The sequence below is a fragment of the Shewanella sp. 3_MG-2023 genome, assembly GCF_030548765.1.
Classification (GTDB): Bacteria; Pseudomonadota; Gammaproteobacteria; order Enterobacterales; family Shewanellaceae; genus Shewanella.
The window spans coordinates 57,672-115,342 of sequence record NZ_JAUOSH010000013.1 but is presented as its reverse complement, the minus strand read 5'-3'; the positions used below and the strand labels follow the sequence as shown (position 1 = coordinate 115,342).

Genomic DNA, 57,671 nt, shown 5'->3' with positions numbered 1-57,671 from the left:
CGCCGCCAGCTTGCTTTATAGCCATATGATTAAGCCCTTATATTCTAAAGAGCTTTAGCGGCTACTTGCTCATGAAGCTATAACGATGGTTAACGGACGATAAATTGATAAGACGATAAATAGAACAAGACTCAAACTGTGCTAACTAAAATAATAAGGAACAGATATGACCGAAGCTCACTTACCACTGACCGATTTCATCGAATATAGCCAAGCAGAGATGATTGTACGGGCGCAGCAAAACTATCAAAATGTAAAACGCCGTCATTCGATACGTAAGTTCTCTGATAGAGCGGTTCCTCAGCAGGTCATTGAGCAATGTATTTTAGCGGCAGGAACCGCGCCAAATGGCGCCAATCATCAGCCGTGGCACTTTGTCGCCATCAGTAACCCTGAGATTAAAGCGCAAATTCGCCAGCAAGCTGAAGCCATCGAACAAGCATTTTATGCCGGTCGCGGCGGTGAAGAGTGGCTCGATAATTTAAAGCCATTAGGCACTAATGCCAGCAAACCTTATCTAGAAACCGCCCCTTGGTTAATTGCGGTGTTTTCTAAAAAACGCAGCGAAGATAATGGTGAGCAAAAGCAGAATTATTACGTGCATGAGTCGGTAGGCATCGCCACAGGTTTTTTAATTCAGGCGCTGCACAATGCAGGCCTTGGCACCTTAACTCACACTCCCAAACCTATGTCGTTTTTAAGTAAAGTATGTGGCCGAGATAATGACAATGAGCGCCCCTATATGCTGATTGTGGCTGGTTATCCTGATGAGAATGCTACGATACCAGAGCATGCTTTACACAAGAAACCGTTAACTGAGATTTGTGATTTTTTATGATTACTTCCAGCCTTGTAACCACTGGCTGGTTTGTTTTAACTCGCGCCAATTGATAGCAAATTCTTGACCGTTTAGCTCAGCTCTAATTAAGCATTCAATCACGTTTTGTTGTTCATCAAAACTGACTTTAGTGACCGAAAAGTGTTTTAGTTTTTCGGTCACATTGACCTTTGTCCATTTACTATGAAGTAACTTTTTTGGGTGTAATGGGTTCATTCATTTCTCCTAGTTGGTGGTCTATATCTCATCTGATTGTTTATTTACCTCATTACGTTATTACGTTGAATCGGGTTAAAAGGTTCAGCTATAGAAGGGTTCTGCTTCCAAATTCTGTTTGGATTAACATTGTGGTTTTTTCACATTCACACTTGCCCTCAATTTATTTTGCCATGTAAAAATCAAAGTCGTGGCGCTTCGCCCACACCAGAGTCAAGGGGGAAACTGCTTGTCCCCCTTAACAATCCCTCAGCCCCCGACGAAAAATGCTGAAAAGCGCATAATTTTCGACGGGGATTGATCCAGCTTCTGACTTCGTTTGTTGCTAACTTCGGCCCCTGTTTATTATAAAGAGTGAAAATGCTAACGCTTCCGATGGTGAGTCTGAAGTAAATGGATTTACAAATGTCACGGTGGCATGGATGCTAAGGAGTGACCCTGCACCGCGAAAGCTATGCTCACATTCATGTGAGCATCACGCTATTTTCTCTGCGTCCTCAATTCAAATTGAGTCGGAGGCAAATAGATCTTCAACTCTTGAGCTTTTACTTGCCGCAATATATGAGGCTAAATCGAAGATATGAAAATTCCGGTGTAAGCGCAGCTGTGACCGTCCATGACATGGCGAAGTTTCACAGTGTGAAACGTTCTGAGCTAGAGGCATGGATGCCGAACTGGCCGTTTAACAAGGATGTTATTTGTTTTGGCAGAGCTTTCAGGGACCTTTTGATTTATATAAAGAATGCAGCGTGTCACAGTAGTGCTTGCACATAAGGTCGCTCTTTCACATCTGACCCATAGGTACTTGGGAAATGTCATGATGATGTCGGGAACATCATTGACCATGTGATCGCGACATTTGTATATCCTATACATCACCTGCGGTAGGCAATTGGTTAGATTGAAGTAATGGCCTGCTGTAACGGGGCCAATATAAATGAAGTTTAAAGCTTAATATCACTGTGTATTAACGCAGTTATATTAATCCTCTAAGAATTTTTCATTATTATCGAAGCCAAAATCAGGTCAATTGGCATCGATAAATTTGAGGTTGAAAGTTTAACTTATATATTTCATGGGTTTATGTTATTCATATTGAGTAACAATGGACCCGATAAATGTTCAGGCTCAACTTTGCGGAGTGATTAACCTTAATGCGGCCAATAAAGTAGGTGTTAGTTCTTTTATATCAGTAAGTTACATGATAAATTGAATTCAAAATTAATTATAAGCAGGGATTTATCCGAGACGCTGGATAATAAGCTGTTATGTGCCAGTTAAAGTTGGAGGACACGGATAATGTCAGATAAAAGTTTAAACGCGCGGATATCCTCCTACAAAAAGGCACTCGCCAGTGGAGAAATCCAGGAAACCTACCAAAGGTTGGTCGGTATTGTTCAAAACCTTCGAACTGAATTCTCTAAAAAGTACAAAGGAGAGTTCTCGGTAGCAAGCGTATTGCATGGTTACATAGACGTAACGTACTTCTATTTGCAAAATGATTATCTAAAAAGGAACAAGCTTAAGTTTGCGATTGTGTTTAACCACCAGCAGGCACACTTCGAACTGTGGCTTCTAGGACAAACGAAAGATGTGCAAATTCGTTATTGGGAGAAGCTAAAGGGTGTACCGTGGGTCAATCATGAAGCAATGCCTGAATATTCAATTTTCGAAGTTACGCTTCTAGCTGATCCAGATTTCGACAATATTACAGGGCTATCTGAATCTGTTAACATTGCATTTGGCGCATTATCACAAGAAATATTCAGCACGCTGGAGGCACACGAGTAATGGCAAATAACAAGGCCAATCACTGCGACAACTTTTTCGTTGCGGCTCCGCCTTCACTAAAAAGCTGCGCGTGTTGGCGGCGTTATACGTCATTCAGAGAGATGAGTTTTATTATGGCAATCAGTGAGTTTGAAATAAAGCGTTGTGAGAAAGAGTTAGATAAGTTTATTGATGAGCATCGGCCTCCTGTTCATGTAAGAGACCAGCTTGATATTAGTTATCAAATTGAAAATCAAAGCGTTGTGCTATTTGAAATTAGAGCTAACTTTAGAAATCCATCGGAAAAATTAGATATTCCGATTGCGAAAGCTACATATGTGAAAACGCAAAAAGTGTGGAAGATCTATTGGCAAAAATCTGATCTTAAATGGCATGTATATGAACCTGTAGCAACAGTCAAACATCTAGAAGATTTCTTGAATGTTGTTGGTCAAAATGAGTACGATTGCTTTTTTAGTTAAACGTATAGCAAGGTAGTTATAACGGAACTAAAACAGTGGGTTACGCTTCGCTTTGCTACACATGTTAACCCGCAATTTTAGTCCGCTTATTGCGGCGTTACACGTACATTCGGAGTTGCCATGATCAAAACTGAAAGCATACAGATTCAATGTCCACAGTGTGGTGAAACTGAATTTGAACAACCTGATAATGTACAAGATGATGACTTTGTTAAATGTAATCATTGTAAATTTGAAATGATGCTGGCAGAGCTTAAAGAGGTAGGTATTGAGCAAGCTAAGGAAGTCATTATTCCAGAAGCTAAAAAAGAAATTGAAAATATGTTAAAGAAAGCGTTCAAGGGGTTTAAATAAATGAGCAAATACGAAATTATAAGTAGTCTTGTTTCATTACTGGCTATAGTGGTTTCTTCAGTTTCATTAATCCGAACTCGTAAACTGGCTAAAGAACAACTAGAACTAGAAAGGGTCACTGCTGAGCTTTCTAAGCTTCAAATTGAAAGTATCGAATTAGAAAAGGCTGACAAAATAAAGCCTAAATTTAATGTATCGTTAACTAAATTAGGAAAGTCATATTCTTTCTATATTTCCAATACAGGGCAAGGCTCTGCATTTGACGTCAGGTTTGAGCTTGTTGACTGTGAAAACAGTCCACTTTGTAGTGATGTAGAAGAGAAATTCCCACATCCAGAAATGAAGCCAAATACCAGAGTTAAGTTAATCGCTGCAATATGCTTAGGCTCTCCATTAAAATACCAAGCAAAGATTACATGGAAAGACTTAGAAAAAGAAAGCCATGAGGAACTTTTTTGGGTCACTGTATAGTACGTGTAGTAAGGTGTTTAAATTGAACTAAAACAGCGGGTTACGTTTAGCTTTGCTACGCATTTAAACCCTCTGTTTTAGTCCGCTTAGTGCGGCGTTACTAACCCACTTTTTGTCCAAAAAAAGTTACAAACCAATCCCAATCATGCCCCTAAAGTAGCGAGTTAACTAGCTATTAGACGCCAAAATCGCGTGTTGTAATTGTCGTAAATCATTCACAATAAAATCAGCCTGAGATTGATAATCAGGCTGCTTATTGTGGTTGATAAACACCGACTTCATCCCTGCATTTTTCGCCGCTTGAATATCATATAAATAATCGCCCACATAAATCAGTGACGCAGGGTCTAAATCCCAAGTGGTGGCGATGGCCAGCAGTGCATCTGGGGCGGGTTTGGCGGGATAACATTCGCGGGTTAATACCAGTTCGAGATTGATATTATTTTGCCTAAGCTTGGTGGCCGTGGCCGCTTTACTGTTGCGGGTAACAATGGCGCTGGGCAAACTTAACTGTTCAATGCTGCTGAGTAATTCATGCATATGCGGCAAGGCTTTGGCATTCGTGGCATCTTGTGTTTCATGGGCCAAGATAATTTGGTTGGCTCTATCTCGCAAAGGCGGATGGGTAATATCGGCGACAAAATCCAGTAGGTCAACATCGCATGGGCAACCTAATTCCTGTTTTATTTGGCTAAAATCCAGTGCTGATTCAACCAAGGTGCCATCTAAATCAAAAATGACGCCTTTAATGCCGGCCAAACTTTTCATTGCTAATCCTTGCAGTCAAAAATAGGGTGTTGATGGGCGATAGCCTTTCGCGCTCATGCTCTGATTCTACTCAGCTTGTGCTTAGCTTTTGCTTATATGTGGCTATCAAATACCAGCGTATCTAAGGTAATACTAAATGGGCCTTGCTGCTTGGCGGCGATCAGTAAACCAATGCGGCTGATATCAGCAAATTTTAACGCTGGCGCGCTGATATTTCTACCCCGAAAACGTGGCAGAAAATCTGTCACGGTAAATGTGTGTTCACTCCATTGCCCCGCTTGCGTATCAAAGTCGGCGGCATAGGCTTCACCAAAACTCAGTTTGGCGGTTTTTAGGCGTAATTGATAGCGTTTACCGTCACCAAAGACCCTAAGGGTAATACGGTCACTATAAGGGGCTGTTTGACGTAATTGAAACTCTATCGAGGCAAAGCCGCCATTATTATCTAGCGAGACATTACCGCTAAATACGGCATTTTGGCCTTGTTGAGAGTCAAGCTGACTTGCCGATAATCCGCCCATTACCGTGTCATTACTTATTCTGCCCTCTTTGACATGATTGGGGTTATCAAACTGAATTTCCATGGCGAAAGCCTTTATGCTGAGTAAATGAAATAACACCAAAGTGACAATATAAAGCGGAAATAACTTTAGCATAATGCTGTGCCTCAAGGTTGTTTAGCTGGCATTTAAGTTGAGTTATGGTTTTGATTGATGATTTTAGTAAAAAAAGCGACTTATCTGGGTAAGGGATAAGTCGCAAAAGGTAACGCAGGGACGGGTAAATCGTGTTTAATCAATACTCATACTGGGTAGATATCAGTATTGAATTGGTTGTTACTCTTCTTCGGCAACAAAGTCATCCATTAGAATAACTGAAAACATAGAAGTGTCATTTTCTGCATCCACTGCAGCAACGCTGTATAGCCCATTTGCAGCTAAGCTCACTGGCAGTGGACCAATGGCAACAGTTTTAGTACCTGTTACAGTGACGCTTACGGTGTAATCACCTGGGGCAACACTTAAACTACCTGACGCTGCTTTAAATGGTACATCTGTTAGCGCAGGCTCTGATGCACTGATGTCGGCTGTAGGGGTGAGGTAAACATCGACATTACCCGCTGAGTACGAAGCGTGGATGACGTTTAATCTAGCTTCAGTTGCAATGCGGCGAGTGTGCTCGGCAAAGGCCCAAGGGCTAATGTCGTTGTCAGATAAAGAGCCGACAGCGAGCACTGAGTAGCTGGCACCTAGCATTAAATCGACTTCGGCATCTTTAATCACTTCAACTGAGTTATCAGCATCAGCTGCCACAGTGACTGTGTGCATGCCTTCTGGGATGTTGACGTAACCTGCAAATTGACCAAACGATAGCATGTCAATGGCGGGAGTCATGCTGCCATCAAGAAACACATCAACAGCAGGTGCGTCTGCTACGGCATGGACTGCACGGATGTCGCTACCACTGCTCACATCATTTAAAAGTACTTGTGCATCTGGTAATGCCACTAACAGCGCGACAGGTGAGTCTCCTGACCATTCATTTGGGATTGCCGAAATGAAGTAATCATTACCTGCGGCTAAATTGACTGTGCCTGAATCAAACACCACGGTTTTGTCACCATTTGGGGTAATTCGAATTTGATAATCAGCGGTCGGCACTTCAAGCTGATCACTGTTATCCATGTAATTGGCCGATAAGGTTGGCTCCATCATGGCGATGTCTGCCATTGGCTCGGTAACGTAAATATCCACTAAACCCACATCAGGAGCAGCATGTAATACTTGCACTCGGGCATTGTCTGCGGTGATATCGGCTTTTTCATTGGCAACCAATTTGAGCATCAAGTTTTCATCGCTGACGTTACCTAAAGCAACGGCGGTATATTCCATATCTGCAGCGGCGGCTAAGTCGGCTGACAATACCGTTGTAGTGGTGCCATCTGCAAGCTTTGCATCTACGGTAATGGCGTAGGTTGAGGCTTCAACTTCTAACAAACCACTTGAAACGGCGTAATCGACATCGGCTAATAACTGAGCGCCATCGGCAGTGACATTAACCATAGGCGCATCGCTTGATGCGTGAATAACGCGTACTTGGGCATATTCAATATTGGGGGTTTCTTCAATAACAATTTTGTCATCGTCATCATCTGAACAAGCGGTTAGGGCGATTAGTGAAAAGCACAGAGCAAGGGAGTATTTCCGTTTCATCTTTATATCCTCAAATTCATTTTGTCGTATTGTCATGTCGATGGGTAATACGGCACTTGCTAATTTAGGATCATGTTTTTATTTAATCTTTAAACACAATTGTTGGTTTTAGAGATTCTAATAGGGTGATTTTTAGTCGGTATGACAAACATCGACATAGGGGTGAATAGGGGATAATCTGTAGTCTTAATCGGTGTTGTAAGGTGTCGCGTGTGAGTTTAAAAAGCCGTCAAAATACTCTGAATAAAGCTCTTAAAAATAATCTAGAAAAAGATCTGCAAAAGGATCAAAATAATGATCTGTTACTGCCAATAGCGGCAGATGTCGCTGCTGAAATCGACGCTGACATTCCCCCTAAAGTTGCACAAAAAACGCCACGTCAGTATCGGGTAGCCTCGTTTAATTTATTCAACTTTATCGAGCCACCTGCAGCTTATTATGATTTTGAAAATATTTATTCCCATCAGCAGTGGCAAAAAAAATGTCGCTGGTTAACTGACTATCTCACTGAGCAGCAACCTGACATGATTGGTTTTCAAGAAGTCTTTAGCCCCGATGCTTTAAAAGCATTATTGCTCCCTTTAGGCTATGACTATTTTGCGGTATTAGATGAGCCCACCTTAGTCAGTGACTATGTTTATCAAAGCCCTGTAGTGGCGCTGGCTTCTAAATTTCCGATAACCGAAACTGCCTTAATCAGCGTTGATAAATCACTATTGCCACTGATGGGCATTGCCAGTGATTTTAGCTTTAGCCGCCAACCGTTACTGGCAAGGGTAAACATACCTCACTTTGGTGAGTGTGAGTGTTATGTGGTGCATTTAAAGTCTAAACGCAGTGGCATGGGTATCGACACTTTAGCCGATACTGGCATGACTGGCGGCGCTGATATTATGGCCAGACAAGCCCTTGGTACATGGGCATCGAATATGCAAAGGGGCAGTGAAGCGGCATTACTATTTTATGAAATTGCCAAACGCCGCCAGGCTAATCAGCTGCCGGTGTTATTAATGGGTGATTTTAATGATTCATTGCAAAGCACAGCACTGGAGGCTTTTAGGGCTAACAGCAAGCGAGTGTTTAGAAGCGATATTATCGATCCAAACCTTAAAGTATTGAATGACGTTAATCTTAAAGCTGAGTTTGAACGCTTTAGTTTATTTGATAGTTATGAATTGTTTCAAGCAGGGCAAAAGCTCAATGCCACCTTAGCCCAAGATGAATATGAATCTAGTGTTAATGCAGATGAATCGACTAGCGACATTGATGATGCACCAGCGCCTGATTTACATAAGCATGATAGGCCAGCAACCCATTATTATGGCAATACTGGCTCGGTATTAGATTATATTTTGGCAAGCTGTGAGTTTGATGCCGCTCACCCACGCAATTTAGCGGAAGTGAGTGGTTATCAAACTTACGATAGGCACTTAGTTAGGCCAGAATATGAGCGTGACAGTGATAGTACTGATCACGCGCCTATTATGATGACCTTTAGGGTTAGGCGCTAGGCTAACGTGAGTTCAAAAAGCTAGCGCGAGTTCAAAAAGCTAGTGCTAGTTCAAAAAGCTAGTGCTAGTTCAAAAAGCTAGCGCTCGCTTATTATCTTGCTAAGGCCTCACTCATGCTGACACAGGTTTGTTCCTGTTGGCGGGCTTCTAACAGTGCCCGCCGAGTCATTTTCGATAATCCCGTTTGGGTATTTAACACTTCAGATAAAGCTTCAATATTGGCATTGGTGCAGTCCATGGGGATTAATGCTCGGTTGTAAGCGCGCATAAATACCGGGCCTTTTTTATCAATCTCACTTAGCGTATCTAAACGCTGCTCCGCAGTAGCGGCGCTCAGTAATTTTTGTTCGCTTGGGTAAAGATGATCCATGGCGATACGGGCTTTGGCAAAGGGCAGTCGGCTGTCATCTTGTATCTTGTGTAGCCATTGACGTTTAAGGCTAGCTTGAGGGCGAGACACTTCTGCGGCAATGGCAGATTTTTGGCCACTGTCGCTGTTATCTTGTTGTTTTTCGTTTGCCAGCAACGCCGCGCTATTAGGGTAATCATAGCGATTTAATTGAATGATTATTTTCCAACGTAAATCCTGACTGATAGTTAACCCTTTAATCGGCGCAATGCCAGCCAAGATATCGGCTAAGTGCCCAAGGGCGGCATTGTCGCTGGCTAAGCTAATATAAGCATCAAACCAGCGGCGCTGAAAATCAGCATCGTCGTGGTGCTCCATGGTCATGCGTAAACTCATTTGTGTTAGCGCTTTGCTGACTTTAGTGGCATAAGATTTATGGTTAGGCGCCATGCTATGAAGGTTTTTTTGCACCTCTGTTAAGTAGCCAATGACTTGGCCTAAAATGGTGTAGTCTTTTTCTAATGGGGCATTAACTAAGGCGACATTAATAAACTGCTTTAATGAGGTGTGGCCATCGCTAACACTGTCCCACATGCTTTGCCATAACATTGACCGCAGTAATGGGTCACTGACCTTAGCTAACTGCTGCTTTACCGTGTTAAACGAGCGCTGATCTAACTCAACCTTTACAAAGCCCCAATCATCAAAATTTGGGTAAACCAAGTCTGGGCAATACTCGCCTACAAGTTCAGGTACCTCGGTAATGGCGCCTTTATAAGTGACCGCTACCGTGGTGCTATGGTGAATAAAATGCCGCGCTGCTCTAAATAATGCCACTTGTACTTTTTGTTCTCGCAGGGTGGCAAAGTCTTCACTTGGGGCGCTTTGTAGCAATGAAAACTTGCTGATGCGATGGTCTTTACATTGGTATTGGGCTGTTAAGGTGTTAACCCCAGCTTGGTACAGCCACTCTTGTGTCCACTGGCTTAAGTCGCGATTACTGGCTTTGGCAAGGCTATTAATAAAATCCGCTAACTGGGCATTTTGATAACTGTATGTTTTAAGGTATTGCTGCACACCTTGTTGGAATGTCTCAGCGCCCAGTAAATGGCGTAATTGCATTAACACCGACGCGCCTTTTGAATAGGTAATAGCATCAATATTATCAAAGGCATTATTGCTACTGGCCACAGGCACTTCGATGGGGTGAGTGGTCACTAGGCTATCTTGCTGATACGCCTTTAGCTTGCCACTGGCGTAAAAGCTGCGCCAAGCGTGGTTAAATTCGGTGGCTTCGCTGGTGGCCAAGGTGCCCATAAAGGAGGCAAAGCTTTCGTTGAGCCATAAGCCATTCCACCATTTCATGGTCACTAAATTGCCAAACCACTGGTGCGCCATTTCATGCATGATAACCCCAGCTAACCGCTGCCTTTGGGCGGCGGTCATGGTGTCTTTTACCATAAAGCGGCTTTCTGAGTAGGTAATAGCGCCAGCATTCTCCATCGCGCCATAGAGAAAATCAGGCACTAATAATTGGTCGTACTTTTTAAAAGGGTAGTCAATACCAAAGTAATCATCGAAGAAGCTGAGGCCTTGCTTGGTGTAAGTAAACCAATCTTGATAGTTAACTTGCTCAGCCACAGATTGGCGGGCAAATAAACGCATGGGGTATTTGCCTGAGTTATCTTGCCACACATGATAAGGCCCAGCATGCATTGAGAAGTTATAAGGGCTCAGTTTTGGCGTCGCTGGGAAAGTCCAAATTTTGCTGTCGCCAAGATCTTCAATATGGGTTTCAGCCATGGTGCTTATCACCTGCCAGCTTGGCGGCGCTTCAACAGTAATTTGAAAGCTGGCTTTTAAATCGGGTTGGTCAAACACGGCAAACATTTGCTGGGCAGCAGCGGGTTCAAAATGGGAATACAAATATACCTTGCCATCAACGGGGTCTTCAAAGCGATGCAAGCCCTCGCCATTGGTACTGTGCTCGCGGCTGTAGCTTATCTCAATGGTGTTTTTGCCACTTGATAAAAGCAGCGGGTTAATGGTGAGGTATGCGCCATTGTAGTTAGGGTAAAGGCTTTTGCCATTAATCAATAATTTGCTGATATTGGCTTGGTTTAAGTCGATGGTTAATGCTTCCGCTGTGCTTGCAAGGCTAAAATCTATTTTGCTAATGGCCTCAAAACGGGTATCACCAGTGAGGGTAAAACTGAGTTGGTAATCTACCTCTGACACCACATTTGAGCGAGCTTTAGCTTGGCCCTGAGTGATGTTCGCGCTGCCATCTCGGGGTTTGATATTGGGCGCGGTGGCATTACAGGCAAATAAACTGGAGCAGACCAGTGCAATAAGCGCAGACTTAAACGAGTTCACAAATTCTTCCCTAACCTAATTTGATGTTTTTATTATTGTTATTTTTGCTATAAAAAAGCCGACGTGACGTCGGCTTATGATTGTAAATCGAATAGGCTTACATGCCTAAGAAAGACTTCGATTTTACTTTACGGATTTCTTTTTCATCAGACCATTCAATTAAGCCTGTTTCAAGGTCCATAAGACGCATGGTCATTTTATAGTAAACATCTTTAGTGCTGCCATCTTGTTTTACTATGCTAGAAAGATTGCCGTATAGCATGTATTGCGCGCCCACTTGGCGGCCAAACTTAATCGCAGTTGATGGGTCGACCATGCCAGCATTGTTTTGGTAATCAAGCTGCTTGCGCACTGAATCGACTTTGGTCATGTCAATAAAGCGGAACTTACCTGAGCGTAATAGCTTGTTACTGATGGTGTCAGTGACTGATTCAGTGTCGATGTGCTCTGAGGTTTTATTTTTAATTTTATCAACGAAAATAATTGGGCGATCGTTTTGGGTCATTACGATCACTGGTGGGAAGGTTAACATGCTGTCGACCATTTTGGCGGCAATGACTTGTAGATCCGTTGAACCGAAGTTTTCATTCACGGTTTCTACTTCTGTGGCATCGCCATACTCAACCTTAGATTGACACGCTGATAGCCCAATAACCGCAGCTAAAACAAAAATCAGTTTAAAATGTTTCATAGTAAGTTCCATGTTAGATAAAAGGTAAAGTTGTTGTTTTTAAAAAGTCGCGTTAAATAGGAGTCGTATTAAATTATTATTGAATAAAAACGGGTTTGATTGCCAGTTTCTATTACCCAAATTAAGGTGGCCCGATTAGCGTGAACATTAATGGTCGCAGCTGGGCTGTTACCTAGGCTGACTTGATAGGCGCCTGGCTCAATATATTGGCGCGCTATTTGCGCTTGCCTTGGCAGCGTTAGCCAACTTCTTCTGTCTGCTTGCTCAGTTACCACATTGAATATTTGCATTAATATGGCGGCGGCATCGGCTTCATTATTACGGCGTTTACTGCCACTTTCGACGCTGCGAGTAAACTCTGATTTAGTATAGACCCGCGCGGCTTGTCGAACCAATGCGCCGGGTAAATCTTCTTTTAAGGCATTAATGGCTAAGGCATCGATATTGGCAATGGGCTCAGCTTTTAGCACTGTGCCAAAACCTTGAATGATTGAGGGCGGGATCACTTGGTTATAGGGCTGGTAAGTGGCTAATGACACCGTTTGCCAGTTGCCATGAATTGTAAACGGCACGGTCAGGCTTTGTTTTTCGGGGACAAAGCCACGTTCAACCACCATCACCACCTGACCTTGGCCTTGTTTAGGTAAAATGGCATCTCCCCAACGGCGTTTGAATTCATCATATTGCGGCATTGAAAGTTGCTTGGCTAACCTGACTAAATCTTGTTGGAGGTATTTATTATTCGGGCTTATTTGAGCCGCTTTACGGTAATCAATATAGGCATCATTGGGCTCGCCGAGTAATTCATGTAGTAAACCTGTGGTGTAATAGCTGTAGGCATTTAAAAAGGAGCTGGTGACAGTGCCAGCCGCTGAGCCTAATTTATTTAATTCGCTATCAATGGTGCCATTAGCCATGGCTTGCACTGATTTTTGCGATTTTTGGTAGCGCGCCTGCTCACTGCTTTGCAGCTCATTACTGCGGCGCACTTCAATTAACGCCCCTTGGGGATCGCCGGCAAATAAATAGTTAAAGGCTTGGTATTGATGCACCATAATGCGCTCATAGCCTGGGCCGCGATATGGAATGGCATTGTCGTTTAATACTAGGCTACTGGCGGTGGCGGTTAAGTCTGAGGCGCTAATAACGGCTCTGTCATCAAAGGCTTGATAGGCTTTGATGGCTTGTTGGTAATAATTTTTACTGGCATCAAAATCACCCGATATTTGCGCTACTCGGCCAGCTTCTTGGGCGTAAAGTAGGCCATCATTGGTATCAATTTCACCGGCCAACTCATTAAGTTTGGCGCTGGGTGTTGGGCCACTGAGTTGCTGTTTAATCGGCGCAATTTGCGAAGGGTAGTTAATCAGCACACTATTATAAGCGCAGCCTGATAACAGGATTGGCAATAGGAAAATACTGCTCAGTGCTTTCATTAGCATACGTCCTGCAACCGTGATTTTTCTTGGTCGAAGGCCTGTTGCTGATCTGGCATTTTTATCCTTTCTAGCAAAGTAATACCTTGTAAATGATCAAATTCATGTTGAAAAATGCGGGCATCAAAGCCGCTCAACTGTTGTGTTACCCACTTACCGCTTAAGGTTTGGTATTCCACGTTAATGTGTTTATGCCGATAGACGCTAACACGCTGGTTATCGATTGATAAGCATCCCTCTGTAGCCGCTTCCACCTCTAACGAACTGCTAATTATTTGTGGGTTGATAACTATGGTTGCTTGGCTTGTGGGTATTGAGGGATAGCGCGCATTTGGCCTTGAATGCATAATAAATACCGCTTTATTACTAAACACTTGTGGCGCAGCGATCCCGACTCCATTGGCTGCCAACATAGTAGCCATCATATCGTCGGTTAGCTGAACCAGAGCTTGATCAAAAGTAACAACGGGCTGAGTTTGGTGAGTTAAAATAGCGGCACCGGTTTTAGCAATCGTTAGAATGTTACTTTCTAGCATATAATCCCTTACTGAAAATTCAGCTTGATAACATCAAGCGAATTCTTGACTCTTTAATGTTAATAATAAAGCGACCACGTTATCTAAAAGCTAGCTCATAGCGGCTTAGCTCATCATGGCTTATATAGCATAGATTAATAATGTGGCGGTGGTGTTTCATCTGCTTGAGAAGCCATATTACTGGGTTCAATCGCTTGTAGTTTATTGACGATTAATGACAATTGATGTTGCTGAAACGCAACAAGGTCATTTAATTTAATCACTTCTTGATTGAGATCTTCAATGGTTGCTTCTTGAAAAGCGACTTTCATTTCTAAATCATCAATTTTTTGATGTACATCTTGCATTAATCTTCTCCAAACATGGCACTATTTTAAGTTGCCCCATGTTTCTACTAAACCTTGATTACTGATACTGATGATGTTTTGATTTTCATCACTTGCAATAGAGTATACAACGGCACCTCTATTTTGGCTGTTTTTCGTCAGCTGAATTTGCCTTGTTGTTTGTTTTTTACCAGTTTTTGTATCCCATAATATAATTTCTTTGGAAGGTGAGCCTGTTATTAGCTGTTTATCTTGATGAATAAACCTGGCACTACTAAAGGTCATTTGGCGTCGGTTTATGGCCAATTGCGATTGCTGTGCGCCAGTGTCATTGTGATAGATATAGGCATGACCTTTAATATCACTGACAAAACTCAAGCTGCCGCGCTGATTCAATTGTACTTTACTAAGGCGTGACTCAAGTTGCCATTGCTGAATCGGTTGGCCTGTTTGTGCTTGCCACAAGATAACAGAGCCATCATTGGAGCCTGTTAGTGCCCGCTGGCCATCAGCGGAAATTGACACGCTTGAAACGCGCTCATTATGGCCCAAAAATTTAATCAGATTTTTTTCTGGTGCCAATGACATTACTGAGCCATCAATTAATCCCACTAGGGTTTGGGCATTATTAGCAATGGCCACCGATTGTGCTGATGCGGGCAAGGACCACCAGCCAATGGATTTACCACTTTGGATATTCCAAATCACTAATGAGCTATTAGATAATGTCGCGGCATAATGCGCATTGGCAGAGATCGCTGTATCAAAGACGCTATTATCGCTTTCGCTAGCACTATTGCCATGCTGCCAATGGTATTTTAGCTGGTTAGCCTTGAGATCCCACCATAAAATCCCATTACTTGCTGTACTAACAAGTGCATATTGGCCATCTTCAGATAAGCTGGCGCTGTAACTGGCATCATCAGTGACGCTAAAGACGTGTGTGGCAGAGGGATGACAACCTATGAGTAAGCAAATGCAAAATATCAGCATTATGATCCTAACCATGAACTTACTCCCATAAATGTTGTCTCATTGGCGTTGATATGACTTACGGCCATTGCTAAAAACACTTTAATTAGTATAAAGTGGCCAAATATATACAAATTTTACATTTAAAGGTTATTGTAACCGCTTAAGAGTGCTGAGGAAGCTTTAATGAAATCTATTTACAAATTATCGTTAGTTGCATTGGCTGTTGTTGGTCTAACTGCGTGTAATCAAGAGCAAGAAGTTGTTGCTAAAAAAGTTGAATTAACAACGGATGCACAAAAAGAAGCTTACAGTGTTGGTGGTTCTATTGGCCGTTACATGGCGGGTCATATTACTGAACAAGAAGAGTTAGGGTTTGCAGTTGATAGAACTTTAGTTATCCAAGGTTTTAGCGATGGTTTAGCTGATACGCTAGAGTTAACTGAAGAAGAGATGCAAGTGGTTCTTCAAGGTTTAGACACTAAATTAAACGAAAAGCGTACTGAGCAAGCTGCATTATTAGCCAGCAAAGCGGTTGAAGAAGGTAAAAAGTTCCTTGAAACCAACAAAGCTAAAGAAGGCGTAGTAACCACAGAATCTGGTTTACAGTACGAAGTACTTGAAGCGGGTGCAGGTGACACTCCAGTTGCTGAAGACACGGTTGAAGTACACTATAAAGGTACTTTGATTGACGGTACTGAGTTTGATAGCTCATACAGCCGTGGTGAGCCAGCTAAGTTCCCACTAAACCGCGTTATTCCTGGTTGGACTGAAGGTGTTCAATTAATGCCTGTTGGTGCTAAGTACAAGTTCGTTATCCCATCAGAACTTGCTTACGGCGAACGTGATACTGGTACTATCCCAGCTAATTCAACCTTAGTATTTGAAGTTGAATTGCTGTCTATCGAAAAAGCACAAGCGGCACCAGCTGCGCAGTAATTTTTCGAATAATAAAAAAGGACGCCAAGCGTCCTTTTTTATTGTCTGAAAATCACTACAACCATTTAAAGCGATAAAATAGCCACATTTGCAGCGCAATAATGGCAAACAGTCCTGCACAAAATAAGCTGAACGCTAAATGGCTATCAGTACCAGGTATGCCGCCAATATTGACCCCAAGCAAGCCCGTTAAAAAGCCCAATGGTAAAAATATTGCTGAGATCAGTGACAGAAAATAAAGCCGTTTATTAAGCTGCTCAGATTGCACTGATTGCAGCTGCTCTTGAGTGACGCTGGCTCTATCACGCACCGCATCTAAATCCTCAATGACCCGAATGAGCACTTCATTAATTTCTCTAATGCGAAGCTTATGCTCAGTATTAAAGAGCAAGTGGCTGTCATTAAGTAGCCGCGAAAAAGCATCCCGTTGGGGCGAAAAGTATCGCCGTAAAATAACCGTTTGCTTACGCAGATCAGCAATATCGGAGCGTAAAGTTTGGCTGTTATGCTCAGACACCTGCTCATCAAGATTATCTAGTTCATCTTCAAGATTATGGATGAGTTCTACTTTTCTGTGGGTTAAACGTTCACATAAAGAGATAAGAAAATCAGCACTAGAATCAATAGAACCAGGTGAGCTTATTATCTGTTGAGCAATATCTTTTACCGATTGTAGTGGCCGTTCACAGGTAGAGATTATCCGCTGTGGCTGGGCGAAAACGCGCATCGACACCATGTCTTCTGGCGCTGAATTGGGGTTAAGGTTAACTCCGCGTAAAGCCATTAATATACCATCTGCAGTGCTAAGAGCCCTTGGGCGAGTGTGCTCTGCCAGTAGGGTGTCTGTTTCAGTGGCGGGTAATTGGGCGTTGTTAATCCACGCTATGGCATCGGCTGCGCTATAACGCAGATGTAGCCACAATAAACCATCTGCAGGCTGCCATTGGTTAACTTGCTCAGGTGTTAAACTTTGACCAGCATTAGGACCTGATAACAATAAGCAATATATAAAACCTGATTCCATATGATTCCTTATACCTAGGCGGTATGGTGTATGGTTTAAAAGCGGATTTATCTTGTTGGTAATGCCTATCCTATCACTTAGCATTAAATATACCGCTAACTATTTAACCTACTTGCTAATGCCTTATTAAGGCATTTTAGATGCTGTAAGTTTAAATACCATTCGGGGTATTTTTAATTATTTACTGGCTGTAATTAAGCAGTTTGCATCAATATCAGTTAAAATAGACTTAATGCCTTATTTAATTGAGCTTTACCATGGAATATGAATTTCGCCGTAATAGTCTAGACGGCACCGTGTTTGCAGAATTCAGTATGGAGCATGCGATACTCGGACGATTTTTTGCTGAGCAACTTGGTACTGATAAATCCCAATGCCACGATATTTTGCAGCAAATTGAACAAATTAGGGCCAGCAAAAAAGCAGGCTGGTCGTGGCAAAGTAACGATTTGTCTATCGCGATTGACAGTGAGCAGGTGCGGATTTATACCAATGCCATTGATTTTGATGAAGACTTTGACTTGGAAGAGTCAATGAATATGTATGATGCAGAGTCAGAAGCCTTTTGTGGTTTAGAAGACTTTGAAAGTGCCTTAAAGAGTTGGGTTGAGTTTATCGCCAGAGCCTAGTTGATGTTTCGTCAGGCATCTTGACCTTATAGCTGTTTATTATTGCTTTAGAGATAAAAATGGATGATAGCCAGTGGCTGTCATCCATTTTTTATGGCCTAAACACTTTCAATGGGCACAAGTAGCTGCGACTGAAGTTAGTGGTTTAAGTATCTTACCGCCATTTCAGTTCTTGATTTAGCATTGGCTTTACGTAATAAGTTTTTCACGTGAACTTTTACCGTACCTTCACTGATATGTAAATCTTCAGCGACCACGCGGTTGCTTTTACCTTCGGCAAGCTCTTTGAGAATTTGCAATTCACGTGGGGTTAACGAGGCTATCCAAGTTTCATCATTATCAGCATTTTTCAGCTCATAAATGTATTCTTCGACCTCATCACTAATAACGCGATGGCCAAGCATGGCTTTTTTAAGCTGCTCTAATAATAAATCTGGCTCAGTATCTTTAAGTAAATAGCCGTCAGCGCCAGCGCGTAATAGCCGCACCACATCTTGTTTAGCATCAGACACGGTCAAGATCACAATACGAGCAGTGACTCCTTCTTGACGCATAGCATTTAAGGTATCTAAGCCTGACATGCCTTTCATATTAAGGTCGAGCAAAATAATATCAGGTTCGTCTTCACCTATTGCGGTTAATGCATCTAACCCCGTTCCGGCTTCACCAAATAGTTTAAAATCGCTATCTGAGGTTATTAACTGACAGATGCCACGCCGAAGTAGAGGGTGGTCATCAACTACGAGTACAGAATAAGGTTTACCCATTTAAAGGCTCCTGCTGGGGTGGAAATACGAGGGAAACAGTTGTGCCGCCCTGCGGATTATTGTCAAACTTTACCGTGCCGTGCAATTTAGTTGCACGCTCATGCATGATGCCGATGCCAAAATGTTGATCCCGCTCTTTTAAGTGAGAGACACCAATGCCGTCATCTTTTATGTTGATTTGTATCATACCAGAGTCTGCTAAAAAACAATCAATAACTATTTTATTTGGCTTGGCATGTTTTATGGCATTAATGGTTGCTTCACGCATTAAATGTAGCACATGAATATGCTGGCTTGAGGCAAATAGGTGCTGCGAAAGGCTATATTTAAGCTCAATGTTAATGCCAGATTGCTTACGTAACTCACTAATCATGACTTCAATGGCTTGGTTTAAATTAGGCTCTTTAATGGTTAAGCGGAAGGTGGATAATAGTTCTCGTAATTGACCGTATGCTACGCTAACACCTTCATTAATATCAGCTAACTGTGATGCTACTTTCTCAGTTTTATGTGCTGGTTGAATTTGTTTTCCTAATAAACTCACCTGAATTTTTAAATATGATAATAGCTGACCTAGAGAGTCGTGTAGCTCTCTGGCAATCACGGCGCGCTCTTCCATTAAAGCTAATTGCTGGCGCTCTTCGGTGGCATTATGGATCACAATAGAGCGGGTTAGCATCATAGCGAAATTGACAAATAACATGTTATTGATCGGCTTTAGAGAAAGAACTTCCAGATAACCTAAGGTTTTATTTTCCAGTTTAAGGTCAAACTTAACAGGGATTAGTTTGCTTTCTTTATTTAGGATATGTTCAGGTGATGGCCAGCCTGTATCAGCCTCAATGGTATCGATTGAATGGTCATCATGTTCGATAACAAGGCGTAAAAAATCAAGACTTTCAAATTGCTGCAGCTGGTTTAATGCTAAGCCCAATGCTTTGTAATCCAGTCTGTCAGCATGAAGCATAATTAAGTTGTCATATAAAAAACTCAACTCATTATTGGCGCGAGTTAAGGCAGTGGTTTTTTCATTTACTTGGCCTTCTAAGTCTTGATATAGCCTATCAAGCTCGGCGGCGGTCTTTTTGAAAGCGACCCCTAATGAGTGCAGCTCTATATAGTCTGTGGCTGGCACCTCAACGTTAAATTTTCCTTTAGATATTGAATTGGCCACATCCATTAATTGCAGTATCGGTTGCACCATCTTTTTGCGGGTATAGCGGGTCGCAAAACTTGCCACTATTAGCATTAAAAATAAACCGATTATTTGGCTTATAACTAATGCTCTGAGCTTAAATGCCGCAAACCGCTCCATTTCTAGCACCAGTAAATCAATAGTATCAACAAAGTCTTTTAGGGCAGCGGTATAGAGTGGTTTTTCATTATTTTCAATGAAATAAAGCATTTGTTGCCATTTATCAATGACCAATAAATATTGGTCTGAAAGTTCTTTCGGGCTATACCAAGCATTGGAGCGCTGTAGTGCTTCAGAGTCTAGGGTTTCTTCAAACTGATTTATTTTTTCATTCAATAACTGCGGTTCTCGCTCTAAAAATAACTTTAAGCGGTAACTTTGCATCCTTAATGAGCCGGAAGCATTAATGGCTCGGGCATCGCCAATACTAAATGAAAGATTAATAATTGAGTACACAGCTAGGCTGGAAGAAATAAAAATTAGTACTAACATTAGTCTTAATATTGTTGATGTGAGACTGCCTCGCTGCGCCATGAGTTACCCAACTTAAGTATATTATTGAACACAAAGTACTCAATTTTTTCATTGAGAGTCTTGTCATTATGTTAACAGAATAGCAAATATGTGACATACAACATATTAACACTTTGATCTAGCGCAAGCTTATTGCTTAATACTCATTAAGGGGTATTCTTAATTGAACCTTAAATGTATAAGTTTGCCAATAGAGATGTCGTGATTATTCAAATATAAAATGTAACACGGAGATGAACGGTGATGAAGATGAAAGGAAAGATTGTTGCACTAAGTGCATTATTAGCAAGCAGTTTTATGATGACTAGTGCAATGGCTAGTGATAAAACAGAACCTAGAAATGAAGTATATAAAGATAAGTACAAGCTTCAATATGAAACTTGGCATGCTACCTCAGAAAGTGATGAAATTGTTGATGTGTTAGCTCAAGATCCAAACCTTGTTGTGTTATGGGCAGGTTACGGCTTTGCTAAGGATTACAATAAAGCACGTGGTCACCATTATACCGTGACTGACTTACGTAATACATTACGTACTGGCGCACCAACAGGACCTGATGACGGCCCAATGCCTATGGCATGTTGGAGCTGTAAAAGCCCTGATGTACCTCGCATGATCGAAGAGCAAGGCGAAGACGGTTACTTCAAAGGTAAATGGGCTAAAGGCGGTCCTGAAATCGTTAACAGTCTTGGCTGTGGCGATTGTCATGAAAAAGGTTCACCAAAACTACGTATTTCTCGTCCATATGTTGATCGCGCTCTAGTAGCAATTGATAAGCCATTTGATAAAGCTTCTCGTAAAGACAAGCAATCTATGGTTTGTGGTCAATGTCACGTTGAGTACTACTTCGAGAAAACTGAAGAAAATAAAGGTTTCGTGAAATTCCCTTGGGATAACGGTACAACTGTTGAAGAAATGGAAGTTTACTACGATGCCATCAATTTCTCTGATTGGACTCATGCTGTGTCTAAAACCCCGATGCTCAAAGCACAACATCCAGGTTATGAAACTTGGCAGTTAGGTATGCACGGTAAGAACAACGTAAGTTGTACCGACTGTCATATGCCACGTGTTGCTAAAGAAAATGGTAAAGGTAAGTTCACCGATCATAAAGTGGGTAACCCATTTGATCGCTTCGACGATACTTGTGCAACTTGTCATAAAGGCAAGACTAAAGAGTTCATGATGGAAGTAACACATGCTAATCAAAAAAGTGTTACAGAAATCAAGCTAAGAGCTGAAACTCAACTTGTACACGCTCACTTCGAAGCGGGTGCTGCATGGGACGCTGGTGCAACTGAAGCTGAAATGAAGCCTATCCTAATGGATATCCGTCACAGCCAGTGGCGTTGGGACTTTGCAACTGCATCTCACGGTGTTGCTGCACATGCTCCAGCTGAAGCATTACGTATTTTAGGTGGCGCTGTTGATAAAGCCGCTGATGCACGTATCAAGCTGGCTCAATTACTTGCTGCTAAAGGCGTTAAAATGCCTATCGCTATCCCTGATATCTCAACTAAAGCAAAAGCACAACAAGCATTAGGTATGGATATGGATAAGATGAATGCGGATAAGCAAAAGTTCTTAAAAGATCTTGTGCCACAGTGGGATGCTGAAGCTGAAAAGCGCGAAGCGACTTATTAATTAGCACTAGAACTTAGCACTAGAACTTAGCACTAGAGCTTAGGTCATTATGTCTTGTAAAAGCCCTCTTTTGAGGGCTTTTTTATTGGGGTAAATTTATGCTTTAATTAAGGTTTACAGGCTTAACAATTGAAGGTTTATATGGATGATAAATCAACTGAGCAGGCAGCTATGCTCACGGGTGGTTGTTTGTGCGGCGCAATTCGCTATCAAGTCAGTGCTGCGCCGTTTGATGCCGATTATTGCCATTGTGTGCAGTGTCAAAAATCATCTGGGGCAGTGTTTCAAGCTTGGATGGACTTTAAGTTTGAGCAGATAAGCTGGATCGCTGGCGCAGTGACTGAATATGCCTCTTCTGAGCATATACTAAGGGGCTTTTGCGCTCAGTGTGGCTGTACTATGAGTTATCGAGACCGCCGCTATCCTGATTATTACACTTTAACCATCGCATCCCTTGATAAGCCAAGTTCAGTGAAACCCAATTACCACATTTATACTCAAAATCAGGTTAGCTGGCTTAATATTGTCGACGATTGTCAGCGTTATCAATATGAAAGAAGCAGTTGATTGATTTTGATCGACTTCAGCTGCTGTTCATTGTTGCTTCAAATACAGCTAATTTTCGCTTCAAATACAGTTAATCAGGCTGTAACTGCCTAAGCTCCCATGTGGGCAGTTTTTGCTGTAGGTCTGCGCTGATTTTGTCGGCATCACCGCGCAGTACTACGATAGGCGTGGTTAGGCTCAAGGTGTTGGCCTGTTGCAATAATTGCATCGGAGTCAGTTGTTGAAGTTGCTTCATCCCTTGGCTAAATTCAGCCGTGGTTTGGCCGCTTAATAATTGACGGATGTAGAGGCTTTCTTTACCAAATGGGCTATCAAGGCTAAGTTGCTGCTTACCTTGTAAGTAGGTCACAGTGGCATTGATTTCGTTTTGTGAGGCGTTTTGCTCAGTGATAAGACTTAAATGATCCAGCATCCCTTTTATAAAAGCGCTTGAGTTTTCTAATGCGGTGCTGCCATAAAAATACATATATTGACTCAATGGCGCATTGACGCAGCGGCCATAAACCCCATAGCTTAAGCCGCGCACTTCACGTAAATCATAAAATAACCGCCCTGAATAACCTCTACCTAATAGCGCGGCAATCATCTGACAAGTATTGGCATCTTGCACTGTCGCATCAGCTGTAGCTGTGACGAGTCCAATTCTGACTTGGGTCTGCACAGTGTCTGGCGCATCAATGATATAAAGGATTTTATCCTTTGCAGTGCTGGTTTCAACTGTGCTTGAATTTATAGTGCTTGCTTTAGCACTTGTTTGAGCGCTTGTTTGAGCGCTTGAATCGAAAGCTGAATGACTTGAATCTGGCTTTTCTGTTAATAGCCAACTCGGCAGCGATGTGACGTGCTGAGCTATTTGAGTCTTTGAGCTATTCGTTTTTAAGCTATTCGTTTTTAAGGTATTTGCTTTTAAGGTCTGCGCTTTTGTATTGGTTAATTGCGGGCTAAATTGTGGCGCAAACAAGTGCCACTGCAGCTGTTGTCGCAGCTCAGTGTGCAATGCAGATAAGCTGGAATGGGTTAACTCATCAATCACAGCGTTATTATTGATGTTTTGGTTGTAAGGGTGTTGGCTGCCCAGTAATTGCTTTCTAAAGGCGAGATCTATTTCGCTACCAGTGAAAGCGCCTATGTGCTTATTCAATTTAAGATTGCGTTTGATAGTGGCAATATTGACCTCATTCACCGCTTGGTTATCCCAAAACTGCCACAGTAGTTCCGATTTAAGCTTTGTGGTTGCCATACAATTAATACTGATGCCGATACTGTGCAGGCTGGCCCTAAAGCGCATGCTGTCATAACAGGCTGCTTGCACGGCGGTTAGCACTTGAGTATTGGCCATGTGTTTTTGCCGTTGTTTGAAGGCTGCGATAATAATATCGGGGTTAGCAATGGCAGTCTGAGTTGATATGCCGACTAAGTATAGCTGATGTCCTTGCTGGGCAAAGGAGTCAGCAGTTAATGACCATTGATGTAAAAAACTATTTGTAGTCAATGACATGGTTTGCGGCGAGACTATTGCGCTTAATGGCAATTGTACTTTTTCACTACCGAATACCGGCAAATCGTTATAATTTGCTAAATTGGGCGGCTGTGCAGGGGTGAAACTAATAGGTGCATGCTGACAAGCCTGTTGTGAGCAGATAAAGACAGCTAAGCCGATTATTTTTGCCCAGAGAATTGAATGCGACTTTTTCATAATGCCCACTCTTCTAAAGATTCAGCCATCCCTTGGGGTAACCATTCAAGTAAGGTTTTGCCCCAGCGAATGTACCAAGGCGGCAGTAAATCAAGGCGAACTTGTTTGCCGATAAAGTATTGCTGGGTGACAGTTTTAATATCATCGCTAGTGACTTGGTTTATGCGCTGCCATGGCTGAGTGAGCGGCAAGAATTTATCGCGACTGGCGGTATTTGATAAATGAATAGCCAATTGTTGACTATCAGTAAAGTTAATTAGCGTGTCATTAAGGGCAATACTTTTAAGTTGGCACAATACATTGGGCTCAATACCTTGGCTGGCGACTTGCTTAAGGATAGTACTGACTAGTTGATTAAGTTCATCTAATGAGGTGTTGGCTCTGGGGACCAATACCAGATTAGTGACGCCGTGATTGTCCATGGTTAATGGCACTGAATAACTGAGCATATGGGGCGGGTTGGCAAGGCTTGCTTTGGTTAATGCATTGGCGATATTTTGAAAAAGATAGCTTTGCAGTAATGAAATTGCCTCAAAATCGCGATCTTGTCTGCCTACCGTATGCCAAGCCAGCAATAATGCAGGCCATGGGCCGCGAGTATCGATGATTTCAGCGTGGATAGCGTTAGTCTTTGTACCTAGATCGATTTTGCTAAATTTATCTTGCGGATGAGTGGGAGCTTGCCAGTGGCCAAAGTACTTTGTTAGCCAGTCAGCACTTCGGTCATTGAGTTGGCCAACCAAGGATATTTGCATGGCATCTGGGCGGTAATAGCGCTGATGAAATGCCATGAGTTCAGCGGCACTGGCGCCTTGAACATCTTGCTTACTGCCAATGATGGCATGACCATATTGGCTGCCTTTGACTTGCGATAATAGAAACTCCATTGCCTTTCGAATGTAGGGTTGGTTATCAATGCTGGTGGCCATTTCTTCTAACACCGCGCCTTGCTGATTTTTGACCGTGGTTTCTGACAGTTGCGGTTGAATAAATCTGTCGGACTCTAAAAACAGGCTCTGCTCTAAGGATTGAGCTGGAATAGTGACATAATAATTGGTGTAGTCGAAGTGGGTACTGGCGTTAAAACGTGCTCCAAGGGCGCTCATTTGTTGTGGGTAGCTTTCATCGGGGGCATTTTTACTGCCTTTAAACAGTAAATGCTCAAATAAATGCGCATAACCCGTTTGCCCTGTTTGCTCATTACGGGAGCCCACATTAAATTGCGAGGCAATGGCCACCGTATTGAGACTGGGTAAATTCACTTGGCGAATAATCAAACCATTATCCAGTTCACTGAGAGCGATCTGCTGTTCAAGTATTTGAAGCTTAGTTATGCCATCAGTGAGGTCACACTGCTGGGCTATTGATCTTGATTCGGTCAATGACGCTGATGTAGATGTAGATGTAGATGTAGATGTAGATGTAGATGTAGATGTAGATGTAGATAGTGATGTAGATAGTGATGTGGGGGAACTGGCAATAGCTGGGCTGATGAAGCCACTCAAGGTTATTGATAGCAAGGTTACTGATAGTAAAGCAGAAATGGCAGTGATGGCTTTCAATCTATTACCCAGTGTATAAAGTGAACCCTTGATTTAGGTTACTGAGTATTGATAAAGAGCTCAAGCACTTATCAATGAAATATTCATATGGTAAGTGCTTGAATATAGGTGTTTAACAAAATGACTTATTGTTATTCGCTGCTGGCTATTGAGCGGCTATTCTGAATCGACAGGGTTAACCATGTCTTGGTTTTTTGCCTGTTGCATGCTGTTAATTCGAGTAGGTATACCGGTGCGCTGCTCTAGTAAGCGCTTTAGTACAAATGAGTCAGTGTCAGCATTAGCTACAACAGCAGTAATTTTTTTATTTAAGGTCAATGGAAGTGGCTCAGATGAATCAAATTGCTCTTGGGTCTCAGACAATGGCTGATGCACTTCTAAATAACGATTACCATCGGGCTCAACCGTGGCTTTAATCGGTTGATTAACAAATTGCACTCGGGTGCCAACTGGCACTGTGTTAAATAGATGCTCAATATCATCTTCACGTAACCTGACGCAGCCTTGACTGACGCGCAGGCCAATACCGAAAGAGGCATTCGTGCCATGTATCGCAAATAAATTACCTACATATAAGGCAAACAACCCCATTGGGTTATCTGGACCTGCTGGCCACACATCGGGAAGGGTCTCGCCTCTGGCTGCATAAATTTCGCGGGTACGCTTAGTGGGAGTCCAGGTTGGGTTAGCCCGCTTACGGTAAACCTGAGTCACCCAATTTTCAGGGGTGTCACGGCCTACTTGACCAATACCAATTGGGAGTACTTCAACAATATTGGTGCCTTTTTTATAGTGATATAGGCGCATTTCAGCACTGTTAATCACGATGCCTTTACGCGGTGCATCCGGTAGGATCAACTGATGGGGGATCACTAAGGTGCTACCTGGTTTAGGTAAGTATGGGTCAACGCCTGGGTTGGCTTCAAGCATATTGCTCAGTCCGAGTTGGAACTGATCTGCAATGGCTTCTAGGGTTAATTTACCTTCAGGTACAACATAATATTGTTTTTCACCAATTAAACGACTGTCTTTAGCGGGTAAAGCATATTCTACCGCCACCACTTGGACGCTAAACAGCATGGTAGAAACAACAATCAATTTGGCGCAAAAAGACTTAATCATAAGGTGGATGTTTTCCTATGTGAGTGATGATCACAATGGCTTTGGTGAGTGTTATCAGTGCTCCTGCAGAATAAATCTCAACATCTGATGAAAACTTAAACTAAAGTTTCGCTATTTTTATCACTGGATACTTGATCATTTTTGCGCTTATTTCAAGCTATGGTCGTTATCCAGTGATATTTTACAGTTAATATTAACTCTGCTGGCTATTTGTATAAAGAGGGGGTTTCTTTGGTTGGCCGAGTTTTAAAGCGGCGATGTAGCCACATATATTGATTACGGTTACGATCAATTAATTGTTCAATGATCTTATTGCCACGAATAGCATCTTCGAGCTCATTTTCACCGGGGAAGTTATCAAGCGGCGCTAAAATTTCCATATTGTAACCCGTGTCATCATCATTACGTTCGACAAAAAAGGGTAATACTTTGGCGCGGCCTAATTTCGCTAAGGTGGTAGCGCCAGTAATAGTCGCTGCATCGGGTACGGCATATAGCGGGATAAATACTGCACTTGAGCGACCAAAATCTTGATCGGCGGTATACCAGATCACATCTGGGTTTCTTAAACTTTTTACCATCTTACGTAAATCACGTTTTGGTACTAAGCCTTTATTCGAGCGCAGGCGGCCTTTGACTTGTAAGTATTCCATCACGGGATTGTTGTGAGGGCGGTAAACGCCTATCCCCGGTTGGAACTGGCCAAACATTCTCGCGCCCATTTCTAACGGTAAGCAATGCACTGCAAACAGTATGACGCCTTGACCATTATATAGGGTATTGCGCACATGCTCATCGCCTTTAATGGTCATATGCTGCTGCACTTTTTCATCAGACCACCACCAAGCGTTGATGGTATCGAATAGGGCTTTACCGGTTTCTTCGAAGTTTCTCTTAAGCAGTGCCTCGCGTTCTTGTGCTGGCATATCAGGAAAACACAGCTGAAAATTGCGCTCTGCAGTATGTCTGCGACTCGCAGCAAGTTTTAAAACCAAACGGCCTAAACCCTTGCCAAGTGTCATTTGCCAGCGAAGCGGTAATAGCTGGGTCAGCTTCATAAGAGCAACACCAAACCATAATGGCCAATGCTTTGGGTGCAATAAATGCGAGGAAAATTGTGCTTTATCTACCACGAGGAACTCATCCAAAAATCAAAATTAGTTGCTATTCTAACTTAATTTTAGAGCAAAATTAGGTACAATCACGGTTTAATATCAGCAAAAGAATAAGTTTACTATGAAGGTATCTCTTCCTGCATTCGAAAAAGCCCGTGTTTTAGTGGTCGGCGATGTCATGCTTGACCGTAATTGGGTTGGCCCTACTGGTCGAATCTCACCAGAAGCGCCAGTACCTGTAGTTAACATCAATCAAATAGAAGACCGTCCCGGCGGCGCTGCTAACGTGGCATTAAATATTGCTGCCCTTGGCGGTCAAGTTGAGCTTGCTGGTATTGTCGGTAATGACGAAAATGCTAAAGCGTTAACCCTTGGTGTTCAAGCCCAAGGGGTTGAACCTCGCTGGTTAACCGTTGCTGATAAACCAACGATTACCAAATTAAGAGTGTTTTCTCGCAATCAACAACTTATCCGCTTAGATTTTGAAGAAAAATACCCTAAAGCTGATAGCGAAAGTTTATTAAATAGCAGTGAAGCGCTGTTAGATAACGTCGATGTATTGGTGTTATCTGACTATGCCAAAGGTGCGATTGACTCGCCAATCGACTTTATTGCTAAAGCCCGCGCTAAAGGCGTAAAGGTGCTGGTAGATCCTAAAGGCAGTGATTTTTCACGCTATCGCGGTGCGACGTTAATCACCCCTAATATGAGCGAGTTTGAAGCGGTTGTGGGCCCAGTAACCAGTGAAGCTGACTTAATCGAAAAAGCCAAAAAGCTGATTAAAGATAACGATTTTACTGCTATTTTGGTGACCCGCTCTGAAAAAGGCATGACGCTGATTAGTCATGATGATGCTGAACTGCATATCCCAACAGTTGCCCGTGAAGTCTATGACGTGACAGGTGCTGGAGATACGGTTATTTCAGCATTAGCAAGTTCGCTGGCAGCGGGTAGCTCGTTAGCACAGGCTTGTTCTATCGCTAATATTGCTGCAGGCGTGGTGGTGGCTAAGTTAGGTACCGCAACAGTAACCCGAATTGAACTCATTGGGGCCTTAGCTTTAAATCAAGGCGAGTCAGGCTTTGGCGTGGTGACTGAAGATCAATTAGCTTACGCCATTGAGCAAGCGCGTCTTCGCGGCGAAAAGGTAGTCATGACCAATGGCTGTTTTGATATTTTACATGCAGGCCACGTAAGCTATCTGCAGCAAGCAAAAGAATTGGGCCATCGTTTAATTGTTGCCGTTAATGATGATGCTTCAGTGAAGCGTTTAAAAGGTGATGGTCGCCCAGTGAATCAAGTTGATCGCCGTATGGCTGTTTTAGCGGGATTAGCGTCAGTTGATTGGGTTATTCCTTTCAGTGAAGATACTCCGCAGCGCGTCATTAGCCGCTTATTACCGGATTTGTTGGTAAAAGGCGGGGACTATAAAGTCGAACAAGTGGCCGGTGGTAAAGAGGTGATGGCTGCTGGTGGTAGTGTCGAAATTCTTGGGTTTGAAGACGGCGTCTCTACTACGGCTATTATTGAAAATATCATGGCTAACAAGTAGTGAATAGGCGGGCACTGTACTTAATGGCCAGTGCTGTTTTAAAGAGTGCCGTTTTAATCCGTGCTATTTTAGACAGTGCCGTTTTAATCCGTGCCGTTTTAATCCGTGCCGTTTTAATCCGTGCTATTTTAGACAGTGCCGTTTTAAAGAGAGCATTTCTAATCAGTACCCTAGTGATCAGTCAGTCATTGCTGGCTGATACTCACTTGCCTTTTCAGATAAAAACCGCACTCGCCCCCACCATCTCCCCCTATTATTCAAGCTCATTTAGTTGGATGCCTATTAGTAACAAGCAGGCAATTGTGTGCGATGAAAGTCGCTACCCGAGTTGCTTGAATGCGTTACCTATTGAAGTCGTGAGCCAATTACCGAAAGACACGCAAATCAGCTCTCATTTAGGGGGTAAAACCGCAATGGTGTTAGCGGTTAATCACCATGATATAGCCGGCATTATTATTGTCAGCGCTAAGCAGCCCCTTACCCAAACGATAACCTCAATCAATGGGCATACCTATCAGTTAGCGCTGTTAGAACAATTTAAATTAACCCTATGGCATGAAGTAGGGCATTTAGAGAATATTGCCTTAATCGGCGATGTACTTCCCAGTACGCTGTCTGCCTATCAGCATGAATGGTTGGCTGACATGTATTTAGTGTGGCGTATTGCGCAAACGCACCCTAATTTGGATTTAGCTTGGCAGCAGTTTCATCGCCGTAATATGGATTTGATTAACAATCGACATAATATGAGCCATTGGAGTTCACCGCAGTTACACTGGTTATTGAGCCAATATCAATTTAAAGACATACAAGAATTTGATCGCTACAGTGACTTTATTGCCACACTATTTCCGCAGTTAGCGCGATTTGATGACACTGAAATTGCTGAAATCTCCAGCCTAGTGCAACGCACATTTGGCCGAGGTGCAACGCTGGCGCTACCTAAATATATATTTTGGCGACAACAACGACTTATTGAGGTTATTTCCCCGACATTAGTCATGTTAATGGGCGAGGATAAGGCCCATAAGTGGTTGGTTGAGCAATTCTCTGAGGCGGCGCAATTAGTCAACAAAGAGGCTGAGCACAATAAGTTATAACTCTGATTAGTACTGTAACCTCGAGCTTAAACGTTATAAAAAAGCGACTAATTAAGTCGCTTTTAAATGTACTAACAATCTGTTTTTTTATGGCAATGTTTTTAAGTTAAAAATGCCACTGCAGATAAACCGAGTTGTAATTGCTGCCACCTTTGATGCGGCCAAAAGCTGAGCTGGTTTCAAAAATCCCTGATCTATGATGAATACTATAACCTAGCCATGCGTTTTTCATTGGGGCGTGGTTGAACACATCTCCCAAGTTAACATCAAATGAAAAGTCTAAGTAATTTAATAGTTTTGAGGGTCGATAATCTTTTTCGTCAAGTTCGCTACCTTCAATGTAGGTGACATCAGAGACATAAGATAACCCTTCAGCAACCCCTATCCGAAAACGCCAGCCTAAATCTATGGTGTAAAAGGCTTTAACTGCAAGTACACCTTCAGCTAAGTTATCTTGTACTTCAGAGTCATGATGCCAAACAGCACCTGTTGTTAAGTATAAATCAATGGGTAAGTTGAATAAGCTATTACTGAGTGGGATACCATAGAAAAGGGAGGTCATTTGATTGTTGTAACGATCGCCTTTGGCATTCCCGGTTAAAATGTCATTCAAGTTTGAAGGCGTTGCCCAGCCGTGTGCGACTCTTAAAAATTCGCCACTTTCTTTAGGGACTGGATTGGTATTGGGCCTTTTATTATCAGGGAAAAAGCCAAAGCCTAAGAAGGAGTCAAATTGATATTGATTTTCAATGGTGGGCAAGTGATAAATATCATCTTCAAGGCGGGTTACCCCAAAGTTACCCAATAGGTATAAATTACTGGCAAGGTGATAGCGAGCATTAACCCCTGCTGAAAAAGCCAATCCAGCACCGGGATCGGCTAGCTCTAAGCCATAGTAATGTTCATTGAAATCGTTGCTTTTCCATTGGAATTGGGCATAAGGATTTAATTGCCAATCACCGCCTTGCCAGTGGTATTGAGTACGAGTGTAACCATACATGCGCTTGTTACCATCACTCATGATGGCAACATCAGCTTCTAGGCCGTCTTTTTGAAAGCGGTATTGAAAACCAAAATCAAAGGCGTCAGATTGGGTTTGATTTTGATATTCTTTAGGGATGTCAACGAACCGAAAACGACTGTATATATTGACTTGATGTTCATCATTTTTCCATAAATGAACCCCGCCTTCTAAGCCGTTTAGGTAAAAGTAGTCATTTTCAAATTCAATTAATGGCATGACGTCATAGACATCATCATTTTCAGTGGCATAAGGAATATCAGCTTTACGCACGCCGATGCCAACTCCCCAAGTTGACGGGAAGTATTCAACCTCTGGAGCAGTGTGAGTATCTGCTTTGCTTGGTGGATTAACCGTTTTGGTTTGGTCATTGTCAGCGATGACAGAAAAAGAGCATGTGCTTAAGTAAACAAATGCGGTAAGTAAAGAGGACGTTTTAGGCATAGAGGGCTTACCGTTAATCATTATTAGAATAATTGTTCATACCTAGCAGGATAAGAGGCTGTAAAAAAGCTAAGTAAGCGCTAATTTTTATTTTCAGGATTATAGCATGTAGATATTGTCAAAAATGAAAATCGTCGCTGTTGTAGCAATTTTTAACTTTAGCGGCAGCTGAACTTTGGTGTTCCACATTGATCTCGACACATCAACAACCCCTAGCCAATGTGCTGAACTTTTGGCTCTAAAGATGGCTGGGAAAATGAATAATTATGTTTACCCGATTGTTTTATGCCGTACATGGCATTATCCGCTTGCTTACAAACTTGGGTAAATGAGTCTTGCTGATCAAAGCCTCTAATACCAATGCTTAACCCTAGTGATACTGATTTTTCTTCGATTGTTTGTAATCGGGTAAAGTGCTTGATTAATTGCTGGGCCAGCAGGCTGATAGTCGCGAAATCAGCAGTTGAGGTAATAATCACAAATTCATCACCACCGAGCCTAGCGATGCTGACGTTATTATTTGAGATTAAGGTTTGGCAATAATGATTAAGAGTATTACTGATTTCGACTAGGACTAAATCACCAAAATGATGACCATATTTGTCGTTAACGCCTTTAAAATTATCAACATCGATAAATAATAAACTACCTGAGTTAAAGTCTTTCTCTTGCTGCATCTGCAAGTAAGCTTTTTCAATAGCTGCGCGGTTTAGTAAGTCAGTGAGAGGGTCTTGGTGGGCAAGGCGGGCTAAGTCGAGTTCATAGCGTTTTTCTTGGGTAATATCGATATGGGTGCCCATGATCCTTAAGGGGTGTCCATCTGAGGTGTATTCCACGATACGGCCCCGATCTGAAACCCAGCTGGTGGTGCCATTTTTATGGATCATTCGATGAACGGCGCGATAAACCTCTTCTTTACCTGTGAGGTGATCTTCAAAAGCTTTGATGACCCAGTCTTTATCTTCAGGATGTAAATGGCTTTTCCAGCTAGAAATATTTGCCGCTCGCTCTTCGAGGGTATAACCCAGCAATGCGCCCCATTCTTGATTGAAAATGGTCAGATCGCCAGAAGGGATATGTTGCTCCCACAGACACAAGCCTGTGCCATCGAGTGTTGCTGAGAGCTTCTCTTCACACAGCTTTAGTTTCTGCTTAAGTAAATCATTCTCTTGGGTGAGTTGATTTAACTGAGCTGTGAGCTGTTGAATTTGTGAAGCCAATGGGTCCATCTGAGAAAATCATCCTTGTGTTAAAACGAGCTAAAGCTTGAAAAGCAATCGGTATATCCTTTGTACATTTTACTCATAAATTCGTCAAGAATGAGAATGTATGATTATTGATAACTTATTCTCCCAATGATAGAAATGAAGCGCTTATTAATAAAAAGGCCGCTAAGCGGCCTTTTTAGGGGGTATATCTAACATGTTGAAAATTAATCAGCTTCTTTTAAGCTTTGCGTCAGCTCAACAATGCCTTTTTTACCATCACCGAATAACATAAGTGCATTATCCATGGCAAATAATGGGTTAGGTAAACCTGCAAACCCTGGGCTTAATGAACGCTTAATTACCACCACGGTGCGGGCTTTATCGACGTTTAGAATTGGCATACCATAGATGGGGCTACCTTTATCTTCACGTGCCATTGGGTTGGTGACATCATTGGCACCAATGACAATCGCCACATCCGTTTGCGCAAATTGTGGATTAATCTCATCCATTTCAACTAACTGTTCATAAGGCACTTCAGCTTCTGCAAGTAGCACGTTCATGTGGCCAGGCATACGGCCAGCAACAGGGTGAATCGCGTACTTCACATCGACTCCACGCTCTTGTAAAACGTTAGCGAGCTCACGTACTGCATGCTGTGCTTGCGCCATGGCTAAACCGTAACCTGGGACAATAACCACACGTTCAGCGGTTTCTAGCATCATGGCAATTTCATCTGGCGAAGTTGATTTTACTTTACCTGCGTAAATTTCATCTGCATCGACTTTCTCGCCGCCTTCAGCCATCACACCGAATAAGACGTTAAATAATGAACGGTTCATGGCTTTACACATGATTTGTGTGAGGATAATTCCTGATGCACCAACCAGTGAACCTGAGATAATCAATACCGTATTACCTGTAATGAAACCAGTCGTTGCCGCGGCGATACCAGAATAGGAGTTCAGTAGTGCAATAACAACCGGCATATCAGCGCCGCCAATTGGCACCACTAATAACACACCCAAGACCACTGCCACAGCCACTAAAGCATACATTAAGCTGACGTTAGCAGGGTTAATGACTAGCGCAATGGCTAAGCCAAACGCAGTGATAAGCAGCAGCGCGTTAAGGATTTTATTACCTGGGACTTTGATTGGATTACCTGAAATAAGCTCTTGCAGCTTAGCAAAAGCCACAAATGAACCTGAAAGGGTAACTGCACCAATAATAATGGTCGCTCCGATAGAAATTAACGCCACCATGCTAGTAGCTGCAGTCGGGTCAAGGAAACTTGCCGCAGCAATGGCCAGTGAAGCACCACCACCAAAACCATTCAACAGTGCAACCATTTGCGGCATGTCGGTGACTTTAATTTTAGTCGCCATCACTGCACCAATGGTGCCACCTAATAGTACGCCGGCAATGATCCACTCATAGCTAAGAATGCTTTGGTCAAATAGGGTTACCACCACAGCAATAAACATACCCATGGCTGATAATTGGTTGCCACGAACCGCTGTTTTAGGTTTTGTCAGTCCTTTAATACCAAGAATAAACAGGACTGCGGCAACAAGGTAAGCCAAATAAATAATTGTTGTCATTGAGTCTATTTCCTCTTGAACATAGCTAGCATACGGTTGGTGACCATGTAACCACCGACCACATTGATGGTAGCCAACACTACGGCGATAAAGCCAAGTACATTCACTATCATGCCACCGCCAGAACCTGCTGACAGTAGGGCGCCTACCAGTGAAATACCTGAAATAGCATTCGAACCAGACATTAATGGCGTGTGCAGTGTCGGTGGCACTTTAGTGATCAGCTCAACACCTAAAAATACTGCGACGACAAAAAGCGTCAGTAATAATAGTAAGGTCATATCCATTATGCTTTTTCCTCTACACTGGTGTCAGCTTCAGGCGTTGCTAAAGGCGCAAGACCCAATAAATCTCTTAGGCGAGCACTGGTGACTTCTTTGCCATGGGCAACAACAGTGTCTCTGACGATTTCGTCTTCAAAATCAAGAACCAGTTCACCCTCTTTACTGACGATTAAGTTCAGTAAGTTCTCGACATTTTTACCATACATTTGGCTGGCATGATTCGCTGCAGTGCTAGGTACGTTAGATGGCCCTAAGATCATCACGCCGTTGTGCATAATAACTTCATCAACGCGGGTTAATTCACAGTTACCACCTGATTCAGCCGCTAAATCAACAATGATGGTGCCGTTTTTCATGCCATCAACCATTTCTTTAGTGATAAGCACAGGGGCTTTACGGCCTGGAATGGCTGCAGTGGTAATCACAATATCTTGTTGTGCTAACACATTCGCCATCGCTTGTTGTTGACGCTTTAAAAAGTCATCACTTTGCTCGGTGGCATAACCGCCTTTGGTTTCAGTGTTTTCGGCTTCAATATCAAGCTCAACCGGTTTTGCACCAACAGAAATAATCTGCTCGCGCGCCGCAGGGCGAATATCATAGGCTTCGACAACGGCGCCAAGACGCTTAGCTGTGGCGCAGGCCTGAAGTCCCGCAACACCCACACCCATAATAAAGGCGCGAGTGGGTTTTAATGTCCCAGCAGCTGTCATCATCATTGGGAATAAACGCGGCGCTTTATGGGCGGCGAGTAACACAGCTTTATAGCCTGAAATCGTTGCCATTGATGACAACACATCCATACTTTGGGCACGGGTAATACGTGGAATAAGTTCTAAGGCAATCGCGCTGGCACCCGTGTCAGCAATTGCTTGGGCATTTTGCGGGTTAATCAGCGGGTCCATCATGCCAATCAGCAGTTGCTGAGGCTTGATTAGCGCTTTAATTTCATCGAATTGCTCACCCTTACAGTTCACCACGGTAATGATGTCAGCTTCATTCAGTAGCGCTGCTCGTGATGAAGCAATAGTGGCGCCTACCTTGACATAATCGGCGTCGGTAAAGCCTGCGTTTTGTCCAGCGCCTGATTCTACGATCACTTGTAGCTGTTTTTTTAATAATGCGGTCACATTGGCAGGGATTAACGCAACGCGTAACTCACCTGGGTGACTCTCTTTCGGTAGACCTAATTTCAAAAGGACAACCTCTTAGTTAGTGTAAATAGGGAAGGGTCGGGTCGTGTGAGTATTTAATACAACTTTGTTTTAAATACTCATTTTTTCTAAGTGCCTTTTTATGGTGCACATTTTTTTAGGTGCTTCATTCTGGCAATTATTAGGTTTGAAACAAGTAAATAATGCGCTAAATCACATTTTTACCGAGTTCAGACCCAAAAGTTTGCACTAGACCACACTTTTGTAGCTTAAAAATGCAGCTTTGCATATTCCTTAATGGAATAAAGAATCAACTTTTAGTCTTTTTTGGTTTTAAAGAATCGGAGTAATCTGATGATATTAAACTGTTATAGGGCTCTCCAATGTTGTTAAAAGAACTTTCTTCATTCGCATCGCCATTGTCTCAAGGACAAGTCGACAAGCTAAAACAGCTCACTTCTGAATTATCTGCGGTGCAATTAGCTTGGGTTAGTGGCTATTTGGCTGCATCTTCAAATCAAGGGCAAACAGCAAGTGCGCCAGAGGCTAGTGCAGCGCAAACTGTGACAATTTTATTTGGTAGTCAAACGGGTAATGGTCAAGGTATCGCTAAAGAGTTAGCTGCAAAGGCATCCGCTAAAGGCTTTACGGTTAATTTAAGCTCGATGGCTGATTACAATGTGCGTCAGTTAAAGCAAGAAACCATTTTAATCGCGGTGGTGAGTACCCACGGTGAGGGTGAAGCGCCAGATGATGCTATTGAATTACATAAGTTCCTTGCTTCAAAAAGAGCGCCTAAGTTAGATCAACTTAACTTTTCAATTTTGGCCTTGGGTGACTCAAGCTATGAGTTTTATTGTCAAACCGGTAAAGACTTCAGCGAACGCTTATCTGCTTTAGGTGCAACAGAGTTATTGCCGTTAGTTGAGTGTGATGTTGATTACGAAGAAGCTTCAGAGCAATGGCTTGAGTCGGTAATAACAGCGGTTGAGCCATTAGTTGAAACTAGCAGTGCCAGCGTGGTGTCAATTGATAGCGCCAAAGCGGCGGGTGAAAGCGAATTTACCAAGCAAAATCCTTATGAAGCAGAAGTGTTATTAAGTCAAAAGCTTACTGGTCGTGATTCTGATCGTGATGTTCGCCACGTGGAAATCGATTTAGGCGAATCTGGTATCAGTTATCAAGTGGGTGACGCCTTAGGTATTTGGTTTACCAATAACGAGGCTTTAGTCACTGAAGTGATTAGCGGTTTAGGATTAGACTCGTCAACTGAAGTTGTGGTCAGTAAAAATACCTTATCGCTACAACAAGCATTAACAGATAAAAAAGAGCTAACCCAACTTTACCCGGGTCTTGTGACGGCATGGGCAGAGCTTGCGGGGAATGCAGAGCTTAGCGCGATTGCTGCAGATAAAGAGCAAACTCGCCAGTTTGTATTAGGTCATCAATTAGCTGATTTAATCAGTTTGTATCCAGTAAAAATCGATGCCGCAACCTTAGTAAGTTTATTACGCCCATTAACACCGCGTTTATATTCAATTGCCTCTAGCCAAGCGGAAGTGGAAAACGAAGTGCATTTAACCGTGGCACTGGTTGAAGATGAGCGTGCGGGTCAAGCGCGTTTTGGCGGCGCTTCGCACTTCTTAGCATCTGCAGAAGAAGGTCAGCAAGTTAAGGTTTACGTTGAACCGAATAAGCATTTTCGTTTGCCAGAAAATAGCGACACTCCAGTTATTATGGTTGGCCCTGGCACTGGTGTGGCGCCTTTTAGAGCCTTCATGCAACAACGTGCAGCAGACGGCGTTAACAGCGATAGCTGGTTATTTTTCGGTAATCCGCATTTTGAGCAAGACTTTTTATACCAAGTTGAGTGGCAACAGTACCTAAAAGCGGGTGATTTATCGCGCCTCGATGTGGCTTTCTCACGTGATCAACAACATAAAATTTATGTGCAACACCGGATTGCAGAGCAAGGTGAAGCGATTTGGGCATGGCTACAAAATGGCGCGCATTTTTATATCTGTGGCGATGCAGAGCGTATGGCAAAAGATGTCCATCAAGCCTTACTAGATGTCGCAGTTAAGTATGGTGGTTTAGATGCGCAGGGCGCTGAGGATTACCTTGAAGGGTTGCGCAGTGCGAAACGTTATCAAAAAGACGTTTACTAAATGAATACCGCATGAGTTCGAAATAAGCATAACGAAAATAATATACACGCTGGTGATTTGATATCACCAGCGTCATAAAAGCATCGATAGAGGCCACAGGATGAGTGAGCAAAAGTTAGCAGTAAATGAATATTTAAAAACCGACAGTGATTACCTGCGCGGCACCATTAAAGAAGGCTTAGACACCCAAGTTACCGGTTCGTTTAGTGATGGCGATCAGCAGTTGATCAAATTCCACGGCTTTTATCAGCAAGACGATCGTGATTTACGTAATGAGCGTAAAGAACAAAAACTAGAGCCTTTATACAGTTTCATGTTACGAGCCCGTGTACCAGGTGGTATTTGTAGTCCTGAGCAATGGTTGGATGTGGATAAAATCTCATCAACGCTAACGACATCAAACAGTATTCGTTTAACCACCCGTCAAACCTTTCAATATCACGGCATTCCAAAGCGTAATTTAAAAACGCTGATCCAAGGCCTTGATAGAGCGACGTTAGATTCTATTGCGGCCTGTGGTGACGTTAACCGTAACGTAATGTGTAACCCAAACCCTGTTGAATCTAAGTTACATCAACAGGCTTATGCAGTGGCTAAAGAGTTGTCAGATCATTTATTGCCTCATACTCACGCCTATGCTGAAATTTGGTTAGATAAAGAAAAGCTGCTTGATACTGAAACTAACGAACCTGTGTACGGTAAAACCTACTTGCCACGTAAATTTAAAATGGCTGTAGCAGTACCCCCAGACAATGATGTTGATGTTTATACCAATGACTTAGGTTTTATTGCCATCGCTGAAGCGGGTGAGTTAGTCGGATTTAATTTAGTTGCTGGTGGCGGTATGGGCTCAACTCATGGTGAAGTGGAAACCTTCCCACGTCTAGCGGATGATTTTGGCTTTATTAAAACTGACGATGTGATTAAATTCGCTGAAGCTGTTATGACAGTTCAGCGTGACTGGGGTAACCGTGTCAATCGTAAGCGTTCACGTTTGAAGTACACCATTGTCGATCATGGCGTTGCAGAATTTAAAGCAGAAGTTGAAAAGCGTGCAGGGGTGAGTTTTGAACCTAAACGTGAGGTAGTGATTGGCGATCGCGGTGACCGTTATGGTTGGGTTCAAGGCTTAGATAACAACTGGCATTTAACCTTGTTCATTGAAAGTGGTCGTATTAAAGATGAGCCTGGTCAGACGCTGCAAACAGGCTTAAGAGAAATCGCCAAAATCCATAAAGGTGATTTTAGAATGACCTCTAATCAGAACATGATTATTGCTGGGGTTGCAGAAGAAGATAAAGCTGCGATTGAAGATTTAGCCCGTAAGCATGGCTTTTTTGGCAAGGTTATCAGTCAAACCCGCGGCCATTCAATTGCCTGCGTGGCGCTGCCTACCTGTCCATTAGCCATGGCCGAAGCGGAGCGATATTTCCCAGAGTTTATTGACCATATTGATGCGCTGCAAGCTAAGCATGGTATTAGCGAGCAAGCCATTGTGGTGAGAATGACAGGTTGCCCTAATGGCTGTGCGAGACCGTTCGCAGCCGAAATTGGTTTAGTAGGTAAAGCGCCGGGACGTTATAACTTGTATTTAGGTGCAAGCTTTGAAGGCACACGCCTTAATAAAATGTACAAAGAGAATATTCAAGAAGCTGAAATTTTAGCTGAGTTAGACAGATTATTCGGCTTGTATGTACTTGAGCGTGATGCAGGTGAAACCTTCGGTAACTTTACAGTTCGCTTTGGCATAATTAAAGCCGTGAACGATGCCGCTGTAGATTTTCATGGCTAACGGGTTAGCAACAGAGGTCATTACGATGATTAATCACAATGAGTTGCAAGCACTATTATCAGCTCCCAAGTCTGAGCAAAAAATAGTGCTAGAAAAAGTGAATCGCTTTTTAGCCGATTTAACCGCGCAAGAGCGAGTCACTTGGGGATTAGCTTTTTTGCCTGGCGAACATGCTTTATCGTCAAGTTTTGGTATTCAAGCGGCGGTTATGTTGCATATGGTAAGCCAAGCGCAGACAGATATTCCGGTGATATTGACGGATACAGGATACTTGTTTGCTGAAACCTATCAATTTATTGATGAGTTAACCCAAAGACTAGATTTAAATCTACAGGTATTTCGCGCCCAGCAGTCATCTGCATGGCAAGAAGCCCGTTACGGTAAGCTTTGGGAACAAGATCTTGAAGGGTTAGAGAAATATAATCGCATCAATAAAGTGGAGCCTATGCAACGTGCTTTGGCTGAGTTGAATGTAGGGACTTGGTTTGCCGGGCTACGTCGCTCGCAAGCCAGTACCCGTGAAGCGCTGCCCATTTTAGCTATCCATGGTGATAAATATAAGTTGCTGCCCATTATTGAGTGGAGCAACAAGGATGTCCATGAGTACCTCACTGAGCATCAATTACCTTATCATCCACTTTGGGAGCAAGGGTACGTGTCTGTGGGTGATACTCACTCAAGCAAGCCGCTTGAGCTTGGCATGAGCGAAGAAGAAACCCGTTTTAATGGCTTGAAGCGTGAATGTGGATTACATTACGAAATTTAGCCAATTGCAGGTTAGTCATTTGGTTATAAAAAATATCAGTCCAATGAGGCTGATATTTTTTTGAGTTTAATATTTTTGGGATTCAATAAAAGTGTCAATAGGGATGTTGAACGCAACATATGGGTCGCTAAGGTTAATATTTACTGCTAATGCGAGCGCTTATTATTAATAGCTAACATTGCTTTCGACCAAAGTATTAAAACCAATGACTGATATTTACCTCTGTTGCTTTATATCGTGATATTTAGCCAAAAACAATTAGGCATTTGTTAATTCTATAGTCTAAATTTAGAAGTTCCCGTAGATGGTTTTGTCGACACTTTAGGCATGTTTTTGCACGCCACGTACCTCCAAAGCCTCGCTCGTAAAACGAGTGTGTAGTGATTGGCTTGCTAGCGTAAGCATAATCCATTTGGTTATCTCGGTTAGCCATCATTGGCTAGCCGAGAAACCAACCTTTCATCGATATCGCTATCTTCATGGTTTATTTATCCTATCTTTTTGGCACCTGCTTAACCTTTTATTAGACTTTTAAACCTTATAAACAATTGCTTAACTCGGTTATTGCTTATCAAACCCCAAGCCACTTTTATCGAGGCATTATTTTATTTGCAAATTAAAAGTGTGCTAAGTTATCGCTATGCTTGATCAAATTGAGTTATCGGCATTAACTAAGCATTTACTCTCAAGGAAGAGTGACTTGTTATTACTTACATGTGAATTATGGAGCACAAATAAATGAAAAAACTGGCTATCGCAGTTGCCATTGCCGCTGCTGGTGCAGGCGCATACATGCTATCGAACAACGATGGTGTCACCACAACTGATAACGACATGCTCGCGTATATCCCAGCAGATACCTTACTTTTTTCAGGACAACTCACCCCGTTTCCGTTAGAAGATTATTTGTATTCAATGCCTATGGGGCAAAACGGTGCTGCCCAACTAGAGCAAATTGAGCAGGCTGGCCCATATTCAAGTGCCCAAGAGGGATTTTTTGTCAGTTTATATAAAAGTTATTTAACTAGCCTTGAAGACCCTGAACTGTTTTTAACAACCTTTGGTTTGCCTGCCAAGATTGAGTCATATACCTACACGCTAGGGGCGTTGCCTGTTTTTAAGGTGCAAGTCACTGATGAACAGGCTATTTGGAAAGTATTGGACAAAGCGTCAGAAGAAAGCGGTTTAGCCCACACCACGGCAACCATTGAAGGCCTTGAGTATCGTGCTTATTCACTTATTGATGACGATGAATCGATTGATTTAGTTGTTGCCCAGCAAGATGGCTGGTTAACAGTAACCTTAAATACCTCCTTCAATAAACCAGAATTATTAGCAACGGCGCTGGGATTATCCAAAGTTGATAATCCAATTAGTGACAGTGGCATTGTTGAAGATATCATTAAGACTCATGGTTTTTTAAACGACAGTATAAGCTTTATAAACCATGTGGAATTAGTGAAAGGATTAACCTCAACTGATGGCAATATGCTGGCTAAACAGTTATCTAAATTAGGCGAGTTAGATGGCACTGGCAGTGATCCTTTTGCAGAGTTTAAAACGGCTGAGTGTCAAACAGAGCTTGATGCTATCGCTGCAAATTGGCCGCGCACGGTTATGGGCTTAAAAGCATTTAATGTTAGCCGTAAACAAGCGCAGTTTGATGCCCAAATGGTGGTTGAATCTAACAACCAAGTGATATTAGGTGCATTTAATAAAATGCGTGGTTTTATTCCTAGTTTCACTAATAGCCTAACTGACAATGCCATGTCCATAGCACTGGGGCTTGATGCGGCGCAATTAGCACCAGCATTAACTGAAATTTGGCAAGATTTACAAACGCCCAGTTATCAGTGTGAAGCACTAGCGCAAATGCAATATGAAATCAGCGGCCAAAATCCGGCAATGCTTGGCATGATGACAGGCATGGCCAATGGGGTTAAGGGCATGAGTGCCACCATAGTCGACTTTTCGTTAACTGACGAAAATGGTGAGCCTGGCTTTAAGCACCTAGATGCACTGATTAGCTTATCGGCTGAAAACCCAGAAATGCTATTGAACATGGTTAAGCCATTTGTGCCTCAGTTAGCCCAAGTTCAACTGGAGACTAATGGTGATCCCATCGATGTGTCTTCATTGCTAATGCTGCCACCTTCAATGGGGGTAAGCGCTCAAATGGCCATTAAAGATCAACACATTGTTATTTACAGTGGCGATAAAGGTGAAGACTTAGCTAATAAACTGGCAAAAGAACCACTGGTCGCCAATGGCTTAGCGAATATGTCGATTGATTATCAAAAAGTGCTGAAACCGGTATTTTCACTCATTGAAGAAAGCGGTGAGCAAGTGCCAGAAGAACTAGAAATGCTCAAAGATTATGACATGCGCATGCAGGTCAACTTGGATATTACCGATAAAGGTATTTCAATCTCTACTCGCGGTGATAGTAAAGCTTACTAAGTTGCTAACAAGCTAGTCGGGTATTGATAACAAAAAAGGTGAACTGTATATAACTGCAGCTTCACCTTTTTTATTGTTGTTTTTATGGTTGTTTTTATTGTTTGTGATGGCCTATTTTAAAGAATATCACCAATCGAAACCCCGATCCCAATGCGCTGATTATGATGATTATAGTCAATCATACTTTCGCCATAGCCATTAAAGTACTGGGTATATAAGCGTAAATTGCCTAATATCGGATAGCTCCAAGTAAACTCAATGGAGCCTTTATTTGGGTGTTGTAAATTATTGCGCCCCATTAAGGTAAACATATGCTCATCAAGGCCATAGACGGCTGTTAACTCAAAGTTGCCCATATAGTCTTCAATATCGGGGTTGTCATCACCCTTAGGCGAGCTGGGTGTTGCTTTTTCATCTTCAGGGATCCGCCACCACGCCTTTAGACCTAATGCAAAAGGGCCTCTATCAAATACCATGGTGCCGTAAATTCGATTCCAACTGCGTGAAAGTGAACCAGATTGACCATTAGATTGATGCACAGCCCCTACACCCCAAAACGAATTTGTTAACCCTGCCACTTGCCAGTCATTATTGAATAGCATGAACATTTCCGGTTCATGATTAGTTTCTCTAAAAGGGGAGGAAATTTCTTTATTATAGACTTGCCAGTAAGACTGGTTGGTATAGGCGAAATAGAGGTGGCCATTGTCGCCAAAAACGTTATACCACAGCGGGAATTTAAAGCTTATCTGAAACTTAGCCTCAGCGTTATCGATGACTTCTTCATTGTCGTCATTGGTTGTAAAGTTTGTATATGGGTCAGTGTTAGGGTTGTCATTATAGGTGTATGGCAAAATGTAATTAACTTTATGGGGGGTAATGACAAAGCGCTCCTCTGAAGTTTTAAGCTCGTCTTTTACTCTTTCATCAACGAGTGAGTCTTCAGCTAAAGCCACTTGGCTTACTCCTAAACCAATGGCTGCGCTAAACCATAATCGGATCCATGTTGGTTTCATTAAAAGCTCCCTTTAATTATATTTTTCTAGACTAACACTATGGTTAAAAATGAAAAGTACTGATGATTTGAGCTTGGGCTTTGTATGGTAACTGTGCAGCTAGTTTACCAAGGTTTTTAAATGCCACTTAATAGGTCTCATATAACTAAATGGAATAAAAGCTAAGTATTATCTATTATATATGGAATATATAAAGGGCTATATTTGATGCTAAGTAAACATTGTGGGGTTTTGAAAAATGGAATTGGTTTCGATACCGGGTCAAGGGGCCAAAGGGAAAGTCTGGATAGTCGGTGCAGGGCCTGGAGATGTTGAGCTGCTCACCCTCAAAGCTTATCGGGTGTTAAAGCAAGCCGATGCTGTCCTGTACGATGCCCTCGTTAGCCAAGACATCTTAGATTTAATCCCACAAAGCGCTGAAAAAATTGCTGTGGGTAAACGTGCTGGCAAGCATAGTGCTGGGCAAGATGAAATAAATCAGTTACTGGTGACAAAAGCTTACACTCGCAAAAACGTGGTACGCCTTAAAGGTGGTGATCCGTTTATTTTTGGTCGTGGCGGTGAGGAGCTGCAAACCTTAGCAGAAACAGGGGTTGCTTTTGAGGTTGTCCCCGGTATTACTGCTGCTAGTGGCACAGCTGCTTATGCTGGCATTCCATTAACCCACCGAGATTTTGCTCAAGGAGTGACGTTTATTACTGGTCATTGCCAATTACAAAGTCGGCCGATGGACTGGCAAGGTTATGCAAATCCAAATAATACCTTAGTGGTTTATATGGGCATTTTGAACGCAGAGATTATCCGTGATGGATTAATGAGTAGTGGCCGTGATGGTGATACGCCTGTGGCTATTGTTTCTAAGGCGACGACCGCATCTCAACAGCGCTTTATCGGTAAGTTAAGTGAGTTATCGCAGCTGGCTGCAGATCCTGCTTTGCAAATGCCAGCATTGATGATTATCGGTGAGGTGGTGTCATTGGCAGACAGCCTCAATTGGTTTAATCCTCAAGAGTACTCAGCTGCACCAATTCAGTCTCAAGTGGGTATTTAGCGGATTTGATCTTAAGCTATATTTACCGATAATTTTGACCGCATGAATTTAAATGGCGAAGACGACAGTCTTGGCCATTTTTTGTTTTTAGCTGCTCAGGCTTGCCATTAACATGTTCATTTCATACTTATCCCATATTTGTCATTCTTATTGCTTCAAACTTAATTATTATCTCAGTGCTTACCTAGCAAATTTTGATTTCTGTAATTCTTATACAGCTTTTATTGAGATTAATGTGAACTGTGTCTATGTTAAATTGTGATACATGGGGTAGTTCAGCATTGGGTAGCGTTTTGGATGCTGTTTTTTGTGCTTTAGTTCCTGTTTTGAAATTGAATATCGGTCTTGGTTCAAATTTTTGGTCGAATTTAGGTGTTATTAGTACATTTATTTCACAATTTATTTAAAAGGTGTGACCTCAATAGCGGATTTAGGTCACAAATCTATTTATTATGTGGTATCTGAATTTTAAAGGTTACAAGTAATGGCTGGATCCTCAAATCAGGTTATAACAATTAAACGGGGCCTCGATGTGCCTATAGCGGGTGAGCCGCAACAAATAATCGACGTCACAGCAAAGCCAACCAGAGTTGCCATATTAGGCGAAGAGTATGTTGGTTTAAAGCCGACTATGTTGGTTGAAGAAGGTGATATCGTTAAAAAAGGCCAAGCGCTTTTTCAAGATAAAAAGATTGCCGGAGTGACCTTTACTGCCCCTGCGAGTGGCGAAGTGATTGCCATAAACAGGGGCGAAAAACGGGTGCTATTATCAGTGGTGATCCGTTGCGAAGGCGATGAAGCCGTGAGTTTTGCTACTAGCGATGATGTTTTGGCATTATCCCGCGAAGCGGTGCAAACCAATCTGGTTAACAGTGGGTTATGGACGGCATTAAGAACCCGCCCTTTCTCAAAAATTCCCGCGTTAGATACTAGGCCATCGGCAATCTTTGTGACCGCCATGGACAGTAATCCGTTAGCGGCCGATCCTCGCGTGATTATCGCTGAGCAGCCACAAGCATTTGCTGTGGGAATGCAGGCACTAACCCGGTTAACCGATGGTAAAGTGATGCTGTGTCATGATCAAGGTGAGGCGTTACCCGGCCATGATTTAGCTCAAGTTGAGTCATATCAATTTGGCGGCGTTCATCCCGCTGGGCTGGTGGGTACTCATATCCATCTGCTGCATCCAGTAAGTGTTGAGCGGGTAGTTTGGCATATTGGCTATCAAGATGTGATTGCCGTTGGCAAGCTGTTTCAAACCGGTGAGCTATTTAATGAGCGAGTGGTGTCATTTGCTGGACCCAATGTGTTAAAACCAAGGTTACTGCGGACCCAATTAGGGGCAGACTTGGGTGAGCTAGTCGAAAATGAAATTGAAGATATTCACTCACGGGTGGTATCGGGCTCCGTACTTTGTGGCCATACCGCAGTTGGGGTTTATAACTATTTAGGTCGTTATCATAATCAAGTTTGTGTACTAACTGAAAACGCCCGTCACGAGTTATTACCTTGGGTGCGCCGTAATAAAGAAAAGTTCTCACTGACAGGTATCATGATGTCAGGTTTTAGCCGTACTAAAAAACTGTTTGATTTTACCACCCATGCAGGTGGCTCTCCTCGTGCGATGATGGCTTTTGGTCAGCTTGCCCGCGTTATGCCTTTGGATATTTTACCGACCTTGTTGGTGAGAGATCTGGTGGTGCGAGATACCGATGAAGCACAGCTATTAGGCGCTTTAGAATTAGACGAAGAAGATTTAGCACTTTGTACCTTTGTTTGTCCCGGAAAGTATGACTTTGGTAAAGAGTTACGTGCTTGCCTAGATATCATCGAGAGGGAAGGTTAATGAGTCAGCAACAAAAGAAACCGGATCATCAAGATCGCTATTATGCTCATGGCGACTCGATGAAAAGTTACTTGCGATCCTTGTGGATTGCTCGTGGCCGCAGTACCAAAGGTAAAGTGCATGTTCGTGATGCCATTGATGTAAAACGTACCATGCATATTGTGGGTATGTGTTTACTGCCCGCCATATTTTTTGGGATGTACAACCTAGGCTTACAAGCGCAAATTGCCATCATGGCTGGGGCAACTCAACCTGAGGCTTGGCAGGCTGGCTTGTTTTCAATGCTGTTTGGCCAGTTAACCGAACAATCAGGTTTTGTCAGCTTAATGGCTTATGGTGCGAGTTATTATGTGCCAATTTACCTAATGACCTTGTTTGTCTGTTTAGTGTGGGAAGTGGTTTTTGCCAAAGTGCGGCGCCAAGAATTACATGAAGGCTTCTTTATTACAGCATTACTGTTTTCTATCATAGTGCCGGTATCGACACCCTTATGGATTATTGCTGTAGGAGTGACCTTTGGGGTTATCGTAGCCAAAGAAATGTTTGGCGGCATGGGTTATAACTTTTTAAACCCTGCGTTAGCCGGTTATGCCTTTATCTATTTTGCCTACCCCACAGAAGTCGCAGCCTTAAGCCAATTTGTTGCTGCTGATGGTTTTTCAGGTGCCACCACCTTAACCCAAGCTGCAGCCAGTCGCGCGAATATGTTTGCCGATGTTAGCTGGATTAGCGCCTTATCAGATCCTGCATGGATGGATGCATTTTTAGGCTTCACTCCAGGCTCTATTGGTGAAACCAGCACCTTAGCTATTTTGATTGGCGGCGGTGTATTGCTGCTAACTCGAGTGGCAGATTGGCGAGTGGTTGCTGGGGTTATGTTCGGCATGATCGCTACAGCAATATTGTTTAACTTAGTTGGACCTGCGAAAAGCTCTATGGCTTCTATGCCGTGGACATGGCATTTAGTTACCGGTGGTTTTGCACTGGGGATGATGTTTATGGCAACCGATCCTGTGACCGCCTCATATACCCGCAGTGGTCGATACGCCTATGGCGCGTTAATTGGCTTTATGACCATACTCATTCGAGTGTTGAATGTGAAATTGCCTGAAGGGATCATGTTGGCGATATTGTTCGCAAATCTATGGGCGCCATTATTCGATTATCTGGTGGCTCGTGCCAACATTAAACGGAGACTAAAACGCCATGGCCTTTAAGAAAGATAGCATAGCTGGCACGATGATTTTTATCATCAGCCTGAGTTTAGTCTGTTCGTTTATGATCACCGGTACCGCTGAAATTTTAAAAGAACGTAAGCTGGTTAAAAAGCGTGATGAAGTGCAGCAGTTTGTATTACGGGCCGCCAATATTGATATCAGCAGCGGCGATTTTAGGGAATTATTTGAACAAAGAGTAAGGCCTAAAATGGTCAATCTAGAGTCGGGTGAGTTTGTTGATCATGACAATCTACTTGATTTTGATGAGCGTATGGCAGCGATAAACCCAGATACATCATCAAAACCTAAAAAAGATACCGCCAAAATTAAAAGCCGTGCGGATAATATCCGCGTATTTGAAGTCTTTGACGCTAATGGTCAATTATCCAGTGTGGTGATGCCCATTTATGGTAAAGGACTGTGGTCGATGATTTATGGTTATTTAGCCCTTAAGCCTGATTTAAATACCGTTGAGAATATTATTTTCTACGAACACGGTGAAACCCCTGGTATTGCTGATTTTGTAACAGATCCCCAGTGGACTGACTTATGGAAAGGTAAGCAGCTATTTGATGATAAAGGCAAAATTTCCATCAAGGTTATCAAAGGCGGTGCTAAAGCTGGCGATATTCACGGTGTTGATGGCGTTAGTGGCGCAACCCGAACGGGCATGGGCATTCAACGTGCGGTTGAATTTTGGTTTGGTGTAGAAGGTTATCAAACCTTTCTTAACCAGTTTGCCACTACGGAGGCGAAATAATGAGTACGACTATCTCAACTAAACAAATTCTGACCTCACCGATTTTTGCCAATAACCCAGTGGCGATGCAAGTGCTAGGGGTCTGCTCTGCACTGGCTGTGAGTAATTCAATGCAAACCGCATTGGTAATGACACTGGCGGTGACCTTTGTTTTAGTGTGCTCCAATGTGATCATTTCGAGCATTCGCAATTTTATCCCTAGCAGCGTGCGTATTATTGCGCAAATGACGGTGATTGCCTCTTTGGTAATTATCGTTGATATGGTGTTGCAGGACGTGGCTTATGAGCTTTCAAAGCAGTTATCTGTATTTGTCAGTTTGATTATTACCAACTGTATCATCATGGGCCGCGCAGAAGCCTTTGCGATGAAATACCCACCGCATTTGGCATTTGTTGATGCGCTAGGTAATGCCATGGGCTACGGGGTGATTTTATTAAGTGTCGCCTTTGTGCGTGAGCTACTAGGACGCGGAACCTTATTTGGCAAAGAGATATTTACCACTATCGAAAACGGTGGTTGGTATCTTGCCAATGAAATGTTCACCTTGCCACCAAGCGCATTCTTTTTGATCGGCGTGATGATTTGGGCGATCAATGTTGTGCAGCGTAAGAGAGGATAATGGCAATGGAACACTATATTAATTTATTTATTCAAGCGGCCTTTATCGACAACATGGCACTGTCTTTTTTCTTAGGCATGTGTACCTTCCTCGCGGTGTCTAAAAAGGTCTCAACCTCATTTGGTTTGGGCATTGCAGTGATTGTGGTGATGGTATTAGCCGTACCGGTAAATCAGCTGATTTACGTGAATATCCTTGCGCCAGGTGCACTGGCATGGGCAGGCTTCCCTGAGCTTAACTTAAGCTACTTACAGTTAATTACCTTTATTGGGGTGATTGCCGCTTTAGTGCAGATTTTGGAGATGTTTTTAGAAAGATACATTCCAACTCTGTATCAATCTTTAGGTATTTTCTTACCGCTACTAACGGTGAACTGTGCCATTTTTGCTGGGGTTATTTTCATGGCCAACCGTGATTATAACTTAGGCGAATCTGTGGTGTTTGCAGCAGGTAGTGCTGTGGGCTGGGCGATGGCCATTGTCTTACTCGCCGGGCTGCGTGAACGGATGAAATTTCATGCTATCCCACTAGGGCTGCAAGGAATTGGCATTACCTTTATTACTACAGGTTTAATGGCATTAGGTTTTATGTCATTTGCTGGCATCACTTTGTAAGGCGTGAAAATGCAAACAAATTTGAATTCGCTTATAGATGACTCACTCATGCTTGAATCAGTGGTTTTGGTAAAACTGACCCATGAGACTGCTTGTTATCAGCAACTGTTGAGAAGGTGCATTTAATGGAAATGGCAATTGGCATAGGCATGTTTACCATAGTGGTAAGTTTGCTGGTAATGATAATTTTATTCGCCAAAAGCAAATTGGTGGGTACGGGTGATGTCACCATCGGCATTAATGGTGATGCAGACAAAAGTGTGTGCACACCTGCTGGTGATAAACTGCTTGGCGCACTGGCGAGCAACAGTATTTTTATTCCATCGGCCTGTGGCGGTGGCGGCACCTGTGGCCAATGTCGGGTCACAGTGAAATCAGGTGGCGGTGATATCTTAGCCACAGAGCTTGACCACATCACCAAAAAAGAAGCCAAAGAAGGCTGCCGGTTAGCGTGTCAGGTTGCGGTGCGAACCGACATGGAACTAGAAGTGGATGAAGAGATCTTTGGGGTTAAAAAGTGGCAATGTGAGGTAGTTTCTAATGACAACCAAGCGACCTTTATTAAAGAGCTGCTGCTGAAAGTCCCTGAAGGGGAGGATGTTCATTTCAAAGCCGGTGGTTATATTCAAATTGAAGCCCCTGCCCATGAGGTGAAATACGCTGATTTTGATATTCCTGAGCAATATCGTGATGACTGGGATAAGTACGACTTATTTAGCCTAGTTTCAACCGTTGATGAAGATGTATTACGTGCTTATTCAATGGCGAACTACCCTGATGAAAAAGGCACCATCATGCTGAATGTGCGTATTGCTACGCCGCCAAGCAATGATTTACCACCAGGGCAAATGTCGTCATATATCTTTAATCTAAAGACTGGCGATAAGGTGACTATTTCAGGGCCCTTCGGTGAGTTTTTTGTCAAAGAAACAGACGCTGAAATGGTGTTTGTTGGTGGTGGCGCAGGTATGGCGCCGATGCGTTCGCATATTTTTGATCAACTTAAGAGTAAGCAAACAAAACGTAAAATGTCATTTTGGTATGGAGCGCGTTCAGCGCGAGAGATTTTTTATCAAGATGATTTTGATACCTTAGCCGCTGAAAATGACAACTTTGAATGGCATGTAGCTTTGTCAGAGCCTTTAGCTGAAGATAACTGGACCGGCTATACCGGCTTTATTCATACGGTATTATTGGAAAACTATCTTAAGAATCACAAAGCGCCAGAAGATTGTGAGTTCTACATGTGTGGCCCTCCAATCATGAACTCCTCTGTGATCAGCATGCTAGAAAGCTTAGGTGTTGAAGAAGAAAATATCTTGCTAGATGACTTTGGTGGCTAGTGTTTAGTTACTAATGTTCAAAGTAAGCTAACTAACAGTAAGCGTTTCAAAACAAAAAAGCTGAAACCTAGGTTTCAGCTTTTTTTGTCTAAAATTTATCGAGTCTAGAGTTTGTCGAGCTTAAAATCTTGATGTTTACCTTGTAAGCTAGGTTCAAGGTGTAACCCTCCCTTATATCGCTGCTATTTTTATATTGATAACAGATTACATGCATAAGTGAAATGAGGTCAAATTGTGATGGTTAACATCTCCTGTGATTAAAGACTAAATTAAAAAGGGGGCAAAATGTTTCATGACCACCAACTCTATTCTCCATTTATATTGGCACTTTTTACGTAGACCATAACTTCGATTTAACCAATTGCCTGCCGCAGGCTTATGTGCAGATACAACTGCGAGACGCCGCAAGTACATCCATGTAGGCTCTGCCAAAACATCCATGTTTTGGAAGCTCGCTGCTGCATCTACACTGGGATTATTGCTTCTTCGATTTGACTGTATTCGTGCCAAATAAAAGATTAAAAAGATATAAAGCTAAAAATCCAAAAGGCTCAATTTGAATTGAGGGCGTTGAAGAAAATAGCGTGATGCTCACATGGATGTGAGCATAGCTTTCGCGGTGCAGGGATGCACCATCGGAAGCGTTAGCATTTTCGAATAAGACCGAAGCAGTCTACAAACGAAGTTAAAAGCTGGATCGATCCCCATCGAAAACTATGCGCTTTTCAGCATTTTTCGTTAGGGGCGGCAGGGTGATCCAAGAGGGTATTGCTGTTGATACCCTTTTGGTCGGGTGTGGGTGGAAAACCCACGATGTTAATCCAAACGGAGTTTGGAAATACACAAAGGAAACCAACAGCCTAAATCTGGTGTGGGCGAAGCGCCACGACGTTAATCCAAACGGAGTTTGGAAATATTTAAAAAAATAAATCAGGTGTGAACGAAGCGCCACAACGTTAATCCAAACGGAGTTTGGAAATACAGAAAGCAAACCAACAACTTAAATCTGATGTAATTTAAACCAACACTTGTTTAAGCACTCTTTGCCAGTTACCACCTAAAAAGCGGTCTCTATCGCTCGACTTATAACGTGCTTTGGCCAGTGCATCGTCAATGCGACTCATTCTGTCGATATGGTTAAATTCTGGGATCACCACATGCTCTGGGGTATGGTCAAAGCCTAATACATTTTTATCAGCAAGACTTTGCCACCAACCCAGGTATTGTTTTACCCCTTCGGCGTTATTGTTATTTAACGCCAGTAAGTTTTCTTGGCCCCGCAGTGGGAAATCATTGGCAATGGCTACTGCATCCATGCCGCCCAGTCTAGCGACTCTATCAAGTTGACGAATATAATCATCAATACTCGGCACAGGCTTATTGGTGAGCCAAAAGCTCATCATGAAAATACCAAACACACCGCCAGTGTCGGCAATAGCGCGGATCACTTCATCGGGTGAGCAGCGAGCATTATTGACGATGGAGCGCACAGCGCCATGGCTTTGCACTATGGGTTTAGTGGAGACTTTAGCGGTATCCAGTGCGGTTTGCGGACTTGAGTGACTGACATCGATAAGAATATTGTGACGATTAAGCTCGGCGATTAATGCCTTACCATCAGCGGTCAGTGGCTTATTGAGGCTTTGAAAGCCATCATTGTCTAATGCGCCACCGGCAAAGCGGTTGCCGTAGTGGTGGGTTAATTGCAGCACCCGTAAACCATGTTGGTGAAATTGGTCTAGTTGTGGCCAAGGTTTATCGCCAATGTTAGTGATATCGGCATCGGCTTCAACACAGTCAGCGCCTTGGATTTGAAAGTACACCGCGGTGCGCTGCTCATTTCGGGCTTTGGCAATGTCGTTGCCTGTTAGCCCTTGTAATAAAACTGAAGGGTTATCATCGACCACTTTTTTAGCTTGTTTTATACTTTCAATACAGGCTTGGTAGGTGCGTTTGTAATTGGTGGTGCCATCGGGCTGTGTAATAGTTTCGATAGCGGAGATATCACAGATGTAAGCATCAAGTTTTGATTCGCGAACATCTGCTAGGTTTTCGGGCAGAAATGATAAACCATCAATATAGAGGCGCTTTTTGGAGGCGGCAAACACAGAAGTGCTATACAGCGGGCAAAGTAAGCTGGTTGCAGCGATCCCTTTAAGTAGGGTTCTTCTGTTTTGGTTACAAGCGCTTTCAGACATTGTTATTCCTTTTAACGCTCGTAATCATTATTGATTAGTTTGCGGCGTATTGCTTAATAGCATTGGCGAGTGCGGTAAGCCCATTGGTACGAGAGGGGCTTAATTGGCCGCTAAGTCCTAATTGTTCAAAATACTCAGTTAAGTCAAATGCACTAATGGCGGCACTGGTTTTTGTATGAGTTGCATATAACAGTATAGCAATTAGACCCTTAACTATACGTGAATCACTGTCGGCACAAAAAAAATGTTTGCCATCAATCGCTTTATGGTAAAGCCACGCTTGGCTTTCGCAGCCTTTTACTTGGGCTGACTCTAGCTTAAAGGCATCATCAAGTGTCGGTAGGGCTTTACCAAGCAGCATGATTTGACGGTATTTATCTTGCCAGTTGCTTGCTGACTCAATCGCGCTGACGGCTTGTGCGACCTTATTATCTAGCGGTTTAAAACAGTGCTCTTGGGGTTGTGGTAATTGGTTAGTCATTTTCTCAATTTACTATCAGGTGGTGGAGAGTATTTGCAGCTATAAAGCTAAGGTTAAAAAGCCTGGCTAAAACATCAGGCTATAACAGTAGATCTTTAACATTACCCAGCGCCGCGATAAACAGGTCAATGTCTTGCTTATTAGTATAGAGGCCAATGGATGCTCGGCAACAACCTTTAATGTTTAACTGCTGCATTAATGGCATGGCGCAGTGGTGGCCACAACGAACGGCTATGCCTTGTTGATCAAGTAGTATCCCAACATCTTGATGATGCTCTTGTGCCAAGTTAAACGCAACCACGCCAATATTATGCGGCGTTGCACCAATAAGGGTTATATCGCCTAAGTTTCTGAGTTCATGTTGCAAATAGTTCAGTAAGCTTTGCTCATGGGCCAGTAACTCAGCTTTTGGCAGTCCATTGATAAAACTAATTGCCGCACCTAAACCGATAACTGCTGAAATCGCCGGGGTGCCCGCTTCTAATTTATTGGGCAGTTCCCCAAAGGTGGTAGCTTCAAAACTCACCGACTTTATCATTTCGCCGCCTGTTAGCAGCGGTTCAAGCTTATCGAGCTCGGCATAACGGCCGTATAAGATCCCAACGCCAGTGGGGCCATACATTTTATGGCCTGAAAACACATAAAAGTCGCAGTTAATTTGTTGTACATCGACATCGATATGGGCGATGGCCTGAGCGCCATCAACAAGAGTGAGTGCACCTACTTGCTGGGCAAGCTCAACTAATCGGCTGACATCATTTACCGACCCCAGCGCATTGGTCACATGGCTTATGGCCACAAGCTTAGGTTTTAAACTAAGCAGTGCTGAATAGGCATTGATATCAATGGATAAATGCTCATTCAGTGGAATGGGTTTAACCACAGCGCCGGTATTTTTGGCCAATTGTTGCCATGGTACTAAGTTGGCGTGATGGGCGGCGCTATCAACTAAAATAATATCATTAGCTTTAAGCTGTTTGCTTAAGCCTGCAGCGACCATGTTGATCGATTCAGTGGTGCCGTGAGTGAAAATAACTTCTTCAGTTTGGCTAGCATTAATAAATTGCTTAACTTGATGACGAACGTGTTCATAGTTGGCTGTGGCTCTGGCTGATAACTGATGAGCGGCGCGATGCACATTAGCGTTATCATGCTGATAATACTGAGTCATTGCCTCAATGACACTAACAGGCTTTTGGCTGGTGGCTGCCGTATCTAAATAACACAATGGATTATCATCTAGCTGTTGATCCAATATTGGAAACTGAGATCGAATAGCTTGGTGATCAAAGGCATTATTAATTAAAACGGTATCCACAGGCACTGTCATTGAAAGCTCGTTAAGTTAATGATGAATCGCTGAAGTTATCGCTTCAGCATAAGAAAAGCGCTACGATCTTCATAGATTGTAGCGCTTATTGCAAGCATCAATATGCTGATTGGCAAAAGGTCTTATTAACCCCTGTTATTCACACTTGTTATGGGCAAGGCAAGCGATAAAGGTTAGACAGCTCGTTGATGCGGCCAATAAGCTCTGCGGACAAACTAACATCAAGGCTATCGATATTTTCTTTTAACTGTTCAAGATTGGTAGCGCCAATAATGTTTGAAGCGACAAAGCGTCTTGAATTAACAAAGGCTAAGGCCATTTGGGTTGGCGACAAACCAAACTCACGGGCTAAATCCACATAAGCTTGAGTAGCTTCAATTGCCATTGCTGTGCTGTTATAGCGGGCAAAGCGCTTAAATAACGTTAATCTGGCGTTTTCAGGCCACTGATTATTTTCATATTTACCTGTTAATGCGCCAAAAGCTAAAGGCGAGTAGGCCAGCAAAGGCAATTCTTCACGGTGGCTGATTTCAGACATGCCCACCTCAAAGCTGCGATTAAGCAAACTATAAGGATTTTGCACACTGACGATGCGGGGTAAGCCATGCTTTTCAGCTAATCGAAGGTATTGCATTAAGCCCCAAGGGGTTTCATTGGACACGCCGATATAGCGCACTTTTCCTTGGCGGATGACTTCAGCTAATGCTTCTAAGGTTTCTAAAATAGGGGTTTGATGTTCATCATCCAGTTGGTCGTAAAGTAGCTCACCGAAGTAATTACAGTGTCTATCAGGCCAGTGCAGCTGATATAAATCAATGGTATCGACTTGTAGTCGCTCTAGTGATGCATCAACCGCTTGGTGGATGTTGACCCAATCTAAGGCCATGTTTGGTCTAACAAAATCACTTTTAGGGCCTGCAGCTGACACTTTTGATGCAATGACTAAATTATCGCGATTACCTCTTTGTTTAAGGTAGTGACCAATAATGCGCTCAGTTTCACCTTGGGTGTCAGCACTGGGTGGCACAGGATACATTTCAGCGGTATCAATAAAGTTAATTCCACGACCAATGGCGTAATCCATTTGTGCAAAAGCTTGGGCTTGGGTATTTTGTTCGCCCCATGTCATGGTACCAAGACAAATCTTGCTAACATCAAGGCTAGAATGCGCTATGCGTTGATATTCCATTTAATTCTCCTATGGAAACGAGTTACTTCGAAGTTAGCAATCTTTATCCATAAAACAAAGTAACTTATTCCTATGGGCAAACTAATTGTTGAAAAATTCAGCATTCATAAAAGGCGCCATCGCTAAAATAATCGCTTGGGTGTAAATGCTTTCGCGGGTTGCTAAGCCGTGAGTGAGTAATCCAATTGCGCCGCCTTTTTGCTTAATGTTGTGGGTATTAAAGAGTTTATCCATTACATGGCCCAGCTCTTCACCTTGCTCTAGCGCTTGGTAAACTTGAGTGGGTAATGGCAGTAGCGCGCTGCGACCAACTGATAGTTGTTGCTTATGAATGATGGCCATATAAGCAA

The 57,671-nt window shown here is 42.8% G+C and carries 51 protein-coding genes and 1 pseudogene (1 of these 52 only partly in view); 24 read left to right on the top strand and 28 right to left on the bottom strand.

Annotated features, from left to right (window positions below):
* Positions 1-166 precede the first annotated feature (166 nt).
* A complete protein-coding gene (locus Q4591_RS09640; RefSeq protein ID WP_303460776.1) occupies positions 167-838 on the top strand; it encodes a nitroreductase family protein in 672 nt (223 codons plus the stop codon).
* Here Q4591_RS09640 and Q4591_RS09635 read toward each other — a convergent pair whose 3' ends face one another.
* The gene (locus tag Q4591_RS09635; protein ID WP_102438391.1) at positions 839-1,054 is read right to left on the bottom strand and encodes a TIGR02450 family Trp-rich protein; all 216 of its coding nucleotides are present in this window, start codon (positions 1,052-1,054) and stop codon (positions 839-841) included.
* 1,299 nt (positions 1,055-2,353) lie between these two features.
* Between Q4591_RS09635 and Q4591_RS09630 the strand changes: the two genes are divergently transcribed.
* The 4 genes from Q4591_RS09630 (at position 2,354) to Q4591_RS09615 (ending at position 4,131) form a co-directional block, all read left to right on the top strand.
* Positions 2,354-2,845, top strand: a complete 492-nt coding sequence (locus Q4591_RS09630; RefSeq protein WP_102520836.1) for a hypothetical protein — start codon at positions 2,354-2,356, stop codon at positions 2,843-2,845.
* Positions 2,845-3,306 (top strand): DUF3024 domain-containing protein, encoded by a 462-nt coding sequence (locus tag Q4591_RS09625; protein WP_303460771.1) that lies wholly within the window; start codon positions 2,845-2,847, stop codon positions 3,304-3,306. Before Q4591_RS09630 ends, Q4591_RS09625 begins: the two co-directional genes overlap by 1 nt.
* A 120-nt stretch (positions 3,307-3,426) precedes the next feature.
* Positions 3,427-3,660 carry a hypothetical protein gene (locus tag Q4591_RS09620; RefSeq protein ID WP_303460768.1) on the top strand — a complete coding sequence of 78 codons (234 nt, stop codon included), beginning with the start codon at positions 3,427-3,429 and terminating at the stop codon, positions 3,658-3,660.
* Entirely contained in the window at positions 3,661-4,131 is a 471-nt protein-coding gene (locus tag Q4591_RS09615) for a hypothetical protein (RefSeq protein ID WP_102532010.1), read from the top strand.
* A gap of 168 nt (positions 4,132-4,299) precedes the next feature.
* On the opposite strand, the gene Q4591_RS09610 is transcribed toward Q4591_RS09615, so the two are convergent.
* From Q4591_RS09610 to Q4591_RS09600, 3 genes are all read right to left on the bottom strand, one after another.
* Complete coding sequence (locus Q4591_RS09610; protein WP_303460764.1) at positions 4,300-4,899, bottom strand: HAD family hydrolase; 600 nt, start codon at positions 4,897-4,899, stop codon at positions 4,300-4,302.
* A 92-nt stretch (positions 4,900-4,991) separates the two neighbouring features.
* Entirely contained in the window at positions 4,992-5,555 is a 564-nt protein-coding gene (locus tag Q4591_RS09605; protein WP_303460762.1) for a CIA30 family protein, read from the bottom strand.
* Between the two features lie 180 nt (positions 5,556-5,735).
* Positions 5,736-7,112, bottom strand: coding sequence for a DUF4397 domain-containing protein (locus tag Q4591_RS09600; protein ID WP_303460760.1), 1,377 nt, complete (start codon positions 7,110-7,112; stop codon positions 5,736-5,738).
* Positions 7,113-7,324: 212 nt separating this feature from the next.
* On the opposite strand from Q4591_RS09600, the gene Q4591_RS09595 reads away from it, so the two are divergent.
* Entirely contained in the window at positions 7,325-8,623 is a 1,299-nt protein-coding gene (locus Q4591_RS09595) for an endonuclease/exonuclease/phosphatase family protein (protein ID WP_303460757.1), read from the top strand.
* 91 nt (positions 8,624-8,714) lie between these two features.
* On the opposite strand, the gene pepN is transcribed toward Q4591_RS09595, so the two are convergent.
* From pepN to Q4591_RS09565, 6 genes are all read right to left on the bottom strand, one after another.
* Complete coding sequence (gene pepN, locus Q4591_RS09590; protein ID WP_303460755.1) at positions 8,715-11,348, bottom strand: aminopeptidase N; 2,634 nt, start codon at positions 11,346-11,348, stop codon at positions 8,715-8,717.
* A 97-nt stretch (positions 11,349-11,445) separates the two neighbouring features.
* Positions 11,446-12,039, bottom strand: coding sequence for a penicillin-binding protein activator LpoB (gene lpoB / locus Q4591_RS09585; RefSeq protein ID WP_175609517.1), 594 nt, complete (start codon positions 12,037-12,039; stop codon positions 11,446-11,448).
* A 68-nt stretch (positions 12,040-12,107) separates the two neighbouring features.
* A complete protein-coding gene (locus Q4591_RS09580; RefSeq protein ID WP_102438410.1) occupies positions 12,108-13,475 on the bottom strand; it encodes a COG3014 family protein in 1,368 nt (455 codons plus the stop codon).
* Entirely contained in the window at positions 13,475-14,011 is a 537-nt protein-coding gene (gene def / locus Q4591_RS09575) for a peptide deformylase (RefSeq protein WP_303460753.1), read from the bottom strand. Before def ends, Q4591_RS09580 begins: the two co-directional genes overlap by 1 nt.
* A gap of 134 nt (positions 14,012-14,145) precedes the next feature.
* A complete protein-coding gene (locus Q4591_RS09570; RefSeq protein WP_076540726.1) occupies positions 14,146-14,358 on the bottom strand; it encodes a SlyX family protein in 213 nt (70 codons plus the stop codon).
* Positions 14,359-14,379: 21 nt separating this feature from the next.
* Positions 14,380-15,345, bottom strand: a complete 966-nt coding sequence (locus Q4591_RS09565) for a WD40 repeat domain-containing protein (RefSeq protein ID WP_102438414.1) — start codon at positions 15,343-15,345, stop codon at positions 14,380-14,382.
* A gap of 150 nt (positions 15,346-15,495) precedes the next feature.
* Here Q4591_RS09565 and fkpA point away from each other — a divergent pair, with 150 nt between their 5' ends.
* The gene (gene fkpA, locus Q4591_RS09560; RefSeq protein WP_102438416.1) at positions 15,496-16,248 is read left to right on the top strand and encodes an FKBP-type peptidyl-prolyl cis-trans isomerase; all 753 of its coding nucleotides are present in this window, start codon (positions 15,496-15,498) and stop codon (positions 16,246-16,248) included.
* A 55-nt stretch (positions 16,249-16,303) separates the two neighbouring features.
* Here fkpA and Q4591_RS09555 read toward each other — a convergent pair whose 3' ends face one another.
* A complete protein-coding gene (locus Q4591_RS09555) occupies positions 16,304-17,272 on the bottom strand; it encodes a zinc transporter ZntB (RefSeq protein WP_303460749.1) in 969 nt (322 codons plus the stop codon).
* 257 nt (positions 17,273-17,529) lie between these two features.
* Between Q4591_RS09555 and Q4591_RS09550 the strand changes: the two genes are divergently transcribed.
* Positions 17,530-17,901: a YacL family protein gene (locus tag Q4591_RS09550; protein ID WP_102438420.1), complete on the top strand. Its 372-nt coding sequence runs from the start codon at positions 17,530-17,532 to the stop codon at positions 17,899-17,901.
* 137 nt (positions 17,902-18,038) lie between these two features.
* Here the strand turns inward: Q4591_RS09550 and Q4591_RS09545 are convergent, their stop codons facing one another.
* Positions 18,039-18,668: a response regulator gene (locus Q4591_RS09545; RefSeq protein ID WP_102438422.1), complete on the bottom strand. Its 630-nt coding sequence runs from the start codon at positions 18,666-18,668 to the stop codon at positions 18,039-18,041.
* On the bottom strand, positions 18,661-20,397 hold the full coding sequence (narQ, locus tag Q4591_RS09540; protein WP_303460747.1) for a nitrate/nitrite two-component system sensor histidine kinase NarQ: 1,737 nt from the start codon (positions 20,395-20,397) through the stop codon (positions 18,661-18,663). Before narQ ends, Q4591_RS09545 begins: the two co-directional genes overlap by 8 nt.
* A gap of 249 nt (positions 20,398-20,646) precedes the next feature.
* On the opposite strand from narQ, the gene nrfA reads away from it, so the two are divergent.
* The gene (nrfA, locus tag Q4591_RS09535; RefSeq protein ID WP_303460745.1) at positions 20,647-22,041 is read left to right on the top strand and encodes an ammonia-forming nitrite reductase cytochrome c552 subunit; all 1,395 of its coding nucleotides are present in this window, start codon (positions 20,647-20,649) and stop codon (positions 22,039-22,041) included.
* 141 nt (positions 22,042-22,182) lie between these two features.
* Entirely contained in the window at positions 22,183-22,608 is a 426-nt protein-coding gene (locus tag Q4591_RS09530; protein WP_102438428.1) for a GFA family protein, read from the top strand.
* A 70-nt stretch (positions 22,609-22,678) separates the two neighbouring features.
* Here the strand turns inward: Q4591_RS09530 and Q4591_RS09525 are convergent, their stop codons facing one another.
* Both Q4591_RS09525 and Q4591_RS09520 read right to left on the bottom strand, forming a co-directional pair.
* On the bottom strand, positions 22,679-24,304 hold the full coding sequence (locus Q4591_RS09525; RefSeq protein ID WP_303460743.1) for a pitrilysin family protein: 1,626 nt from the start codon (positions 24,302-24,304) through the stop codon (positions 22,679-22,681).
* Positions 24,301-25,581, bottom strand: coding sequence for a pitrilysin family protein (locus Q4591_RS09520; RefSeq protein WP_303460740.1), 1,281 nt, complete (start codon positions 25,579-25,581; stop codon positions 24,301-24,303). Before Q4591_RS09520 ends, Q4591_RS09525 begins: the two co-directional genes overlap by 4 nt.
* A 55-nt stretch (positions 25,582-25,636) precedes the next feature.
* On the opposite strand from Q4591_RS09520, the gene Q4591_RS09515 reads away from it, so the two are divergent.
* Complete coding sequence (locus tag Q4591_RS09515) at positions 25,637-25,885, top strand: hypothetical protein (RefSeq protein WP_303460736.1); 249 nt, start codon at positions 25,637-25,639, stop codon at positions 25,883-25,885.
* Positions 25,886-26,022: 137 nt separating this feature from the next.
* On the opposite strand, the gene Q4591_RS09510 is transcribed toward Q4591_RS09515, so the two are convergent.
* Both Q4591_RS09510 and Q4591_RS09505 read right to left on the bottom strand, forming a co-directional pair.
* Entirely contained in the window at positions 26,023-26,988 is a 966-nt protein-coding gene (locus tag Q4591_RS09510) for a L,D-transpeptidase family protein (protein WP_303460734.1), read from the bottom strand.
* Between the two features lie 206 nt (positions 26,989-27,194).
* A complete protein-coding gene (locus tag Q4591_RS09505) occupies positions 27,195-28,121 on the bottom strand; it encodes an LpxL/LpxP family Kdo(2)-lipid IV(A) lauroyl/palmitoleoyl acyltransferase (RefSeq protein WP_303460732.1) in 927 nt (308 codons plus the stop codon).
* A gap of 103 nt (positions 28,122-28,224) precedes the next feature.
* On the opposite strand from Q4591_RS09505, the gene hldE reads away from it, so the two are divergent.
* Both hldE and Q4591_RS20150 read left to right on the top strand, forming a co-directional pair.
* Positions 28,225-29,655 (top strand): bifunctional D-glycero-beta-D-manno-heptose-7-phosphate kinase/D-glycero-beta-D-manno-heptose 1-phosphate adenylyltransferase HldE, encoded by a 1,431-nt coding sequence (hldE, locus tag Q4591_RS09500; protein WP_102438437.1) that lies wholly within the window; start codon positions 28,225-28,227, stop codon positions 29,653-29,655.
* Positions 29,656-29,725: 70 nt separating this feature from the next.
* Positions 29,726-29,854: pseudogene (locus Q4591_RS20150) on the top strand (hypothetical protein); the annotation flags it as partial.
* 1,007 nt (positions 29,855-30,861) lie between these two features.
* Here the strand turns inward: Q4591_RS20150 and Q4591_RS09490 are convergent.
* From Q4591_RS09490 to Q4591_RS09470, 5 genes are all read right to left on the bottom strand, one after another.
* Positions 30,862-32,220: a MipA/OmpV family protein gene (locus Q4591_RS09490; protein WP_102476946.1), complete on the bottom strand. Its 1,359-nt coding sequence runs from the start codon at positions 32,218-32,220 to the stop codon at positions 30,862-30,864.
* Between the two features lie 212 nt (positions 32,221-32,432).
* The gene (locus tag Q4591_RS09485) at positions 32,433-33,449 is read right to left on the bottom strand and encodes a sensor domain-containing diguanylate cyclase (protein ID WP_303460726.1); all 1,017 of its coding nucleotides are present in this window, start codon (positions 33,447-33,449) and stop codon (positions 32,433-32,435) included.
* Between the two features lie 203 nt (positions 33,450-33,652).
* Positions 33,653-35,032: an NAD(P)(+) transhydrogenase (Re/Si-specific) subunit beta gene (locus tag Q4591_RS09480; RefSeq protein ID WP_076540751.1), complete on the bottom strand. Its 1,380-nt coding sequence runs from the start codon at positions 35,030-35,032 to the stop codon at positions 33,653-33,655.
* A 5-nt stretch (positions 35,033-35,037) separates the two neighbouring features.
* Positions 35,038-35,313: an NAD(P) transhydrogenase subunit alpha gene (locus tag Q4591_RS09475; RefSeq protein WP_102438475.1), complete on the bottom strand. Its 276-nt coding sequence runs from the start codon at positions 35,311-35,313 to the stop codon at positions 35,038-35,040.
* A gap of 5 nt (positions 35,314-35,318) precedes the next feature.
* Positions 35,319-36,512 (bottom strand): Re/Si-specific NAD(P)(+) transhydrogenase subunit alpha, encoded by a 1,194-nt coding sequence (locus Q4591_RS09470; protein WP_303460723.1) that lies wholly within the window; start codon positions 36,510-36,512, stop codon positions 35,319-35,321.
* 341 nt (positions 36,513-36,853) lie between these two features.
* Between Q4591_RS09470 and Q4591_RS09465 the strand changes: the two genes are divergently transcribed.
* From Q4591_RS09465 to Q4591_RS09450, 4 genes are all read left to right on the top strand, one after another.
* Positions 36,854-38,638 carry an assimilatory sulfite reductase (NADPH) flavoprotein subunit gene (locus Q4591_RS09465; RefSeq protein ID WP_303460721.1) on the top strand — a complete coding sequence of 595 codons (1,785 nt, stop codon included), beginning with the start codon at positions 36,854-36,856 and terminating at the stop codon, positions 38,636-38,638.
* Positions 38,639-38,738: 100 nt separating this feature from the next.
* Positions 38,739-40,430 carry an assimilatory sulfite reductase (NADPH) hemoprotein subunit gene (cysI, locus tag Q4591_RS09460; protein WP_303460718.1) on the top strand — a complete coding sequence of 564 codons (1,692 nt, stop codon included), beginning with the start codon at positions 38,739-38,741 and terminating at the stop codon, positions 40,428-40,430.
* Positions 40,423-41,196 (top strand): phosphoadenylyl-sulfate reductase, encoded by a 774-nt coding sequence (locus Q4591_RS09455; protein WP_102438447.1) that lies wholly within the window; start codon positions 40,423-40,425, stop codon positions 41,194-41,196. Before cysI ends, Q4591_RS09455 begins: the two co-directional genes overlap by 8 nt.
* Positions 41,197-41,934: 738 nt before the next feature.
* Positions 41,935-43,656 (top strand): hypothetical protein, encoded by a 1,722-nt coding sequence (locus tag Q4591_RS09450; protein WP_303460713.1) that lies wholly within the window; start codon positions 41,935-41,937, stop codon positions 43,654-43,656.
* 116 nt (positions 43,657-43,772) lie between these two features.
* Here Q4591_RS09450 and Q4591_RS09445 read toward each other — a convergent pair whose 3' ends face one another.
* On the bottom strand, positions 43,773-44,672 hold the full coding sequence (locus tag Q4591_RS09445; RefSeq protein WP_303460710.1) for a phospholipase A: 900 nt from the start codon (positions 44,670-44,672) through the stop codon (positions 43,773-43,775).
* A 238-nt stretch (positions 44,673-44,910) separates the two neighbouring features.
* On the opposite strand from Q4591_RS09445, the gene cobA reads away from it, so the two are divergent.
* From cobA to nqrF, 7 genes are all read left to right on the top strand, one after another.
* A complete protein-coding gene (cobA, locus tag Q4591_RS09440; RefSeq protein WP_303412026.1) occupies positions 44,911-45,723 on the top strand; it encodes a uroporphyrinogen-III C-methyltransferase in 813 nt (270 codons plus the stop codon).
* Positions 45,724-46,207: 484 nt separating this feature from the next.
* On the top strand, positions 46,208-47,569 hold the full coding sequence (locus Q4591_RS09435) for a Na(+)-translocating NADH-quinone reductase subunit A (protein WP_102438455.1): 1,362 nt from the start codon (positions 46,208-46,210) through the stop codon (positions 47,567-47,569).
* Positions 47,569-48,786, top strand: coding sequence for an NADH:ubiquinone reductase (Na(+)-transporting) subunit B (locus tag Q4591_RS09430; RefSeq protein WP_102438457.1), 1,218 nt, complete (start codon positions 47,569-47,571; stop codon positions 48,784-48,786). The genes Q4591_RS09435 and Q4591_RS09430 overlap by 1 nt, the downstream gene beginning before the upstream one ends.
* The gene (locus Q4591_RS09425) at positions 48,776-49,546 is read left to right on the top strand and encodes a Na(+)-translocating NADH-quinone reductase subunit C (RefSeq protein ID WP_303460704.1); all 771 of its coding nucleotides are present in this window, start codon (positions 48,776-48,778) and stop codon (positions 49,544-49,546) included. Before Q4591_RS09430 ends, Q4591_RS09425 begins: the two co-directional genes overlap by 11 nt.
* The gene (locus Q4591_RS09420) at positions 49,546-50,166 is read left to right on the top strand and encodes an NADH:ubiquinone reductase (Na(+)-transporting) subunit D (protein WP_076540771.1); all 621 of its coding nucleotides are present in this window, start codon (positions 49,546-49,548) and stop codon (positions 50,164-50,166) included. The genes Q4591_RS09425 and Q4591_RS09420 overlap by 1 nt, the downstream gene beginning before the upstream one ends.
* 5 nt (positions 50,167-50,171) lie before the next feature.
* Complete coding sequence (gene nqrE / locus Q4591_RS09415) at positions 50,172-50,780, top strand: NADH:ubiquinone reductase (Na(+)-transporting) subunit E (protein WP_076540866.1); 609 nt, start codon at positions 50,172-50,174, stop codon at positions 50,778-50,780.
* Positions 50,781-50,905: 125 nt separating this feature from the next.
* Positions 50,906-52,123 (top strand): NADH:ubiquinone reductase (Na(+)-transporting) subunit F, encoded by a 1,218-nt coding sequence (gene nqrF / locus Q4591_RS09410; protein WP_102438461.1) that lies wholly within the window; start codon positions 50,906-50,908, stop codon positions 52,121-52,123.
* A gap of 1,016 nt (positions 52,124-53,139) precedes the next feature.
* Here nqrF and Q4591_RS09405 read toward each other — a convergent pair.
* The 5 genes from Q4591_RS09405 to yjjX form a co-directional block, all read right to left on the bottom strand.
* A complete protein-coding gene (locus Q4591_RS09405) occupies positions 53,140-54,321 on the bottom strand; it encodes a membrane dipeptidase (protein ID WP_303460700.1) in 1,182 nt (393 codons plus the stop codon).
* Between the two features lie 34 nt (positions 54,322-54,355).
* The gene (locus tag Q4591_RS09400) at positions 54,356-54,802 is read right to left on the bottom strand and encodes a SufE family protein (RefSeq protein WP_303460697.1); all 447 of its coding nucleotides are present in this window, start codon (positions 54,800-54,802) and stop codon (positions 54,356-54,358) included.
* Between the two features lie 79 nt (positions 54,803-54,881).
* On the bottom strand, positions 54,882-56,132 hold the full coding sequence (locus tag Q4591_RS09395; protein ID WP_303460695.1) for a cysteine desulfurase: 1,251 nt from the start codon (positions 56,130-56,132) through the stop codon (positions 54,882-54,884).
* 148 nt (positions 56,133-56,280) lie between these two features.
* Positions 56,281-57,321, bottom strand: coding sequence for an NADP(H)-dependent aldo-keto reductase (locus tag Q4591_RS09390; protein ID WP_102439721.1), 1,041 nt, complete (start codon positions 57,319-57,321; stop codon positions 56,281-56,283).
* 81 nt (positions 57,322-57,402) lie between these two features.
* Positions 57,403-57,671 carry the final stretch of an inosine/xanthosine triphosphatase gene (yjjX, locus tag Q4591_RS09385; protein WP_102476923.1) on the bottom strand. 289 nt of this gene lie beyond the right edge of the window, so 269 of the gene's 558 nt are visible here — the last part of the coding sequence; its start codon lies off the right edge, out of view; its stop codon occupies positions 57,403-57,405.

Coding starts and splice junctions, on each gene's coding strand:
- Q4591_RS09480 (WP_076540751.1), bottom strand. CDS start 35,032: ATGACAACAATTATTTATTTGGCTTACCTTGTTGCCGCAGTCCTGTTT.
- Q4591_RS09490 (WP_102476946.1), bottom strand. CDS start 32,220: ATGCCTAAAACGTCCTCTTTACTTACCGCATTTGTTTACTTAAGCACA.
- Q4591_RS09430 (WP_102438457.1), top strand. CDS start 47,569: ATGAGTCAGCAACAAAAGAAACCGGATCATCAAGATCGCTATTATGCT.
- Q4591_RS09455 (WP_102438447.1), top strand. CDS start 40,423: ATGGCTAACGGGTTAGCAACAGAGGTCATTACGATGATTAATCACAAT.
- def (WP_303460753.1), bottom strand. CDS start 14,011: ATGCTAGAAAGTAACATTCTAACGATTGCTAAAACCGGTGCCGCTATT.
- Q4591_RS09435 (WP_102438455.1), top strand. CDS start 46,208: ATGGCTGGATCCTCAAATCAGGTTATAACAATTAAACGGGGCCTCGAT.
- nrfA (WP_303460745.1), top strand. CDS start 20,647: ATGAAAGGAAAGATTGTTGCACTAAGTGCATTATTAGCAAGCAGTTTT.
- Q4591_RS09525 (WP_303460743.1), bottom strand. CDS start 24,304: ATGAAAAAGTCGCATTCAATTCTCTGGGCAAAAATAATCGGCTTAGCT.
- fkpA (WP_102438416.1), top strand. CDS start 15,496: ATGAAATCTATTTACAAATTATCGTTAGTTGCATTGGCTGTTGTTGGT.
- Q4591_RS09555 (WP_303460749.1), bottom strand. CDS start 17,272: ATGGAATCAGGTTTTATATATTGCTTATTGTTATCAGGTCCTAATGCT.
- Q4591_RS09600 (WP_303460760.1), bottom strand. CDS start 7,112: ATGAAACGGAAATACTCCCTTGCTCTGTGCTTTTCACTAATCGCCCTA.
- nqrE (WP_076540866.1), top strand. CDS start 50,172: ATGGAACACTATATTAATTTATTTATTCAAGCGGCCTTTATCGACAAC.
- Q4591_RS09465 (WP_303460721.1), top strand. CDS start 36,854: ATGTTGTTAAAAGAACTTTCTTCATTCGCATCGCCATTGTCTCAAGGA.
- Q4591_RS09445 (WP_303460710.1), bottom strand. CDS start 44,672: ATGAAACCAACATGGATCCGATTATGGTTTAGCGCAGCCATTGGTTTA.
- lpoB (WP_175609517.1), bottom strand. CDS start 12,039: ATGAAACATTTTAAACTGATTTTTGTTTTAGCTGCGGTTATTGGGCTA.
- nqrF (WP_102438461.1), top strand. CDS start 50,906: ATGGAAATGGCAATTGGCATAGGCATGTTTACCATAGTGGTAAGTTTG.
- Q4591_RS09405 (WP_303460700.1), bottom strand. CDS start 54,321: ATGTCTGAAAGCGCTTGTAACCAAAACAGAAGAACCCTACTTAAAGGG.
- Q4591_RS09625 (WP_303460771.1), top strand. CDS start 2,845: ATGGCAAATAACAAGGCCAATCACTGCGACAACTTTTTCGTTGCGGCT.
- Q4591_RS09620 (WP_303460768.1), top strand. CDS start 3,427: ATGATCAAAACTGAAAGCATACAGATTCAATGTCCACAGTGTGGTGAA.
- Q4591_RS09605 (WP_303460762.1), bottom strand. CDS start 5,555: ATGCTAAAGTTATTTCCGCTTTATATTGTCACTTTGGTGTTATTTCAT.
- Q4591_RS09390 (WP_102439721.1), bottom strand. CDS start 57,321: ATGGAATATCAACGCATAGCGCATTCTAGCCTTGATGTTAGCAAGATT.
- Q4591_RS09565 (WP_102438414.1), bottom strand. CDS start 15,345: ATGGTTAGGATCATAATGCTGATATTTTGCATTTGCTTACTCATAGGT.
- Q4591_RS09550 (WP_102438420.1), top strand. CDS start 17,530: ATGGAATATGAATTTCGCCGTAATAGTCTAGACGGCACCGTGTTTGCA.
- Q4591_RS09570 (WP_076540726.1), bottom strand. CDS start 14,358: ATGCAAGATGTACATCAAAAAATTGATGATTTAGAAATGAAAGTCGCT.
- cysI (WP_303460718.1), top strand. CDS start 38,739: ATGAGTGAGCAAAAGTTAGCAGTAAATGAATATTTAAAAACCGACAGT.
- cobA (WP_303412026.1), top strand. CDS start 44,911: ATGGAATTGGTTTCGATACCGGGTCAAGGGGCCAAAGGGAAAGTCTGG.
- Q4591_RS09510 (WP_303460734.1), bottom strand. CDS start 26,988: ATGATTAAGTCTTTTTGCGCCAAATTGATTGTTGTTTCTACCATGCTG.
- Q4591_RS09580 (WP_102438410.1), bottom strand. CDS start 13,475: ATGAAAGCACTGAGCAGTATTTTCCTATTGCCAATCCTGTTATCAGGC.
- Q4591_RS09640 (WP_303460776.1), top strand. CDS start 167: ATGACCGAAGCTCACTTACCACTGACCGATTTCATCGAATATAGCCAA.
- Q4591_RS09475 (WP_102438475.1), bottom strand. CDS start 35,313: ATGACCTTACTATTATTACTGACGCTTTTTGTCGTCGCAGTATTTTTA.
- Q4591_RS09425 (WP_303460704.1), top strand. CDS start 48,776: ATGGCCTTTAAGAAAGATAGCATAGCTGGCACGATGATTTTTATCATC.
- Q4591_RS09545 (WP_102438422.1), bottom strand. CDS start 18,668: ATGGGTAAACCTTATTCTGTACTCGTAGTTGATGACCACCCTCTACTT.
- Q4591_RS09630 (WP_102520836.1), top strand. CDS start 2,354: ATGTCAGATAAAAGTTTAAACGCGCGGATATCCTCCTACAAAAAGGCA.
- narQ (WP_303460747.1), bottom strand. CDS start 20,397: ATGGCGCAGCGAGGCAGTCTCACATCAACAATATTAAGACTAATGTTA.
- Q4591_RS09515 (WP_303460736.1), top strand. CDS start 25,637: ATGCCATCAGTGAGGTCACACTGCTGGGCTATTGATCTTGATTCGGTC.
- Q4591_RS09615 (WP_102532010.1), top strand. CDS start 3,661: ATGAGCAAATACGAAATTATAAGTAGTCTTGTTTCATTACTGGCTATA.
- Q4591_RS09450 (WP_303460713.1), top strand. CDS start 41,935: ATGAAAAAACTGGCTATCGCAGTTGCCATTGCCGCTGCTGGTGCAGGC.
- Q4591_RS09610 (WP_303460764.1), bottom strand. CDS start 4,899: ATGAAAAGTTTGGCCGGCATTAAAGGCGTCATTTTTGATTTAGATGGC.
- Q4591_RS09530 (WP_102438428.1), top strand. CDS start 22,183: ATGGATGATAAATCAACTGAGCAGGCAGCTATGCTCACGGGTGGTTGT.
- hldE (WP_102438437.1), top strand. CDS start 28,225: ATGAAGGTATCTCTTCCTGCATTCGAAAAAGCCCGTGTTTTAGTGGTC.
- Q4591_RS09485 (WP_303460726.1), bottom strand. CDS start 33,449: ATGGACCCATTGGCTTCACAAATTCAACAGCTCACAGCTCAGTTAAAT.
- Q4591_RS09635 (WP_102438391.1), bottom strand. CDS start 1,054: ATGAACCCATTACACCCAAAAAAGTTACTTCATAGTAAATGGACAAAG.
- Q4591_RS09395 (WP_303460695.1), bottom strand. CDS start 56,132: ATGACAGTGCCTGTGGATACCGTTTTAATTAATAATGCCTTTGATCAC.
- Q4591_RS09420 (WP_076540771.1), top strand. CDS start 49,546: ATGAGTACGACTATCTCAACTAAACAAATTCTGACCTCACCGATTTTT.
- Q4591_RS09400 (WP_303460697.1), bottom strand. CDS start 54,802: ATGACTAACCAATTACCACAACCCCAAGAGCACTGTTTTAAACCGCTA.